This window comes from Shewanella sp. 5_MG-2023 (assembly GCF_030547465.1).
Taxonomy (GTDB): Bacteria; Pseudomonadota; Gammaproteobacteria; order Enterobacterales; family Shewanellaceae; genus Shewanella.
Genome location: NZ_JAUORC010000024.1, coordinates 1 through 57671 on the forward strand (window position 1 = coordinate 1; position 57671 = coordinate 57671).

General features: G+C 41.7%; 46 protein-coding genes (1 of these 46 running past the window's edge). 20 read left to right on the plus strand and 26 right to left on the minus strand.

Annotation, left to right across the window (positions count from 1 at the left end; translation table 11 throughout):
• Nucleotides 1–138: 138 nt before the first annotated feature.
• The 4 genes from Q4557_RS14555 to Q4557_RS14570 form a co-directional block, all read right to left on the minus strand.
• Nucleotides 139–1161: an AAA family ATPase gene (locus Q4557_RS14555; protein ID WP_303413583.1), complete on the minus strand. Its 1023-nt coding sequence runs from the start codon at nucleotides 1159–1161 to the stop codon at nucleotides 139–141.
• On the minus strand, nucleotides 1146–2711 hold the full coding sequence (locus tag Q4557_RS14560) for an ATP-dependent endonuclease (RefSeq protein ID WP_303413585.1): 1566 nt from the start codon (nucleotides 2709–2711) through the stop codon (nucleotides 1146–1148). Before Q4557_RS14560 ends, Q4557_RS14555 begins: the two co-directional genes overlap by 16 nt.
• Nucleotides 2712–3128: 417 nt before the next feature.
• Entirely contained in the window at nucleotides 3129–3686 is a 558-nt protein-coding gene (locus Q4557_RS14565; RefSeq protein ID WP_055024802.1) for a carboxymuconolactone decarboxylase family protein, read from the minus strand.
• 18 nt (nucleotides 3687–3704) lie between these two features.
• Nucleotides 3705–4523 carry a peroxiredoxin family protein gene (locus Q4557_RS14570; RefSeq protein ID WP_055024801.1) on the minus strand — a complete coding sequence of 273 codons (819 nt, stop codon included), beginning with the start codon at nucleotides 4521–4523 and terminating at the stop codon, nucleotides 3705–3707.
• A 109-nt stretch (nucleotides 4524–4632) separates the two neighbouring features.
• Here Q4557_RS14570 and Q4557_RS14575 point away from each other — a divergent pair, with 109 nt between their 5' ends.
• The 6 genes from Q4557_RS14575 to Q4557_RS14600 all read left to right on the plus strand — a co-directional run bounded on the left by Q4557_RS14575 (nucleotide 4633) and on the right by Q4557_RS14600 (nucleotide 8786).
• Nucleotides 4633–5226 (plus strand): TetR/AcrR family transcriptional regulator, encoded by a 594-nt coding sequence (locus Q4557_RS14575; RefSeq protein ID WP_055024800.1) that lies wholly within the window; start codon nucleotides 4633–4635, stop codon nucleotides 5224–5226.
• Nucleotides 5227–5391: 165 nt separating this feature from the next.
• Nucleotides 5392–6213: an AraC family transcriptional regulator gene (locus Q4557_RS14580; protein WP_198589623.1), complete on the plus strand. Its 822-nt coding sequence runs from the start codon at nucleotides 5392–5394 to the stop codon at nucleotides 6211–6213.
• 141 nt (nucleotides 6214–6354) lie between these two features.
• The gene (locus tag Q4557_RS14585; RefSeq protein WP_055024799.1) at nucleotides 6355–7155 is read left to right on the plus strand and encodes an SDR family oxidoreductase; all 801 of its coding nucleotides are present in this window, start codon (nucleotides 6355–6357) and stop codon (nucleotides 7153–7155) included.
• A 45-nt stretch (nucleotides 7156–7200) separates the two neighbouring features.
• Complete coding sequence (locus tag Q4557_RS14590; RefSeq protein WP_055024798.1) at nucleotides 7201–7512, plus strand: EthD family reductase; 312 nt, start codon at nucleotides 7201–7203, stop codon at nucleotides 7510–7512.
• Nucleotides 7513–7632: 120 nt separating this feature from the next.
• Nucleotides 7633–8277 carry a DsbA family oxidoreductase gene (locus tag Q4557_RS14595; RefSeq protein ID WP_055024797.1) on the plus strand — a complete coding sequence of 215 codons (645 nt, stop codon included), beginning with the start codon at nucleotides 7633–7635 and terminating at the stop codon, nucleotides 8275–8277.
• Nucleotides 8278–8342: 65 nt separating this feature from the next.
• Nucleotides 8343–8786 (plus strand): YiiD C-terminal domain-containing protein, encoded by a 444-nt coding sequence (locus Q4557_RS14600; protein ID WP_082419996.1) that lies wholly within the window; start codon nucleotides 8343–8345, stop codon nucleotides 8784–8786.
• Between the two features lie 595 nt (nucleotides 8787–9381).
• Here Q4557_RS14600 and Q4557_RS14605 read toward each other — a convergent pair.
• Nucleotides 9382–10011, minus strand: a complete 630-nt coding sequence (locus tag Q4557_RS14605; protein ID WP_303413619.1) for a tRNA-uridine aminocarboxypropyltransferase — start codon at nucleotides 10009–10011, stop codon at nucleotides 9382–9384.
• A gap of 263 nt (nucleotides 10012–10274) precedes the next feature.
• Between Q4557_RS14605 and Q4557_RS14610 the strand changes: the two genes are divergently transcribed.
• Entirely contained in the window at nucleotides 10275–11744 is a 1470-nt protein-coding gene (locus tag Q4557_RS14610) for a capsule assembly Wzi family protein (protein ID WP_303413621.1), read from the plus strand.
• Nucleotides 11745–11851: 107 nt separating this feature from the next.
• On the opposite strand, the gene Q4557_RS14615 is transcribed toward Q4557_RS14610, so the two are convergent.
• Nucleotides 11852–13330 carry a sigma-54 dependent transcriptional regulator gene (locus Q4557_RS14615; RefSeq protein ID WP_303413623.1) on the minus strand — a complete coding sequence of 493 codons (1479 nt, stop codon included), beginning with the start codon at nucleotides 13328–13330 and terminating at the stop codon, nucleotides 11852–11854.
• A gap of 19 nt (nucleotides 13331–13349) precedes the next feature.
• Nucleotides 13350–16865 carry a PAS domain S-box protein gene (locus Q4557_RS14620; RefSeq protein ID WP_303413625.1) on the minus strand — a complete coding sequence of 1172 codons (3516 nt, stop codon included), beginning with the start codon at nucleotides 16863–16865 and terminating at the stop codon, nucleotides 13350–13352.
• Nucleotides 16866–17118: 253 nt separating this feature from the next.
• Here Q4557_RS14620 and Q4557_RS14625 point away from each other — a divergent pair, with 253 nt between their 5' ends.
• Nucleotides 17119–18303 (plus strand): SpoIIE family protein phosphatase, encoded by a 1185-nt coding sequence (locus Q4557_RS14625; protein WP_102439626.1) that lies wholly within the window; start codon nucleotides 17119–17121, stop codon nucleotides 18301–18303.
• Between the two features lie 149 nt (nucleotides 18304–18452).
• Nucleotides 18453–18845 carry an ATP-binding protein gene (locus Q4557_RS14630; protein WP_102439627.1) on the plus strand — a complete coding sequence of 131 codons (393 nt, stop codon included), beginning with the start codon at nucleotides 18453–18455 and terminating at the stop codon, nucleotides 18843–18845.
• Nucleotides 18846–18971: 126 nt separating this feature from the next.
• Here Q4557_RS14630 and Q4557_RS14635 read toward each other — a convergent pair whose 3' ends face one another.
• Complete coding sequence (locus tag Q4557_RS14635; protein WP_102439628.1) at nucleotides 18972–19310, minus strand: cytosolic protein; 339 nt, start codon at nucleotides 19308–19310, stop codon at nucleotides 18972–18974.
• Between the two features lie 537 nt (nucleotides 19311–19847).
• Between Q4557_RS14635 and Q4557_RS14640 the strand changes: the two genes are divergently transcribed.
• Genes Q4557_RS14640 through Q4557_RS14655 form a run of 4 tightly spaced genes read left to right on the plus strand, consistent with a single transcriptional unit; the run spans nucleotide 19848 to nucleotide 24308 of the window.
• Complete coding sequence (locus tag Q4557_RS14640) at nucleotides 19848–20243, plus strand: STAS domain-containing protein (protein ID WP_076542877.1); 396 nt, start codon at nucleotides 19848–19850, stop codon at nucleotides 20241–20243.
• A 39-nt stretch (nucleotides 20244–20282) separates the two neighbouring features.
• Entirely contained in the window at nucleotides 20283–21491 is a 1209-nt protein-coding gene (locus tag Q4557_RS14645; protein WP_102439629.1) for a polysaccharide biosynthesis/export family protein, read from the plus strand.
• Between the two features lie 10 nt (nucleotides 21492–21501).
• Nucleotides 21502–23073, plus strand: coding sequence for an exopolysaccharide biosynthesis protein (locus tag Q4557_RS14650; RefSeq protein ID WP_241904064.1), 1572 nt, complete (start codon nucleotides 21502–21504; stop codon nucleotides 23071–23073).
• Nucleotides 23028–24308 carry a capsular biosynthesis protein gene (locus Q4557_RS14655; protein ID WP_102519059.1) on the plus strand — a complete coding sequence of 427 codons (1281 nt, stop codon included), beginning with the start codon at nucleotides 23028–23030 and terminating at the stop codon, nucleotides 24306–24308. Before Q4557_RS14650 ends, Q4557_RS14655 begins: the two co-directional genes overlap by 46 nt.
• Before the next feature lie 65 nt (nucleotides 24309–24373).
• Here Q4557_RS14655 and Q4557_RS14660 read toward each other — a convergent pair whose 3' ends face one another.
• Nucleotides 24374–25030, minus strand: a complete 657-nt coding sequence (locus Q4557_RS14660; RefSeq protein ID WP_102439631.1) for an NAD(P)H-dependent oxidoreductase — start codon at nucleotides 25028–25030, stop codon at nucleotides 24374–24376.
• A gap of 464 nt (nucleotides 25031–25494) precedes the next feature.
• Nucleotides 25495–25872 carry a hypothetical protein gene (locus tag Q4557_RS14665; RefSeq protein ID WP_102439632.1) on the minus strand — a complete coding sequence of 126 codons (378 nt, stop codon included), beginning with the start codon at nucleotides 25870–25872 and terminating at the stop codon, nucleotides 25495–25497.
• A gap of 429 nt (nucleotides 25873–26301) precedes the next feature.
• On the opposite strand from Q4557_RS14665, the gene Q4557_RS14670 reads away from it, so the two are divergent.
• The 6 genes from Q4557_RS14670 (at nucleotide 26302) to Q4557_RS14695 (ending at nucleotide 33986) form a co-directional block, all read left to right on the plus strand.
• Nucleotides 26302–27627 (plus strand): oligosaccharide flippase family protein, encoded by a 1326-nt coding sequence (locus tag Q4557_RS14670; RefSeq protein WP_102439633.1) that lies wholly within the window; start codon nucleotides 26302–26304, stop codon nucleotides 27625–27627.
• Between the two features lie 10 nt (nucleotides 27628–27637).
• Nucleotides 27638–28696 (plus strand): glycosyltransferase family A protein, encoded by a 1059-nt coding sequence (locus tag Q4557_RS14675; RefSeq protein WP_102439634.1) that lies wholly within the window; start codon nucleotides 27638–27640, stop codon nucleotides 28694–28696.
• Nucleotides 28697–28914: 218 nt separating this feature from the next.
• A complete protein-coding gene (locus tag Q4557_RS14680; RefSeq protein WP_303413634.1) occupies nucleotides 28915–30843 on the plus strand; it encodes a WecB/TagA/CpsF family glycosyltransferase in 1929 nt (642 codons plus the stop codon).
• Between the two features lie 8 nt (nucleotides 30844–30851).
• Entirely contained in the window at nucleotides 30852–32246 is a 1395-nt protein-coding gene (locus Q4557_RS14685) for a sugar phosphate nucleotidyltransferase (protein ID WP_102439636.1), read from the plus strand.
• A gap of 54 nt (nucleotides 32247–32300) precedes the next feature.
• On the plus strand, nucleotides 32301–32705 hold the full coding sequence (gene tagD, locus Q4557_RS14690) for a glycerol-3-phosphate cytidylyltransferase (protein ID WP_102439637.1): 405 nt from the start codon (nucleotides 32301–32303) through the stop codon (nucleotides 32703–32705).
• 63 nt (nucleotides 32706–32768) lie between these two features.
• The gene (locus Q4557_RS14695) at nucleotides 32769–33986 is read left to right on the plus strand and encodes a CDP-glycerol glycerophosphotransferase family protein (RefSeq protein ID WP_303413638.1); all 1218 of its coding nucleotides are present in this window, start codon (nucleotides 32769–32771) and stop codon (nucleotides 33984–33986) included.
• A gap of 56 nt (nucleotides 33987–34042) precedes the next feature.
• On the opposite strand, the gene Q4557_RS14700 is transcribed toward Q4557_RS14695, so the two are convergent.
• Complete coding sequence (locus Q4557_RS14700; RefSeq protein WP_102439638.1) at nucleotides 34043–37273, minus strand: DEAD/DEAH box helicase; 3231 nt, start codon at nucleotides 37271–37273, stop codon at nucleotides 34043–34045.
• A 165-nt stretch (nucleotides 37274–37438) separates the two neighbouring features.
• Nucleotides 37439–39391 carry a monovalent cation:proton antiporter-2 (CPA2) family protein gene (locus Q4557_RS14705; RefSeq protein WP_102439639.1) on the minus strand — a complete coding sequence of 651 codons (1953 nt, stop codon included), beginning with the start codon at nucleotides 39389–39391 and terminating at the stop codon, nucleotides 37439–37441.
• Between the two features lie 180 nt (nucleotides 39392–39571).
• Here Q4557_RS14705 and Q4557_RS14710 point away from each other — a divergent pair, with 180 nt between their 5' ends.
• Nucleotides 39572–40468, plus strand: a complete 897-nt coding sequence (locus Q4557_RS14710; protein WP_303413644.1) for a GGDEF domain-containing protein — start codon at nucleotides 39572–39574, stop codon at nucleotides 40466–40468.
• On the opposite strand, the gene tilS is transcribed toward Q4557_RS14710, so the two are convergent.
• From tilS to frr, 14 genes are all read right to left on the minus strand, one after another.
• On the minus strand, nucleotides 40445–41818 hold the full coding sequence (gene tilS / locus Q4557_RS14715; protein ID WP_102476169.1) for a tRNA lysidine(34) synthetase TilS: 1374 nt from the start codon (nucleotides 41816–41818) through the stop codon (nucleotides 40445–40447). The two genes, Q4557_RS14710 and tilS, sit on opposite strands and share 24 nt — an antisense overlap.
• A gap of 64 nt (nucleotides 41819–41882) precedes the next feature.
• Nucleotides 41883–45359: a DNA polymerase III subunit alpha gene (gene dnaE / locus Q4557_RS14720; RefSeq protein ID WP_303413647.1), complete on the minus strand. Its 3477-nt coding sequence runs from the start codon at nucleotides 45357–45359 to the stop codon at nucleotides 41883–41885.
• A gap of 186 nt (nucleotides 45360–45545) precedes the next feature.
• On the minus strand, nucleotides 45546–46172 hold the full coding sequence (gene rnhB / locus Q4557_RS14725; protein ID WP_303413686.1) for a ribonuclease HII: 627 nt from the start codon (nucleotides 46170–46172) through the stop codon (nucleotides 45546–45548).
• An 88-nt stretch (nucleotides 46173–46260) separates the two neighbouring features.
• Complete coding sequence (gene lpxB / locus Q4557_RS14730; protein WP_102476172.1) at nucleotides 46261–47403, minus strand: lipid-A-disaccharide synthase; 1143 nt, start codon at nucleotides 47401–47403, stop codon at nucleotides 46261–46263.
• A gap of 8 nt (nucleotides 47404–47411) precedes the next feature.
• Nucleotides 47412–48182, minus strand: a complete 771-nt coding sequence (lpxA, locus tag Q4557_RS14735) for an acyl-ACP--UDP-N-acetylglucosamine O-acyltransferase (RefSeq protein ID WP_102439644.1) — start codon at nucleotides 48180–48182, stop codon at nucleotides 47412–47414.
• The gene (fabZ, locus tag Q4557_RS14740) at nucleotides 48179–48640 is read right to left on the minus strand and encodes a 3-hydroxyacyl-ACP dehydratase FabZ (RefSeq protein ID WP_076542894.1); all 462 of its coding nucleotides are present in this window, start codon (nucleotides 48638–48640) and stop codon (nucleotides 48179–48181) included. Before fabZ ends, lpxA begins: the two co-directional genes overlap by 4 nt.
• Nucleotides 48641–48675: 35 nt before the next feature.
• Nucleotides 48676–49695, minus strand: coding sequence for a UDP-3-O-(3-hydroxymyristoyl)glucosamine N-acyltransferase (lpxD, locus tag Q4557_RS14745; protein ID WP_303413653.1), 1020 nt, complete (start codon nucleotides 49693–49695; stop codon nucleotides 48676–48678).
• Complete coding sequence (locus Q4557_RS14750) at nucleotides 49695–50192, minus strand: OmpH family outer membrane protein (RefSeq protein WP_102439646.1); 498 nt, start codon at nucleotides 50190–50192, stop codon at nucleotides 49695–49697. The genes lpxD and Q4557_RS14750 overlap by 1 nt, the downstream gene beginning before the upstream one ends.
• A 56-nt stretch (nucleotides 50193–50248) precedes the next feature.
• Entirely contained in the window at nucleotides 50249–52732 is a 2484-nt protein-coding gene (gene bamA / locus Q4557_RS14755) for an outer membrane protein assembly factor BamA (protein ID WP_102439647.1), read from the minus strand.
• Nucleotides 52733–52762: 30 nt separating this feature from the next.
• On the minus strand, nucleotides 52763–54133 hold the full coding sequence (rseP, locus tag Q4557_RS14760; RefSeq protein WP_102476173.1) for a sigma E protease regulator RseP: 1371 nt from the start codon (nucleotides 54131–54133) through the stop codon (nucleotides 52763–52765).
• 14 nt (nucleotides 54134–54147) lie between these two features.
• Complete coding sequence (gene ispC, locus Q4557_RS14765; protein WP_102439649.1) at nucleotides 54148–55338, minus strand: 1-deoxy-D-xylulose-5-phosphate reductoisomerase; 1191 nt, start codon at nucleotides 55336–55338, stop codon at nucleotides 54148–54150.
• A gap of 4 nt (nucleotides 55339–55342) precedes the next feature.
• Nucleotides 55343–56200, minus strand: a complete 858-nt coding sequence (locus Q4557_RS14770; protein ID WP_102439650.1) for a phosphatidate cytidylyltransferase — start codon at nucleotides 56198–56200, stop codon at nucleotides 55343–55345.
• 20 nt (nucleotides 56201–56220) lie between these two features.
• Nucleotides 56221–57045, minus strand: a complete 825-nt coding sequence (locus Q4557_RS14775) for an isoprenyl transferase (protein WP_102439651.1) — start codon at nucleotides 57043–57045, stop codon at nucleotides 56221–56223.
• Between the two features lie 83 nt (nucleotides 57046–57128).
• Nucleotides 57129–57671 carry the 3' portion of a ribosome recycling factor gene (frr, locus tag Q4557_RS14780; protein WP_076542902.1) on the minus strand. Its footprint extends 15 nt past the window's final position, so 543 of the gene's 558 nt are visible here — the last part of the coding sequence; the start codon falls outside the window, past its right edge; it ends in the stop codon at nucleotides 57129–57131.

The following is a 57671-nucleotide window of genomic DNA, read 5'->3' on the forward strand; positions in this document are numbered from 1 at the left end:
GGATTGGAATGCCGTGATGCGGTATTTTGCACTTTCGTAGGCTAGATAGGCGCTGGCTGACATGTTTATGCCCCATTATAAGTTAACGTAAATACTCTATAGGTCGGTTTTAGCGAGAAATCGGATATAAAATCTAACTTATTTCTTGTGCCCGTCTAGTAATCGTTGTGAGACAAAATACACATTACCTTTAGCTCTTGTACAAGCTACGTATAACTTATTTAACGTCGATGGTGCCAAAGTAGCCAATCGTCCTTTTGTATAGGCTGTGAATGTGGTCGGGTTTAGAACTATGCAGATGTCAGCGAAATCATCCAAACCTTTTGTATTTCCCCAATTGTCAGTCCTTCCAACGTACTTGTAGTTTTCTTTAAAAAACAATTTAACGATGGAGTCGTCGGAGAATAACCTCTTAATATGTTCAGTATCGTCAATTAGGGCAATATTGACTCCATCTTGTCGATGGGAGCTTATTGTGATGCCAATTTGCTCAGTAACAAATTGGCAAACTGTAGGGCTACATCTATAGCTGTGGGAGAGTGTATCTAAGTCGATTGTGTATCCTGAATCTTTGAGCTTGGTAAGATATGCTTCATAGTTGTTATGTAGGTTTTTTTGAATATTACCATCTCGGCTAGTATCAAAAGTATGTTGAAAAAAGTCACCAACAAATAATACCTCCACATCCATTTTCGACAACTGACAAAGCAAATTGAAGTCATTAGCTGCGAAATCTTGAACTTCATCTACGCAGAAGAAATCAAAATACTTTTCAATACGCTCAGCGATGTCAGACACACCATCACAATCCATCATCATCTTCGCAATACGGTTATAGTAAAGTCGGGCTCCTTGACTGACGTAATGTTCGTGAGTGTTGCGTTTCGCAAATTTAGGCGGTTCACTATAGCTAACCCCCTTTATCTTAATGTCGTTACCAACGATTGGTCGCACGCAGAACGACATTAGGAATGAAAAATAGGTGTAAACACGTACACCTTTAGGCATTACTCCAAATTTGTTTAAAATACGTTTCTTTAGATTAGTAGTATTATTTACAGTGTAAGTAACAATTAGCGCACGACTATGTATGTCTAATTTATCAATTATATGTTGTGTTTTTCCAGATCCTGCAACTGCTAGTACTACTCGCTTATCCATTCAATGGCCTCTTTAATGTATTGAGGTACAGTGATTTCATTCGCCTTCTCGTCAAGTAACCTAAATGCTGTGGTCGTTTTGTTATTCAACATATACTGTAGCGGTGTTAATTGGATTCTTCCGCCTGAAAATAAGTCGTCGCATATATCTTTATTATCCTGATACATGCATATTTCAAAAGTTGTTCTTGTGTTATCTGGGTCAGCGCACACAGTTATACAATCTGCCTGATAATCACGATAATTATTTATACAGTTTTTCTGATAGTCACTGTCATTATCACGGATCACCGCCGTCTTAATATTCAACAACTTAGAAACTTCCATATATCGTTTAAAGCTAGTACCACCAACTGAGATTATATGAACTCCATCCTCGCTTGGTGGATGACCTTTAGTTCGCTCGTATAAGCACTCCATCAGAATATATTCCGCATCACCCTCAACAAGAATTACTTTTTCAGAAAGGACATGCTCTAAGATGTTATGGTTAGGGGCTTTCGCAAAAAACTTAGCGGTATCCCTCGTGAGGTCTGTCAAGGTAGCAGGTCTGGTTGCCGCACTATTCAGCAAGATCGACTTTCTTAAATCTAACCTAGAGCTAATTAGGCTACTATGGGTTGCAATTATCACCTGATTATCATGAACCTTCTCTACCTGACTAATTAGCTTATACATGCTGGTGTGGCTAAGGTGGTTCTCAGGCTCTTCTAGTAACAAGACATCGATTCTCTTGCCTTCAACACGCTCTCTCAATGCAAACGCTGTTTTTATAAAGCACTGCTTTCCTTTACCACGATTTTCAATAGGAATGCCTTCCTCTGTTAGAGTTAGGTCAGTTTCCAAATTGAACTTTGAGCCAGAGCGGATAGCAAAATCGTACCCTTCTAAATCATCATTAATTACATTTAGTTGAGTATCCCTGAAGGCATTTTTTTGCTGTCTATATTCATTCATTAGACTGTAACGGACAGGTTGCTCTACGGTGGCTTCATACATGGCTTTTATATACTGACTGTTTGCGTACTCATTGTTAATTTGAGTGCTATCAATAGACAAAAAGCGCAAAAACTTCCGATAACTGGAGTATGCGTCCCCATTGAACGTAATAAACTTGGCAACGTAAAATTCGAATGGAAAGTTATCACCTTCAGTATCCAAAACTTGCCGTATCTCCGCGCTTAACTCTTCGTTCGGCTCACAGACCAATTGAAGCCCGTCAGCATAATTTCCATCACTGTTGTTTCTACCGTTGAGGTCTGGGTTACCTGTTTCGTTTAGAAATAATTCAATATGAAGACTCGGAAGACGGTCTATATTCTTCTCACCCGCTAGAAATTCTGAAACAACACTGGCATTAAGCAAAGCTTCGATACCCAAGCTCTCTACCTTGCTTTTACTGCCACTCAATACAAGTTCAATAGCGGTCAATATAGTGCTCTTTCCTGCTTCATTATCCCCAATCAGAATATTTCTTCTGGGGTCAAATTGAACCTCATACTCCCTGAATTTCTTAAAATTTTTTATTTTTGTTTTTAAAATATACGTCATTGTAATACTCACCTGCCATGGAGGTTTTTAACTAGAATACTATACAGTACTCAAAGTTATAAGAGTGCTATTGCAATTATGAAAGAGAATGAAGCTATCCAGGAAACTAGAATGACTTATTGCACGAAGAGCTAAAAACGAATTACACCAAAATGTTTTTTTTGGCACGGAGCAGACTGTCGGCTCTGAAACGTTTTTGTCCAGGTACGTGTCAGTGAAATGCTGCTGACACGTTCATGCCCCATAACAAGCTAGAGCAGGAATGAGGCTATACTAAAGATTCGTAATTTGACTTACTTTTCTTTATGCCTAGAGTTCTGACTATGTGGCCAAATTTACTAATCCACAACACATATACTTATGAAAATACACGGCCATTAAAAGAGAGTATCAGTAGATACTCTCTTCAGATTGATCTTACCTCTCTGAAGGGTGAGTCCAGTCAAAAGCCTTTAATGGGGCATCAACTGGTGTATGAGATAATGCATTGGTGAAATTTGAAATGAGTTTGCAAGCTAAGCCTGTCAACACTTCAAGTGCATGCCGCTCAGTGTATCCTACCGTTAGAAAGTTCTGCAACTTTTCATCACCTATATGACCACGATTATCTAGTAGCTCTTTAGTAAAGACATGCAACGCTTGTAGTTTGACATCAGGTAACTCATTTCCTTCCCGTAGTGCTTCAATAATGCTTTCTGGCATATTAGCTGATTTCATGATCCACGTATGACCAGGAACGCAATAGTGACAGTTGTTTTCAAAGTTTGAGGTCATCAGAACCACTTGAGCTTCGAGTGGACTGAATAGTGTACTTTGCGTGAATAACTCATAAGTCTTCAAATAAGCTTGATAAGTTGCGGGAGCATCTGCTAGCACTTTATGTAAATTTGGAATTAAACCAAGTGATTTTTTAGATTGCTCCATCATTTGCTTTGAAGCTTCTGGTGCTGTTTCAATATTGTGGTAGTTAAACATAATAATTCTCTCGGTTTATTATTTATTAATGGTGAAAGCGTTACGTAAGGCTTGAGTTAATCGTTCTTCGCTTGCTCTTAGTCGATAGTCTTCAGACTGATCTATCCATTGGATGACACCATGTTCATCAATTAAGACCGATGTTGGGATAGACATTGATTTGTATTCAAATGAAGTAGGAAATGGCAGCCCTAATACTGTTTTTGTTTTAGACGAGTCAGCCCCTAAAGCCTTGTGGTGTTCAACGCCGTATTGTTTAACTACTTTGAGTTCTGGGTCTGACAAAAGAAGAAAATCTAAACTATCTCGTTCGATGTGCATTTTTGCTTGTTCTGCCGTATCTCCCGACAACGCAACGACCTTAACGCCATATCGATCTAGGGTCGGTTTCATATCGTTAAACATTTTTAATTCAGCACTACAGTATGGACACCAAGCACCTCGGTAAAACTTGAGTAGAACGCGTTGATTTTTTATGTCATCAGCCGAATAAATCTCGTTGTCATATGTTGTTGATTCGAATTGTGGGAACTTATCTCCAATTACAACTTTAATATCACCTAGAGGAGTATCTTTTTGACTGAATACCCAAATGAATTTACCACCAAGAAATATGGAAAAGCTGGACATTAAGACAACGAAAACAAAGCTCCAATGCATATTTATAATCCCACTGATAATTGCACCTAGCCCCAAAAGGACACCTGCCGCAAGTGCTAGCATAAGGATGATAGGATTTTTGGGAGGCTTGTTCTTTTTTACTTTTAGAAAGTAATGCAAACTTCCAATCACCGTTGAGGCAAATCCAAGTAGTGATAGTGCTATAGCTGAAAACATCGTTTGTTCCTCATTGTTTTGTTTAATTGTACCAGTTAGTACATTTGCAATTAATGTACTAACTAGTACAATAGGTGTCAATAAGAATTTTATGTAGTTGTATAGATAAATGGCAAAGAAAAGACAGTTTGACGAGATAGAAGTGCTTGGAGTTATGGCCAAATATTTTTGGCAGCATGGTTATGCGTCGACTAAGGTGGATCAATTATCGACCGTTACAGGATTAACTAAAACCAGTATTTACAACGCGTTTGGCAACAAAGAAACCGTGTTTAAATGTATAGTAGATTTCTATGTTGAGCATCACATGTCTGTGGTACTCAGGAAACTCGACTCAGATAAATTAATATCAGAGAATCTTCAATATTTATTTGATAGTGAGTTCTTAAATCCAGAGAATGATCTACTCACTTACGGCTGCTTAATTACAAACAGTATTGTTGAATTAAAATCAAACGAACCAGCCCTCTATGAGTATGTTATTAAGAAGTTTGAACAAGGTCGTATTGCAACACTGGCATTTTTTACTCAATATGAGAAAACAGAACGACTTATTGATGGTATAGATGCGGAGCATTTGACCGACTATTTCCTTACGTTTCGTCAAGGACTCAAAGTTCAATCAAGAGGGCAAAGACCACATGAATCTCTCGCTCGATCTATACACGTATTCATGCTTGTATTGAGTACATTTGAAAAATAGATTATGCGTAGGCTATTCTCGAGCTTTAGTTTTGTTGTCGAGTTTTAGATGTCTAATGATTATGAATGCAGCACCGTAGCAACACGATTCTAGTTGAGCCAATTAGTTAATCGAGCAGGTAGACTGCTTTATCCTTATCGCAATACTATTGAATGGTGCCTTTAAATGAAAACAATAAAATATAATGGACGTATTGTTTTTCAAAAACAAGATATACCCAGTTTCAAACGTATGCCGCGCGTATTTGTAGACAGTGAAGCGTGTTTTGCGTTTGTCACAAATGGCGATTTTAACGTCAGGGAACAGACAGAATCTGCTTCATTGAACAAAAACTGCGGAATACTGGCAAAATGCACTAACTACTTTTATGAAAACACTAGCTATCATAATGATGAAGGTGCAGGTGAAGCGATTGGTATCCTTCTCTATCCTGAAATATTTCAGTCACTGTTTAACTTTGATATTAGCCAGTCAAAATACAGGGTCGATTATAATATTTTGCAGGTTGAAGTGGACAAATTGCTAGAGCACTATCGTGATAGCATCAGTATATTGCTGGATTCTCCAGAGTTGGCGGATGATTTGCTTATCGAGAGCAAACTACGTGAATTTGTCATTCTTATGGCGAAAAGAACCGGCGCACCTTCTGAACTCGATTTTCTTGCTTCTATGTTTAAACCTAACTTTGCCAAATTTGAAGATATTATCCAAAGTAATCTGTATGCGGATCTGAGTGTGGATGAGTTGGCAGCACTGTGTCATATGAGTGTTTCTACTTTTAAACGTAAGTTTAAAGAGGTGTATTCAGAACCCCCAATAAAATACATTAGCAAATTAAAAATCAACAAAGCTAAAGTGTTACTGAAAGATAATAGCTTACGTATCTCCGACATCGTTTTTGAAACGGGTTTCGAGTCGGTTTCCACGTTTAACCGTGCCTTTAAAGGACAAACAGGCCTATCCCCTTCTCAATTTCGTTTAACTTGACACCACCGCATTTTAACCTTTCTATTCAGGTTGGCTCGTTTGAACTAATGTGAGCAATTTTTGAACTTTTATGGAGAGCTCTGTACCTCCAAATTCCATATAGTTACCCCATCAACTAAACACAGAGAAAGGTAACGAATTATGGGTATCAGCTTTAAAGAAAAATATGGTGATTGGGCACTTATCACAGGGGCAACATCAGGCATTGGCGCAGAAATGGCAAGCCAGATTGCGGCAAAAGGATTGAACGTTGTTTTGGTCGCTCGTCGAGAAAAAGAGCTTGAAGAGCAAGCTACGTTGCTTACGGAACGCTACGGAATTAAAGCAATGACAGTTTCTGCTGACTTAAGTACGTCAGAAGGCGTCGAAAAAGTTAAGCAAATTGACAAAAGTATTGGGCTACTTGTACTAGCCGCTGGTATTGAAGTTAATGGTTCGTTTGCTAAATCATCTCTAGAGCAAGAGTTGAAGATGATACAGCTTAACGTTACCTCTGTATTGCAACTGACTCACCACTTTACACCAGCGATGATCGAAAGAAAAAGAGGCGGTATTTTAATGGTATCAAGTCTTTCTGGTCATATGGTTTCCCCATATTTTTCAAATTATGCAGGTACCAAAGCCTATGTTCTTCAGCTAGGTGCATCTCTTCATGGCGAACTTAAACCCAAAGGTATTGATGTAACGGTTCTTTCTCCTGGGTTAACAACTACACCGATGACTGCTGATAATGGTGTTGACTGGTCAAAACTACCTATGGTTGCAAAAGATCCTGCGGAAGTAGCAGAAATAGCTATCAATGGTTTGGGTAGAAAAGCAGTTGTGGTTCCAGGTAAACGTAATCGAATGACCGCTATTCTTTCTGGGATCATCTCCCACCAAAAGCAGGCAATAATGGGTGAATCAATGATTGGAAAAGCAATGCCCAAGAACAAAATGTAACCCCCAACAGTTTAAAACTTTAGTGAAAGAAAAAGGGAAAAAGCAATGATTAAAGTATACGTAATATACCCAAATAACGATGATGTGATTTTTGATTTTGATTACTACTGCAACAAACATGTTCCTATGATAGGAGAGCTTCTGGGAGACGCACTAAAAGGGGCGACAGTAGATGCAGGGCTAACAAGTGTTGTTCCTGGTGAAGCAGCGGCATATGTGGCGATTAGTACAATTTCATTTGAATCTATAGAGTCATTTCAAACGGCATTTGGCCCAAATGCAGAGAAGATAAAAGCTGATGTACCGAACTTCACTAATACCGTTCCAACAATTCAGCTTTGTGAGCAAAAAATATAGAACCGCAACTCTCTACGGTGAAAATGAGCAGGATACCGAATAATAAACAATTTGGATTCAGCTTAGTGTTATTTAATGAAATAAAATTGAAGCTAAACGCTTGATAAAAAAGAGTTAAATATGAATAAGAAAATCAAATTGGATATAGTGTCAGATGTGATTTGTCCTTGGTGTATTATCGGTTATAAGCGTTTAAATACCGCGATAAAAGAGCTTGGGATAGAAGATCGCATTGAGATTGAGTGGCAACCTTTTCAGTTAAATCCAGATATGCCGCTTGAAGGTGAAGACCTACGTGCCCACCTTAAAAGGAAGTACGGTACTACATTAGAAGATAGCATTCGTTTCAGAAAAGAGATGACAGAGCTTGGAGAAGACGTTGGGTTTAAATTCGACTACTTTGACGGGCTAAAAGCTGTAAATACCCTTGATGCTCATATTCTTCTGGAGCATGCAAAAAGTGTAGGCAAGCAAACCGAGCTTAAAAACCGGTTATTTGCTTCGTTTTATAGCGAGCAAAAAGATATATCCAGCAAGAGTACCCTCGAGCAAGAGTTGCAAAGTCTTGGTATTAATGTTGACGAAGCAATGCAATGCCTAGATGACGATAATATGCGAAGTCATGTCCAGTCGCTGGAACAGAAATGGAAACAAGCGGGTATATCAGGTGTTCCAACAGTTGTATTCAATCGCGAGAGCGCTATTTCTGGAGCCCAATCAGTGGATACGTATAAGCAAGTATTAACTGAATTAGCTAAAATGTAATTCCTGCATCCCTCTAAAACGGACTTTTGCAATATTTTGGCGGTCTAAAAAAGGCAACGGTCTATATGAAACATAGAGAGCTTGAAGTCTACCTTCATCATCATATACCAGTATCAAAGTCTCTCGGTATCGGTGTGAATACTTGTAGCAGCAAAAATATCGAGATTACTGCACCATTGAGAATGAATACAAACCACATGAATACGGTGTTTGGCGGCAGCTTGTCTGTTGTTGGTATTTTGGCAGGTTGGTCTTTAGTTTATGCCCAGCTGGAGGGTAAAAAACATCAAATTGTTATTCAAAAAAATAGCATTCGATACTTGAAACCCGCCAGCAAAGATGTAACAGCAGTATGTAAATATGACAACCTTACGGCGTGGTCTCGGTTTCATCGTGCGTTTCAACGCAAGGGAAAAGGTCGTGTTCAAATAGCCTGCAATCTATTTTGTGCGGATGAGTTGGTTGCTACTTTTGAGGGAGTATACGTCGTTTTTAATAAAGAGTTATAAGGTCAAAATGCAATGAAGGCTACAAAGTACTTGAATAAATTGAGCTTAGACATGGTTGACTTGGTTTGTTATCAAAAAGAAGTATAAGATAAAAAACTTAGCACAAGGTAAAGCTTCGTGATCTTGCCCTGTACTCTTCGGCTACCGTTCACCGCTCGTTTTGTAGATAAAGAGGGTGAAACTAATTATAGATCTTTGATAATTTCGGATACTTTTTCTAATCAATATTAGTCGACGTAGACAGAGTACTCTAAATGATTTCTGTCCAGAAACGTGTTTCAGCGGGTGGTCAAGAAAAATCATAAATGCCTAGCGAGTAGTGAGCTGTGCGAGCGTAAGGAGTGGCTTTATTATTTTACTTTACCATCATGTCCCTTAAATACCCTTTTGGCAGGGTGATGGTTTTCACGCAGTGATGCCATCGCCTTGCTAAGCCTTCAGGGATAAAAAGCGTACACACCAATATACATAGTGTGTACGCTTTAAATGTCACAAGAAGCATTGCCAGTAAAGGCTTGCCACTCACTCACGCGCAAATGAACATGGTTTTTACTGTATACTCACTATGTCTCACCCTTTTATTATATTGTTGAGTTTACGGCTTGAGATTCAACTGCTGCAATAACAGCGACATAATGTCAGCGGCCATCTCGCTTTGACCAATCTGATTGAGTATTTCAATAGCACACTCTGCAGTGCATAACCCCCCTTCTACTTGATTGCGCCTTAATTGATATAAAGATGCATGTTTCGGCGTTAAGCTGACATTTTCAAGCGCCTGTAAATAAGGGCTGCGGTTATACATTTTGCGCGCTTCTTGCCAGGTGGCATCGATGATCACTAGCGCATCAAACTGAGCTAAAGCTGACGGTTTAGAAGTAGTAGATGAAGGGATAACTGCAGCCTTAGACGACTTTTCTGAAAAAGCCTCATCATCAACCTTTAACGGGTTTGTCTCCTCTTCAGATGGGAACACTAAAGCCACTTTTCCTGAGGCGATCATTTGCAATAACTCATCACTTGGGGATTTACGTTGCCAAGTGATCACCGGCGCAGCATCAGCCAAGACTTGCGTAACCCACTGGCCAGTATTGGTTGCTCTGGTTAGCTCTCGCTCATGGGTTAATAACACTATTTTCATATATAAAGTTTCACAGTTTTCAAAATATCGAATATCTGCCAAACAGTTCTGGCAGCTTAATTTTACTAGCTTACAGGATTGCATATTGCAGGCCTACTGCTCTGCAGCCATTCGCTGCTTGCGCTAATCATTGACTAATTATCAATTAATACAAAAAATTAATCCTCAGGCTGCATCAATAATTTTTGTAACTAACTGGCTACCTTTGTGCCGCGAGGATTGAGTGTTTTGTAACATTCAGTAAAAATTGCTTTTCTCAATACGTTAATTACACAATTGGCTGTTATCATAGCGCTAACAACTAATTTTTATCATTTGGTGAGTCATTTCACCCCAAAGAGCATTCAATGAAGTTAAAAATACTAGCAGGGATAGCACTATTTACTAGCTTTTCTACCCAAGCCGCTTGGTGGGTGGAACCTACAGACTTGCCGCTTAGAGCAGATATACAATTACTTTCTGATACTGGCGTTATTATTCAGCCTGTGACTACCTTTCCATTAATGTGGTCTGGGATAAAAAAAGATTTAGATAATGCTGCTGACAGCCCAATGTCGGTGCATCAAAAAGATGCTTATCATCGTGTGATGCGCGCTTACAATAAAGATCATCAAGCTGTGACTTTAGGTGCCAGCTTAAGTGGCGCCAATGAAAAAGCTCGCTTTATTGGTTACGGTAATGACTATCGCGACAAAGCTGAAGTTGAATTTACAGCAGAAGTCACCCAAGACTGGTTTAGTGGCCGCTTAGCAGCGAGTTACCATTACGACTCAGCAGATGGCAATGAAACTCGCCTAGATAATAGCTTTGCAGCAGTCAAACTGGGTAACTGGATTGTCACTGGCGGCGCAGTGCAAAAATATTGGGGGCCAAGTTGGGACTCAGGTTTAATCCAAACCACCAATGCCAGACCTATGCCAGGCATTACCTTTTCTCGTAATGACAGTAATGCCTTTGAAACCCCTTGGTTAAACTGGGTTGGTCCGTGGACCTTTACCACCAGCTTTAGCCAAATGGAAAGTGATCGCTATGTGCCTGACACCCAGCATTGGGGCGCTCGTGGTACCCTAAGACCCATTTCAAAATTAGAAATTGGCTTTTCTTGGACCATGCAATGGGGCGGTGAAGGCTACGGCAACAGCTTGTCTGATTGGTGGGATGGCTTATTTAATGGCGGGATGTCTGAAAGTGAGCTTGAAAACGGTCAAGAAAACATGCTCGCAGGTTACGATTTTAGATGGTCTGATACCGCTTGGGGCGTACCTTATGGTATTTACTACGAGCGCATCCACGAAGACTATCACAATGAGAAACATAAGCTGATTAACGCCTCAAACATGGGTGGGGTAGATGTTTTTATTGCCTCACTTAACACCCGTTTTTTTGCTGAATACTCAGATACTGCAGCTGCCTGTGGCGAAGACTCTAACGTCTACAACTGCATGTATGAACACGGCTTTTATAAAAGTGGTTATCGTTACTATGGCCGCAGCTTAGGCAGCACCTATGATAATGATTCTCGCGTTGTGGTGTTAGGTGGTATTACTCAACTACAACATGGCCAAAGCTTATCGACTAAGTTTCGTTATGCCAAACTTAACTTTGATGGGGTAGACACTGGTAACCCAACTGGTGGAAATCCGGTATCCCCTGGCCGTTATGAGCGTTTGTTGCAGCTTGATGCCAGTTACCACCGACCATTTTATGAAGGTAAGTTAAAACTTGGCGGCACTGTTGGCTACAGTGAGTATCCTGAAGTTGATACCAGCAGCGATTGGGAAACCACCGTTTACGCTGGCTGGGAACGTGATTTTTAATTGCTAACCACAATAGCAAATTAACACACTGAAATATAATAAAGCCCATCATTTGATGGGCTTTTCTGTATTTCCTATGTAACTAAAGCTAAAACAGACTCTTTAAACTACAAACCTTTATCTTCCCATTGCTGCTTTTTACGATAGATAGTCGAAGGGCTTACATCTAATAAACCCGCGGCTTTTGGAATATTACCGTCACATTGCTCAATAGCGGTTTCAATGGTCATTTTTTCGATTAACCACAATGGCTGTATATCATCATCAACGACCTGAGTTTGTTGATTAGGAGCTGTTTCTGTTGTTTTTTGTAGGGCCTGTTGAGCCGCATTTTCAAAGCCTGACTCGCTTGCATAATGCGCCTTTGCCTCTACTGGTGCGGCTGAGGTGTTTAAATCTGTCATCGACAATGACACTGCGGTGCTCATTTGCGCAGGTAACATGGCCAAAGACACTTCTTCGGCTGTGTTAAGCACTACAATTTGCCTGATCACATTCTGCAGTTGACGCACGTTACCTGGCCATGGGTAATTGACAAAGCAACGTTCAACTTCGGTAGAGAAACGTTTAAAAGATTTGCCCTCTTCTTTGCTGTATTGCTTCAACAGCTTTTTAGCAATAGACATCACGTCTTTGCCCCTTTGTCTTAAAGGCGGCAGTTCTATAGGGATAACATGTAAGCGATAATATAAATCTTCCCGAAAGCGTCCTTCTTGCACTTCTTTCCATGGGTCTCGGTTGGTGGCACTAATAAAACGCACATCAACTTTTTCTTCTTTAGTGCCGCCTACACGCTGAAATACCCCAGTTTGAATAAAGCGTAGCAATTTACTTTGCAACTCTAAATCCATTTCACACAGTTCATCAAGAAACAAAGTGCCACCATCAGCACGAGTTGCTGCGCCATCACGATTACTCACAGCGCCAGTAAACGCACCTTTGGTGTGACCAAAAATTTCGCTTTCAATTAAATCTTTCGGAATTGAGGCGCAGTTTAAAGCAATAAAAGCTTCTTGTGCTCGTGTTCCTGCTTGATGGATCGCTTGGGCGCAAACCTCTTTACCTGTGCCACTTTCGCCCATCACAAACACTGACGCTTTACTGTTGGCCACGCAATCAATGGTGTTATATACGGTTTGCATGGCTAAGGAGTCACCAATAAAGCCATGAAAATTGGTTTTTGGGAGGCTATTTTCATAATTGGTCACAAGTGCCAATAAGTCTTTTTGCTTCAGAGCATTACGCACAGTAATCGCCAACCTTTTACTATCAAAAGGCTTAACTAGAAAATCAAACGCACCGGCGCGCATGGCATCTACGGCTAAATCGATGGTGCCATAAGCAGTGATCATAATGACGGTGATCTGCGGGTAGTCTTGCTGCACTTTGGTCAAAATATCCATTCCCGACATATCCGGCAATTTAATATCTAACACTAATAAGTCTGGTTGTTTACGGGCAAGTTCTTTTAATGCATCTTCACCAAAATTAACCAAGGTGACTTCGGCGCCTTCGGCACAAAGGTATTCGCTGTACAATGCGCCTAATGACATACTATCTTCTACAAGAACGGCACTAAATCCCATGGGTAACTTCCTTATTTAATTATTTATGACCGATATCAAATCGTTGCTCAATTAACGTCAAGCTTTGCTCAGCAACCACAAATATCTGCTCAAATAATGCGGCTAAAGGTTCATCTTCGGTTCTGGCTGCGGCCTCAAGTAAAATGGCTACTTCAGATAACTTTTGCGCCCCAAAACTGCCTGCACTACTTTTAATGGTATGAACTTGATCTTCAATCTCTGCTCGGCTTCCATTGGCAGTGATGGTTTTTAAAATATCGATACGCATCTTAGTTTCATTATGAAATACCTTCATCATTTTAACTAAGCTTGCTTCACCTACCGCTTTTAGTAACTCATCAAACACCTGCTGATCCAACAACACATCATCAGCTATTGTTTCATTTATGGTTTCAGTTATAGTTTCATGTGTGGTTTCAGCTATTAAGCCATTTGAGGTGTCAGCTAATAGGATTTCATTTACCTCAGCTGTTGGCTTAATGTGAGTTTCTTTCTCTGCTGCAATATCACTAACCTCGTCACTAACCTCATGAGTTATTTCCATCGCGTCATTAGCATTGCCCTTCACCTGAGTTAACCAGTAATTTATCCCAGAGATCAAATCCTGCTTTTTAACCGGCTTACCAATAAACCCAAGCATGCCGGCGTCTTTACATGCTGCAACCTCTTCACTGAATACGTTGGCTGACATGGCCAAGATAATTTGATCAGGCTTACTGGCTAAAATTTTACGGCACGCTTCAAGGCCATCCATTTCAGGCATACGAATATCCATCAAAATTAAATCAAACTCTTGCTTTAACCCTATCTCTACCGCTTCTACACCGTTATTAGCATAGGTCATGACTGCGCCGCTATTGGTCAATATCGTACCTGCGACCATTTGGTTTACTGGGCTATCTTCTGCGAGTAATAATTTACAGCCATCAGGCAGGGTTAATTTACTTTCAATGATCTGCTTATCACTCTTTTCTACATTACTGGCATTACTGATTAAGCTTAGTAATATCTCTCGGCTTAATGGCTTGCTGACAGACTCGACTATGCCTAAGTCAGTACTGCGCGCCTGCACTTGTGTATTCACCCCAGATAACAAAGCCGTGATATAGCCTGTCTTAGTCAAATAGCGATTTGATAAGCCCTCTACGCTTTGATGTTCACAGTCTAAAATACAGCTTTCATCGAGCATGATGACATCAAATTGGCCGTTGTTGCTTGATTGACTATCAAGCTCGCTGAGCTGATGCGCAAAGCATGTCTCGACGCCATATTGGCGGTATTGCTTTTCAATTAACTCACAAAGGGTCATATCGGGGTGAATCACTAACACCCGAGGCGCTGTTGATAAAGCAATATCAACAGTTGTTATTTCAGCAGGTTCATCAAGTACCACAGTTAATGTAAACTCACTTCCTTGGCCTAGTTGGCTTTGAACGCTGAGGTTGCCCCCCATCATTTTAGCCAGTTCAGAACATATGGCTAAGCCTAAGCCTGTACCTGCATAACTGGTGGTATGCGTGTCATGAACCTGAGAAAACTCTCTAAATAACTTCTGTTGTGATATTTCACTGATCCCAATGCCTTGATCTTTTACCTTACAGCTCAGTTGCACCTTGCCGTTATCGCGGTTGATAATCTCAATCTCAACAGCAATACACCCATCGGTTGAAAACTTAATCGCATTATCCACCAGATTTTGCAGCACTTGCCTAATACGCTGCGCATCTCCGATTAAAATTTGCGGTACATCTCGGTCAATAACACTGCCAAGATGCACTCCTTTATCATGGGCTTTATGGGACAAAATCTGTAACACTTGCGCGACTAACTTATCAGGTTGAAACTCTTTCGCTTCCAGTTGCATTTGCCCAGCTTCAATCTTCGAGAAGTCCAAAATATCATTAATGGTACTTAACAAGACTGAGCCCGCTTCTTTAGCCGCGCGAGCATACATGCGCTGGCCCTTTTCAAGTTGAGAGTCTAAAAGCAAATCAACACTGCCAAGTACGGCATTCAGTGGTGAGCGAATTTCATGGCTCATAGTGGCTAAAAATCGTGACTTAGCTTCACTGCCCGCCTCTGCTTGCTCTTTGGCTAATCTTAATTCTTCTTCTCTGGATTTTTGCTCTGAAATATTGCGTAAAAAAGCGGTGAAGAACATTTCATCACCTAATTGAATGGGGATCACCCGCAATTCAACCGGAAACTCCTCGCCAGCTTTATTATGGGCAGGAACTTCGATGCGATTATTCAGCACAGGCCCTTCACCAGTGCGGCGGTGATGCTCCATGCCATTTTTATGGGCACTATGGAAACCTGCGGGAATAATTAAATCTTCCAGCCTTTCACCTAATGCCTCTTCGCGCTCATAGCCAAACAGTTTGACCGCCGCAGCATTAAACTCAACCACTCTGCCGCTAATATCAATAGAGATTAACGCATCATGGGTGGCTTCAATGGTTGCCACCAAAATAGATTGAGTTCTGGCAGCGGTTTGTTGCTCTTTTTTAAGTTCGGTTAAATCTTTGATAAAGCCTAAAAATAGAATCTCACCATCAATTTGCATTTTTGAAATGGTTAGCTCGATAGGAAATAAGCTGCCATCTTTATGCTGCGCTTTTAACTCACGACTGTTACCAATAATTTTTGCATCACCCGTTGTAAGATAATGCTTGATATAGCCATCATGCATAAAGCGATCTGCCATCGGCATTAAAATAGACACATTTTCATCAATAAGCTGTGCTTTTTCATAGCCAAATAACTTACTGACGGCATTATTCACTTCATTAATCACGCCGTTAACATCAATAATGACAAAGCCATCAGCCGCTGAATCTAATATGGTATTTAAGCGAACATTGGCACCTTGTAAATCACTGCGTTTTTCATCCAAGTTTTTAAGCATGGCATTAAAGGCGTTAGTCGTATCGGTGATATCTTGGGTGCCGGGCTCAACCACTTGCACCCCTGATTCCCCTTCAAGCACCCGCTTTGAGGCATGCTGAATATTAAAAATATGTCTGATGAGCTTAAGGCCCTGATACCAAGATAAAAATGAAATCAAAATGATCACTAAAATCATTAATGCGCTATATTTCAACGCCACTGCTTCAACGCTATTATCAAATTCATCGGTATTAACAAGTACGCTTATTTGAATGCCAGTGCCATTATTAGATACTGCCACCACCTCAACAGTATGCTCTTTTGGGGTCACAGCTTTCATGATCTCAAACATGCCTTGGCCATTACGCTGAGCCGAATACAATAGCTTATCTGCTTTGGATACTTCGATTGAATCAATATGGCTAATGTGGTGGGCTTCTAAAGATTGTTTAAGCAGTAAGATGGACTCGCGGGCCTTATCAGGGTTAATACTATTAGCCACCAGCTGCGCTGCAAGTTGAGCTTGCTGCCTTGCTTCTTGCTGATTGGTCTCTTTGATAACAGCTAAACTATTAACAATTAGCATCAGTAATAGTACGACTTGCATTAATCCAATGGCAATTATCGCTTTTAATCTAAATGACAAATTCCTTCTCCTGATGCATTTTGCAAACAGCGCTGTTTAACCCTGTCAAAAATCTATTCCAAAGCAAATGTTTACTACATTATTACTCACTATGAATTACCTGTTCGCATTTTGCAAAAAATTATTCCCAATCTGAAAATGCAAATAGTAAATCTTACTAGAAAGCTGCTTAACCACCTGATTTTATTATTTAAAAATTATGGAACAGCTTTTGCTTTAATAAGTTATTAAACAAACTTAATAGAGAATCGCCATGCAAAATGCTAATGCGTCAACGTCGACTATCTCCATCCTGTTAGTGGAAGACACATTCAGTGAACGCTATTACATTGCCAGTTTAATTCAAAGTTTTCAGCCGGAAAATGTACAGTTTGAGATGGTGCAATGTGAAGATGGCTTAACGGCACTGGAGAAGTGCCGTACCCAGCAGTTTGACTTAATTGTCAGCGACTGGCGCATGCCTAGGATGAACGGTGTTGAGCTGTGTAAAAGACTAAAGACCAAAACAGATCCCGGTTACTTCTTGCTTTTAACCGGTAACGATCAAACTCAAGACATGATTTATGCTATGGACTCAGGTGCTGATGATTACATTACCAAACCTTTTTTGGCCTCAGTATTAAAAGTCAAAATTCAAGCTGCAGTAAGGCTCATTCAAGCAAAAAAGTCGGTACTTGAAAGTAAGCAACAGCTGCAAAGTTTACTTTCTCAAAAACAGTCTGAACTGACCCAAGCTGCGATTTTGCAGCAATCCTTACTGCCAAAAAATAATTTAGCCTTCAATAATTGGACTATCCGACATTATTTTGAACCCGCAGAGGAACTTGCAGGCGATATTTTGCAATGCTTTGAAATTGATGAACAGTGGATAGGCTTCTATGTTATCGATGTATCGGGTCACGGTGCCAGTGCTGCTATGCTCAGTTTTACCCTCGCCCAAGGCTTATCACCCCAAAGGATGAACTGGCAGCAATCGCCAGAAAAGGTCATGAATGCCTTAAACAATCTCTTTGATGATCCTGGTAATTTGGGCCAGTTTGCCACTGTAATGATAGGTAAAATCAATATAAACACCCATGAATTACAACTGTGTAATGCAGGTCACCCATTACCATTAATCATTTCTAAACTCGATGTGCAAAGCATCGATGTGCCCACAGGTATGCCAATTGGTATTGATAAACACTGCCAATACCAAAGTGGTCAATACCAACTTTACCCGGGTGAGCAACTACTGCTGTTTTCAGATGGCGTGTATGAAGTTAATCATCCAAAGTTTGGCATGTTTGGCTTAGAGCGCTTAAAACAGCGCTGCTTATCAGCTAAAGCCATGCCAGCGGCGAATTTATTGAGTCACTTAAGTTACTTACTCAACCTTTGGCAGCAGTCGCAACCCCAAGATGATATGTCACTGCTACTATTTACCGCACCCGATTAAAAAGTTATAGCAATCATTGTGATGATAACTGTATGCCAATTATTGCTGATTATAGAGTTAGATTTAGATTTAGAACGAAGATAAGCACTTAAATTAACAGCTTATATTTTTGAATTAACCCACAGTGACCCACAGCTTAAGGAGTTAATATGAATAACACTCAATTGAACATAAGCATCAATTCAATGACAGCAGATCAAGTTTATGACGAACTAGAACAGTTTTTGATCAGCAATAAGGTTGAGCCATTACAACGCTTCAAACTCATCAGTTGTGCACTCGAAGCCACCAATAATGTGCAACAGCACAGCGCTGATGACGCTGAAGATATTAAGCTGTTATTACAGAAAAACGATAACAAGTTGATTATTGATATATTAGATAACTCAAACTTTACCCCACTAGCCCCCCCTAGCACTTGTCCTAACAAACACAAAGCCAACGGCCGCGGCTTATGGATAATGCATCAATGGATGGATCAGGTGCAGCAACAGGCAACGGTATTAGGCACTCACTTGAGATTAAGTATAAACTTGGGCTAATGCTTTGGGCGGAATGTAAACCAATAGCGACACAACTTTTATAAGCATTAGCGATAACAACATAGTTAATCCAGCTTTGCATGACTAAGGATGCCAATTCGCCGATTTCAACTTACTGAATAATGTTCAGTCCATTCGGGTAATAAAGGTTTGCTCGTCATCCACAAAAGCCACAAAGCCGCCGTGATAGATAAATACCCGACCACGCCCCTCAACTATGCAGGCAAGTTGTGGGTTCAAATCTTCTTCGTTATCCTGACGTTGAAAAGTGCCAGTATCTGTGATTACGCCGCTGAGTGCAGGCAAATATCCATAAGTGCGCTTGGCTTGATCAATCAGGTTCAATTCGCTGGCGGTTGAGAAGCAAAAGGGGATCGCACCAGCTTCTTCAATAAATAAAGTTTTAAGTTCTTCAAAAGCTGTAATCACCAGCCAGTCGATGCCGTTAACATGATGGATAAACATAGATTTTCTCGGTTATTCTAATGCGGATATTTTATCACTACTAGGAAAGAACCTAGTAGATATTTAGTTGCTAAAGTTATGTCCAGACATTCATAAACCAACTTGAAATACGTCTTTGCCCAAATACAAGTTAGCAAACACTCTATATCAAACAATCTATATCAAACCAAAGCCGTTTTATCGAAAATTCATATTATCTGTACTTAGGCTGACCCTTCCCTGCAATATAAACTAAATCAATACTGCGAATTGCAAATACTAGGTCGTGAAGTTGTAATCAGTGCTTTTGCATTCTGCAACGACATAGTTTTAAACCGCAATTAAAGCTTAGCAATAAGCAACACACAGCCAGACGACAGCAAAACAAAACCTCAAACCACTGATTAATAACAACTAAATAATTGGCACGCATCCTGCTAACTATAGATTAAGCAGAGGATAAATGATTAATCCACCCATTCAATTTTAGACGTCATTTATCTCATCACGATTTAGTTAATCAAAGTTAGCGCATCAATAGATGTTTAGGAGCAGGTTATGAAATTTGAAATCAAAGTAGCCCAACATGCAAGTGTAGTAACATTACCTATCAGAATGTTTATGGCTCATACCCCAACTTACCGAGCGGCACTGGTTGATTATATTGATAGAGGCCATACCCGCTTAGTTATCGACATGCAGCATTTAGAGTACATCGATTCAAGTGGCTTATCTGTGCTTATCTCCGCCCGTAATCAAGCGCTTAATTATCAAGGCAACATCGTATTACTGTCACCTAGTCCTGCGGTACGTTCATTAATTGAATTAACGCGCCTACACCATATTTTTGAGATTTTTGAAACTGAGGCGTTAGCGTTAGATTTTTTGCGTCATAGCAGCATTGTTGAACCCTCTGACTTTGATGAACAAATCATCTCAGAGTTAGCAAGCTAAGCAGGAACCACTAAATCACGGACGTAAAGGGGAACAGAAATGAACATATTCAAATCACTACTTTCTATCGCTATTATCGCAGGCTTAACCGCTTGCGTGACCCCTATGCAACCAGCTGAGCAAGATGTTTGTGATTTAGAGCAGCAACTCACTAGCTGCCATTACTTTGGCCAAAAAACGCCTTATAACAGAAAGGTCAGCGCTGTGACCTCAAACCATACGACTTTCCCTACTGCGCCAATTTTCGGTAATAAGTCGATGGTGGTTGATACCCAGCAAGCATTGTCATTATCTGTAGGGGATAAAATTTCGGTAAAAATACTCAATGGTGATGAATTTAGTAAAGATGTGGAAGTAGATGCCGACGGCAATATCTATCTGCCTTATTTACCGCCAATTTCAGTTACAGGACTGACTCTTAATCAATTAAACAATCAAATCAGAAACATATTAATCGATGAAAATCTGATGTTGGCCCATGCGGTGCGTATCAGTATATTACCTATTAGCTGGGCACCTATTGAAATCACCACCTCTGGCGCAGTATTTGAGCCAGGTCAGCACATGATCAACAAAAAACTCCCCATTGAACTTAAAGATGATGGCAGTAACTTTGCTGGTGACCAAGCCATTCAGCGTAATGTAGCCGCCGCGGTGAAGTCTTCTGGTGGGGTGCGCCCAGATGCTGATATTTCAGCAATTAAGGTCATCCGTAATGGTCAGGTTTTCAATATGGATTTACGTGGTATGCTAACGGGAGAGAAAGTACCAAACATGACTTTAATGGCTGGCGATCATGTACATGTTCCTTCGACGCATTCATTTAATGATCAATTAGCCAGACCTTCTCAGTTGACAACACCAGGGATCAGGGTATTTATGTCAAACTTAACGCAACCTGCAAGTTCAAATAGTCAGTCAGCAGTAGACCGTGAAGCAACACGCTTTCCTTACGGCACCCGCTTGCTAAATGGCGCCATTGCGGCCAACTGTGTCGGTGGTGCCCAAACCACCAATGCCAGTCGTTACGTTATCCTAGTGACTAAAAATCCATTATCTAATCAAATAGATATTGTCGAACGCTCAATTGATGGCTTAATTCAAACGGCCTGGAATAATGAATCAAACCCAGTATTACTCCCCGGTGATGGACTTGCCTGTTATGACTCTCGCGTAACTAATATCCGTGAAATAGCCAGAACAGTAACTGAATTGGTCGTGCCAACAACCCTTATCGGATGGTTGTAAGGAGACAATAATGAGCCAAGGAAACTGCAAAAGCGGCAAAGGCGAACAGAGCCAGAAACAAGCAGACTCTGGGGCAGGGGCGCACACAAGCTCCAGTGCTGATACTGACGTTAAGCTTGAAAATGAAACCCAAAGCGCACAAAACACTGACATCGAAACAGAGCAAGATTACGCCAGCTTTTCAGAACTTGCCTATTTATATTGGATTAAACGCGCCACATTAGAAGGCAGCCACTTAACCCCTAAAGCCCGTAAACGCCTGTACATCAAAACAGCCTTGATATCACTGCTCATTGTCTGGCTGTTGGTGGCTGTTTTTATCGCGCTAACCCCCACCAAATACGAAAGTAAATGGGTGGTCATATTACCTGGGGTCGCAGCGGGGTCTTCCCTAAGCCTTGACAGCCTTGGTCAAGCAAGTAGCTCCAATAGCTCGCCTTATATGAGCTCGGCCATTGATCCAAGAGAGAATTTTAAAGCGATTTCCATGAGCAGCTTGCTGATGCAAACCGCTGCGTTTTATTTAAAAGTGCCTAGCAATGAAATACCAAAACCCAAACTTAAACTCCCCAGTCAAACGGGCTTAATGGAGTTTAGTATTAATGGCGCATCGCCAGAGCAAGCTCAAAAACGTGGCTGGGCTATGTATCGTTCTTTACAAGACATTCTTGATGATCTGCGTTTTGATGAAAATAGCCTGCGCGAGCGAGGTATTCAACGTAGCCTGAAAAGCTATAACGCCCGAGTAAAGCAAACACAAAAGCAATTACTGGATTTTCAATCTGAGCGAGGCCTAATAACCCTTGATCAGTTTAAAGAGTTAGCCATCACCATTGAGCGCTTACGCCATAGTAAAGTGACCCTTTCAGCGTCACTGCAAGGTTTAAATGCCAGCTATGAACTCTATGAAAAACACCTTGGCATTAATGACTCACAAGCTGCGATTTTACTCAAACTCAACAATGATAAGCTGTTTCAGCAGTTACTTGAAAAACACAACACCGCCAATACCACTTACATTGAAAATGCTGGGCGCTTGGGTCGTCGTCACCCGACATTAGTCACCCTAAAAGCAGAGTTAGACAGTATCTTCGATAGTATGAAGCAGCGCTTTAATACCATTATTGGATTTCAAGATGAGAAAATTTTAATGATGCTAACGGTGGATGATGTTGATGGCCGCGCAGTGATGATGCAAGAGTTCATTACCATAGCCTCAAAACGACAAGCGACGCAATCAGAAGTAGATTCACTGATCGCGCAAATTGATCAGTGGGAGCTACGCTTGCAGCACAGTAACGATGATGCCGCCAAGCTTGCAGATTTACAACGTGAACACCAGTTAGCCACTACGGTATTAACCTCTGCGATGGCAAAATTGGATGTGGGTAAATCAGATATCTACTCGGCTTACCCCATGTTGCAATTATTTTCGCCGCCGAGTTTAGCTCATTCTCCCAATAAATTAGCCAGCATACTAATTATCTTTGGTGGGTTAAGCGCTTCTTTCATGTTACTGCTAGGGTTGAGCATTTTATGGATCCGCAAACCATTGTTGCGCAAAATGTTGACGAAAAAATAATATACAACAGCATTGTTTATAGTTATTTATTTTGGCTGTTTGGTGCTTTATATGTCATTGCACCTGTGATTGCATGGGTGCTATTTGCACGCTTACTTTATAAAAAAATTTCAGGTCAGCAAACATATAGAATTAGCATCAGCCATTATGTATGGGTGTTTGGCATGTTGTTCATGCTTATTGCCTTAGTGGTCGGCCACCTCGATTTTGGCTTAGGTATTGGCAAATTAATTAAATCATCTATTGGCTGGGCCAAAGGCTGGGCCTTACTGGCAATATTTCCGCTTATTGGCTGCTTATCTATTCGGCCTGAAATTATTTATCGTGCCTGCTGCAGAGTCTGCAAACATACTATTTTGCTGTTCCCGCTGTTTTTAATTGCTTGGAAAGTTGGCTTGCCCAGCACCTTATATGTGTCGCCACTGAGCATTATTGGTGGCCCAGGGCCTGAGTTTTTCAGCGTCAGTTTATATGAAATCGACCCTGGCAGCGGCGTTCCCCGCTGGCGTCTGTTTACCCCATGGGCACCGGCATTAGGCATGCTAGGTAACTTATATTTTATTTTTGCCGTACAAGAAAAGGATTCACGTTGGAAAAAGTGGGGCATTGCAGGCAGCTTACTGATGGTATTAATGTCGCAATCCCGTCTTGGCTTGGTGTGTTATTTCGCCTTAATCGGCTTTTTCACCCTATTTAAACTTGTGCGCTCACCTTTACTGTACTTTTTACTTAGCCCGTTAATGTTACTTATTGGGGTTGTCGGTGAAGCCACTATCAACAAAATACAAATCAGTATTGCCGCCATAAAAGCTGCCCGCGCCGATTCAACTCGCGTTCGTCAAGCTTTGGCTGATATTGCCGTTGAAAGGTGGATGAATGAAGCGGTGATCTTTGGCCATGGTATCGTTGAGCGAGGGCCGCACATGGTGGAATACATGCCCATAGGCTCGCATCATACTTGGTATGGATTATTGTTTGTTAAAGGCGTTGTCGGCGCTGTAGCGTTAGCAATTCCGATGTTAGTCACCTTCTTGATATTATTGATCCGATTATTTAGTCAGCCTATGGCCAGAGTCGGCATGGCAATTTTACTGATGTTAAGTTTATATACCTTCGGCGAGAATTTAGAAATTCTAGCCTATTTATTTTGGCCGGGATTAATTGTATTAGGTATGACGCTGCGAGCTGAAGAGCCAGAAGCCGTACTCAAAAAAGCCGCTGCCTTGAAGGACTAATCATTGTGTTTTGTTACCTAAGTGGTAACAAAACACTGTCATCACAGCGGCTATGGCTTACGCCATTAAATAATTTTTATCACTTGATCAAATGCAAGACGCGACTTAGGTAAGCTGGCATTGTAATCTTCATCACTATGATGGTAACCGATAGCTAAACCAACATAGCATTCATAACCATCTAATTCTTCGGCAAAAATATCACCGATAAGTTTACTATCAACCCCTTCCATTGTGGTCGAGTCGATACCTAAACGGGCTAAAGTATGCAAGGTGTTACCCAGTGCAAGATAAGCTTGAGAGCGTGTCCACGCCTCGTTATTACCCTGTGCATCGGTATTTAATTCAGCAAAAGAGTAACCACCAAAAGCTTGCTCGCGATTTTCAGGTTTTGTGCGACCATCTTCAATGCCCTTATCAACCACTTTGGCATAATCGTCACGGGTATAGTGAGGGTTATGGGCAAATAAAATAATATGAGAACAGGCTTTAGCATGGGGCTGATTGAACTGATATTTATTGGCGAAAGTGTCGTGCATTCTTTGTTTTGCTGCATCACTTTCAAGCACAATAAACTTCCAAGGCTGTGAATTAATTGAAGATGCTGAAAGTCGCATCGCCTCACAGATCACCGCTAAATCTTCTTTTGAAACACGCTTTGAAGGATCATAACGCTTTGCTGTATAGCGATTGTTTAAGTCTTCAATAATTGGATGTGTCATATTTACTGTCTCCACTTTCATTAATATTCCCGGCTTTCATCCACGGGAAATGCAACTGCCGAATGCCATAAGTTATAAAGTATTCAATAAAATCATTACTTTGCTTAGCTAAGCTAAATAAACTCAAAACAAATGCTTATTTAATAAGTTACTTTTAACTTTTTATGTAAAAAACTATTATTAATTAAGCACTTTATATGGTTATAAGCTTATTTAACCCCGCCATAGCAAACAGAATTAAAATAACTTCCTAACGACGTAAGAACGTTGATAATAGTCGCTAGGTCCCTATGCTTAAAGGGGCTAATAGTTGTTACATTATCAACAATTTTTTGGTAATAGATGATTAAACCCCATAGCATGCACAGCTATCACCCCTCTTTAAGCGCTAAAGTGACGCAGAAGTCAGCCCTTGATAAGAGCTGATAAAAATGGATAACACTCACATAGATAATGGCAGCTGGTTACTGAGATAACTTCTGCTGCACATACGCGCACCAAGCCTTAGAGTGTCGATTTGGCACATCAGTGTCGCCCCTTACACCTAACTTAAATTCAATCACCGACTGCCATTCATCTGAGCCTAAGTCAGGCCCATGACCTTGACCATCGCCTGAAATCAGTTGTTGATCTACTTGCTTAAACCAAGCTTGAGTACACAAGCTACTTTCAACTGCTGCAGTTGATTGCGCACTTGATTGCGCACTTGATTGCATAGTCGATTGCTCAGTTTGCTGCTTTGGCACATCTTGGCTACAGCCTGATAAAGTTAATCCAGCTAACAAGGTTAAGCTCGCTGGCAGCAAACCCATGCTCATCAATAAAGAGGTCGATTTGTTCATTTGTCCATCCTGTTAGTTTTGCCTTTCACTCACTTGCCAATACACGCTGGCACCACTATTAGCTAGAGTGAATAGCTAAAGTAAATAGCTAGAGTGAATAGCTAAAGTAAATAGCTAAAGTGAATAGCTAAAGTGAATAGCTAAAGTGAATAGCTAAATCAATCCTAAACGGGTTAACGCCATACATCAAAGCAAACCAATGAAAAGCGCTTTGATGCTCTCAGTTAAAGTATTGCAAACTGCAACGGCCCTATCTCAATTTGCTAAAACACCTCAGCAGCACTTACCCCGCAAAATAATAAAACCCAATTAAAACATACATATAAAAGTTGGCACGATAAGTGTAACTCCCCTTGTAAGCAGTCAGCTAGTCCTAATTTGAATTTGCAAACAAGATCAAATTAGCTAACAAGATCAAGGGTACAAATAATGCAAACAACCACTAACTCACTAGGTCCTAAAACGACCGTCAATCAAATGCTGAATCAAGGCATTCGTACATTGGGTAAAAACCTAATGTGGTTGGCGAGTGCTCAGTTTAGTGGCCGTATTGTGAGATTAGCAGCTAGCGTGATAACCGCGAGATTACTGACACCAGAAATCTTCGGTCAAGTGGCCATTACCTTAACCCTATTTGAATTAATTTGTACTCCAACTCGCCGCATTACTTCAGCAGCACTTATTCGCATGAATGATACCGAGTTTAAAGACAACTTAGCCAGCGCCAATGTGATTAACTTCGGCGCCTGCCTTATTGCCTTTGCACTAATGAGTTTAATCAGCTTACCACTGGCTTATTACTACCAAGACAGCCAACTTGTTCTGCCTATCTTGTTTGTTGCCAGTAGTTATTTATTACTGCCATTTGGCATGTTGTACGCCACGGTGAACTTACGTAACAACAATATGCGTAAAGTGGCTAGCGCCAACCTTTGGCAAACCGTGGGCGATGGCATCTTAACTGCAATACTTGCACTGAGCGGCTTTGGCTTGTGGGCCATTATTATCCCTAAAGTGGTGATGGTATTGGTCTGGATTTACCTGCATAAAAATGGCAATCCGTTACCGACTTTTACCCAAAAAGCATCCGTTAAAAATGTTAAATCAATCCTTAGCTTTAGCATTCCGGTGAGCTCAAGCGATTTGATTAACACCCTAAGACAAAGCATTGATTATCTGGTCATTGGTTACTTCATGGGGGTTGAGGCTCTGGGGGTTTACTTCTTTGCTTACAACGTCAGCTTGGGGATCAGTTTAGGGCTAGTTCAAAGCTTTGGTACCGCGTTTTACTCGCACCTTTGTAGCGACGATAAAATCGCGAGCAATGTAGCAAATAGCCAACAAGTTGCTAAGCAGAAGTTTCGTCACAGTGTGATGGCCATTAGCGCGATTACCGCCCCTATCATCATCTTACAAACAACACTTGCGCCCCTTTACGTGCCATTTGTATACGGTGAGCAATGGTTAACAACCGATGCCATTTCAGTGTTCATCTTCTTATGTTTAAGCGGCCTTGTTCGCCCAATGGCAGAAGCCGCCAGTCAGTTATTACTTGCCCACGGCCATAGCCGTTTAAATTTCAAACTCAATTTAGCTATCACCGCTTTGTTAACCCTGGTGATCAGTGTTGCAAGTCAGTTTAGCTTAAGCACAGTCGCACTGAGTGTGATGGTGACTTACTTAATTATTATGCCTTGGCTTTGCTGGTACAGCAGCCGTATCTCATTTAATCAACCAACTGTTACAAACAGTTAAGGAAAACATTATGTCTCCTAGAATCTCAGTAGTAATGCCAGTTTATAACGTTGAACAGTTTGTTAAATCGGCTATTGAATCAGTATTAAAGCAAACCTATGACAACTTCGAGCTATTGATTGTTGATGATCGCGGTGATGATAATAGCATGCAAATATGTAAACAATTTATCGGCGATCCAAGAGTACATATCATCCGTCATCAAACCAACAAAGGTTTAGCAGCGGCAAGAAATACCGGCATCCGTCATTCATTAGGTGAGTTTGTGGCCTTTATTGATTCTGATGATTTATGGCACCCTGAAAAACTACAGCGCCATGTGGTGCATTTAGATAAGAACCCCAACGTTGGATTAAGTTTTTCACGCTCAAGCTTTATTGATTATCAAGGTAAGTTTATCGATTTTTATCAAATGCCAAAACTTTTTGACATTGATGCTGCCCATTTATTATGCCGTAACCCTGTAGGAAATGGCTCAGCGCCGGTTATTCGCCGCAGCACCTTAAACGACATACGCTTTCAGCCAGCAAGCAGTAAAAATCGCCACAGCTGCTACTTTGATGAGAACTTCCGCCAATCAGAAGATATTGAATGTTGGTTACGTATTGCTGCAACCACCTCTTGGGAAATTGAAGGGCTACCAGAGCCATTAACTTACTACCGCCTTAATCATGGTGGCTTATCAGCAAACCTTGAGAAGCAATATGCCTCATGGGAGAAAATGATTGAAAAAGCCCGTGGTTTTGCTCCTAAATTATTAAAGCAACATGAAGAGTCTGCTCGCGGGTTCCAATTACGGTACTTATCAAGACAAGCTATTCGCATTGGTGATGGCAGCGCTGCTGTAAAGCTGTTTAACCGCGCGATGAAAGCATCACCTAGCATTATAAGAAGTGAAACCTTTAAAACCGTCACCACCATGATTGCCGCATATGCGCAGTGGATAATACCTGCTTGGGGTTATATCGCTATCGAAGCTGTTGGGCAAAAATTTATCGGCATTTTACAAAAACTACGTATTTCACGTGACGGCGTTTCAAGTGAATTTATGCAACAAAGTAAATTGTAACCCGCAGCTCTTATCTCATCTTCCCTGTTCTGGCTTTGCAGTGCGATTCGCATTCTGCAAAGTCAGCTTTTTATTGCAAGCCCCTTGCTAAAAAACCACCAAAAAAAACAGTTAAAAACACAATAACACACTATTAATTAGATACTTAACAAATATGGAATAGTTCGTGCTTTAACAAGGTATCGAACGATTAATCATTGCATTTTATGAGGTACGGTATGGACGCTCATCAATCAGTAAACACTCAAACCCAGTCGCAGGCATCAGACTCAACCTTATTGTCAGTCCGCGCTTTTGATTGCTTTATGGCGATAATATTACTGGTTTTAATGCTACCAATAATGGTGTTTAAAACCTTAATACTTGCCTGCTCAAAGCAAGCTATTTTTAATGCTATCTACATTCATGTAAACGATCGCCAAGTTGCGCTGTATCAATTTAGCCAAGGGCGCTTTTCAAGACTGCCGTTTTTATTGGGGATCATTAAAGGCGATATTGGTTTTTTAGGCAGTGCCTTTGAGTATTGCGTGTTTGAGCCAGGTTCAACCAATAGCCGCCCTGGTGTTTTTTCCATTGAAAAAATGCAGCGCAATATGGGGATTGAACATATCAATAATGCAGCCCCTGAATTTAGCAGCTTATTTCATTACCTAATTAACCTAAGTAAGTGCCTAATTTGCCGTTTAATTGTTGCCTCTACTGAGCTGAATTACCCTGAGCAATTCAACTTACTTGGGGTCAATATTGATAATAATAAAATGGCTGACAGTGTTGAAAAACTGGTTAAAGCAGCGCAGCACTCTGTGGGCGATGAAACCCAACATTTTGCCTTTGTAAATGCAGACTGCTTGAACATTGCCTCAACAGACAGCTCTTATAAAAATATTCTCAATCAATGCCAGCAAGTTTTTGCTGATGGTAGCGGTATTCGTATTGCTTGCCAGCTACACGGTATCGGCCTTAAAGACAATGTGAATGGTACTGATATGCTGCCGTTACTGTGTCAACGCGCCAGTGAGCAAGGGATAAAACTGTTTTTCCTGGGGGCAACTGCTGGCACCACTGAAGAAGCGGCAACCAACCTTAAACAGCAGTACCCTGATTTACAGATAGTGGGCTGTCATCATGGTTATTTAAATGAAAGCAACCAACAAGAGGTGATTGAGCAAATCAATCAATCAGGGGCGCAGCTACTACTCGTCGGCATGGGGGCGTCAAAGCAAGAACATTGGATTGAGCAACATAAATATCAATTAAAGGTGGGCGCAGCCGTTGGGGTTGGTGGACTGTTTGATTACTTCGCCAATAATGTTTCTCGTGCACCTATTGCTGTCAGACAAGTAGGAATGGAATGGATATGGCGCTTAGCACAAGAGCCACAACGCATGTGGAAACGCTACGTGGTGGGTAACCCGCTATTTTTAGCGCGAGTGTTAAAGCAAAAACAACAGCTAAATTTGGCCTCAGCCACCAGCCAAGCTAAGGCTCAGCCGCTATCAGCTATTTCAAATCACAACCGTCATTGGTACTTCTTTAAAATCAAATGTGGCCAATTTGCAAAACGCACATTCGATATTGTTGCTGCTAGCATTTTGCTAATTTTATTAGCGCCATTATTTGCGTTAACCGCATTAAGTATCCGAATTGAGTCGAAAGGGGCGATCTTTTTTTCACAAACACGCAGTGGCAAAAATAACCAAGCATTCACCATGTGGAAGTTTCGCTCAATGTATATTGATGCCGAGCAAAGGTTAGAAAAAATCAAACAAAACAATGAAATGCAAGGTGGCGTCATTTTCAAAATGAAGCAAGATCCGCGTATTACCACCATAGGAAAACTTATCCGCAAAGCTTCAATCGATGAGTTACCACAACTTTGGAACGTGTTAATTGGTGATATGTCACTAGTTGGCCCAAGACCTGCACTACCTAATGAAGTAAGCCAATATCAGTTAAGCGACCGTCGCAGATTAGGGGTAAAACCTGGCATCACCTGCATTTGGCAAGTTAGCGGACGCTCAGATATTCCTTTTGATAAGCAAGTAGAACTGGACATTGATTACATCTACAAACAATCGCTTAAAGAAGATATCACACTGTTATTAAAAACTATTCCAGCTGTACTTTTGGCGCGTGGCGCCTACTAGGAGACCTTATGCAAGCTATCGTATTTGCCAACCGCAATGGAAATGAATTAGCGCCGCTAAACCAGCAATATTGCCCAGCGCTATTACCGCTAGCAAACAAGCCTCTAGTGGAGTACACCCTAGAAGATTTAGCGGATGCAGGCATAAGCCAAGTCAAAATGGTGATTTGCGCTGATGCAGAACAACTGGAAGCCCAAATTGGTAATGGCCAGCAATGGGGTTTGAATATTGAGTATTTTTTAAGTAAGCCACAAGAAGCAGTTAATAGCGTGCTTGCCAGAATGCATATCGATAACACCACCCAGGCATTAGTGGTTCGAGGCGATATATTAAGAAGCCCTTGCCTAGAGCGTTTTGTGGCATTTTCCAGCATGGTACCCACCAAATTTGTTCACGCAACAATGGAGCAGCGTAACCCTGGAATGATGATGCTACCCGCTGGCTGGAAACACAATCAATTGCTTAACTGGCCACTGCAAACCACAGCGGTAGATCATGATGATAGTATCGCCCAAGTGCTTCATGGTCAGTGCTTTTATTTAGACAGCTTATCAGGCTATGTGGCAGCCACTGAATTTGTGATTTGTAGCAAAATATTTAGCAGTAAAGGTCGCAAACACCAAACAGGCTCAAGCAACCAAAGCCTTATGGTTGAAGCCCAATGCGAGCTGCCGCAATTAGATAGCGCCGAGGTGTATGGCGCAATTGGTGAATACACCAAAGTGTCTCATAAAGCTCAATTAACTGATGCGGTGGTGGTGGGAAAATACTGCTTTATTGAAGATAGCCAGATCCAAAACAGTATTATTTTGCCTAATACCTATGTTGGGCCGCAATTATCGGTTAACAATAAAATCATTTCCCAAGACTTGATGATAGACCCACAAACCAGCAGTTGGAGCAAAATTGAAGATCAAAGTTTAATCGCCACATCGACCCAAAGCGCCAGTAATTACCACACGCTAATGCAGCGTGGACTAATGATGATGTTTTATATCTTACTGTCACCACTATTACTGACCTTATTTGTGGGCGCATTGATCATCAAGCCCAATAAACCACTGCTGACTGAAACCGTGATTAACAACCACAATAAAGCCGTTAAAGCGCACAAGTTTAATTTTAACAACAAGTTTTTTTCACTACTGCCACAACTTTGGTTAGCAGCCAAAGGCGATTTAGCCCTATTTGGCGCATCCAGTAAACATAAGCATTTGCATGACAGCAACACCACTTATGGCGTCTATGGTCCGGTGCAATTGAACTTTGACCAGCACACCCCTGATGAAGAAATACAAATGGTTGAAATGGAATTTGCCCAAGCGCAAAAGCCACTTTACCTAGCAAACATATTGCAGCAAAAGTTTCACAGCAAACAAGCTGACATCATCATTAAAAGCTAAATTGATTTTAAATTAGAGATTGCAGCTAATTACTGATTAAAAAGGATATTCATTATGAAAACCATCATTACATACGGTACATTTGATTTATTCCACTTTGGCCATGTGAGATTATTTCAGCGCCTAAGCAAAATGTGCGATCAACTGATTGTTGGGGTTTCTACCGATGAATTTAATGCCCTAAAAGGCAAGGCAGCTTTCTTTAGCTACCAGCAACGGGTAGAAATTGTGGCGGCTTGTAAATATGTATCAAAGGTCATTCCTGAGCATAACTGGCAGCAAAAATCAGCTGATGTTAGCCGTTTTGATGTTGATATTTTTGCCATCGGCGATGATTGGCAAGGTGAATTTGATTTCTTAAAAAGCCAGTGCGAAGTCATGTACCTCACCCGTACCGACGATATTTCAACCACTGAGATTAAAAATAACCTCGCGGTTAAATCTGTTAATGCGGCCTAAGCTTATTAGCAGTTTAGTGCTAAACTTTGTATTTAAAGGAATTTACAGTCAAGGAGACATTGCATGAGCCAATTTATTGCCAATAGCATCAAATATGTCATGACTCAAAGCGTATATTTTTTATCTGGCTTAACGCCAAGAACGCGCAAAGCAGTGATGGGGGGTTATAAAAATAAATTTGCCGATAATAGCAAATACCTGTTTTTACATTGGCAGCGCACAAAAACGATCCGCGCGATTTGGATAAGTGGCGATGGCGATGTTATCAGCGCATTAAACCAACAAGGCTATGAGGCGTATCACCGCTGGAGCGCCAAAGGGATTTATCATGCGTTAACCGCTGAGTTTTATTTCTATACTAGTTATATTGGTGATATTAATCAGTATTTTGCTAAAGGTGCCACCAAGGTTAATTTATGGCATGGCTCGCCGCTAAAACGTATTGAGTATGATATTAACAACGGCCCGTTATTAACGATTTATCACCCTAAAAGCCTGAGCGAAAAGCTTAACTCTGCAAGTTTATACCACCAGCAAAAAGTAAAGCCTGATCATATGATTGCCCCCAGTGATTTAGTGGCCAACCTTTTTGCCAGCGCCTTTAACATCAACCTTAACCAAATGCTCAATTGCGGTAATCCGCGCACTGATTATTACAGCCACTACCCCGAATCAAATTCCTTAGCTGATGAACTTAAGCAAATTAATCACGCTGACAGTATTATTCTTTATGCCCCGTCATGGCGTGACGCCTCTGCCCTTGCTGAAAAACAATCGAATCCTTATTTGCAAGCATTTGATTTTGAGTTGTTATCGGCTTATTTAGTTGCTAATAAGCAGCTATTTTTATTACGGCTTCACCCTAATGAAGCCCAACTTGGCAATGATATATCCAATTACCCTAACATTATTAATATCAGTGATTGGCAAGATACCTATGAAATTATTAATGAGGTTGATCTATTAATTACCGATTATTCGTCTTTGTATATCGATATGCTGCAAAGCCAAGCGGATATTGTGTTTTATCAATTTGATCAGCAGCAATATAGTACTGACAGCCGCCAATGCTATGACTATGCAGCGTCTATTCCTGCTGCGGGTAGGGTGATAACTGAATTTAGCCAACTTATGGCTTACCTTGCTACGTCGTTGGATAAAAACGATGCTAGTCAGCAAGCTGAGCATAAAAAAAATAGAGCTGAGTTATCTCAGCTCTATTGGCAATATCAACATATCAATGTGTTTGATTGTTTGGATGAATTTGTTAAGGCTAAATAAACCCCATCAATGACTTACTAACAAGCGACTAGCGACTAGCGACTAGCGACTAGCGACTAGCGAAGCAGTGACAGTAAATCATCTGCATTACCTGTCCACTGGCTTTTAGCGCTGCCTGCAAGAATGCTATCAGCTAGGCTTTGTTTGTGCTGCTGCATCTCTTGAATTTTTTCTTCTACCGTCCCTTGGGCAATCAGTTTATACACAAATACAGGGTTGAGCTGACCGATACGGTGCGCCCTATCTGTGGCTTGCTTTTCGGCAGCCGGGTTCCACCATGGGTCAAAATGGATCACGGTATCGGCGGCGGTTAAATTAAGCCCTGTGCCGCCCGCTTTTAGGCTAATCAAAAACACCGGAATTTCACCTTCTTGGAAGGCGTCAATTTCAACCTGACGGTTACGGGTTTGCCCTGTAAGCTTGCTATAGCTTATGCCTAAATCAATCAACTCTTGCTCAATTAGCGCCAACATACCGGTAAACTGGCTGAAAATAAGGATTTTACGGCCCTCTTCAACCATCTCGGGTACATTTTCAGTCAACCAAGTGAGTTTGGCGTTATCTTTGACGTACTGCGCTTGCTCTAGCTTCACTAAGCGTGGATCACAACAGGCTTGGCGTAGCTTAAGCAATGCATCTAAAAACTCAATGTGACTGCTTGATACACCTTGTTTAGCAAACAATTCACGTAATTTTTTCTCCATCACTAAACGGATACTTTCATATAAATTACGCTGATCTTTTTCTAACTCTAAGGTTTGAATGATTATGGTTTTTTCTGGTAGCTCCGACATTACTTCGCTTTTGGTGCGGCGCAGTAAAAACGGCGCAATACGATTGAGCAATATCGCCGATTTTTCAGTATCAGCTTGCTTTTCAATCGGGCCTCTAAATTCTTTATTAAAGTAATTATGCTGACCTAATAATCCCGGTAAACAAAAATCCATTAGTGATTTTAACTCGCCTAAATGGTTTTCAAGTGGCGTACCTGATAAGCATAATCTAAATTGGCCTTTGAAGGTTTTAAGCGCTTGAGTGACTTTTGCTTGGGCATTTTTAATCTGCTGTGCTTCATCTAAAATAATATGCTCAAAGCTGTATTCGCTATAGAACAATTCATCACGCAAGATCAAAGGATAAGTGGTCACAATCACATCGTAATCTGCAATCTGCTCAAGTAATGCCTGACGTTTACTGCCGTGTACCACCAGCACTTTTAAACTTGGGGTAAACTTTTGTGCTTCTTTAAACCAGTTGCCCACTAAACTGGTGGGACAAACAATTAAACTGGGCCTAAATGCCCGTGGATTAACTGCGCTGCTTTGTTGCTTTGATTGTTTCGCTTTAAGTAAAAAAGCGAGCGTTTGCAGGGTTTTACCTAGCCCCATATCATCTGCAAGAATACCGCCTAGTTGGTATTCTTTTAAGAAACACAGCCAGTCATAACCTTGCTTTTGATAGTCACGTAAGGTGGCATTAAGCCCTTCTGGCAGCGGCGCTGACTCTATGCCTTTAAACTCGGTAAGTTTATTGGCTAACTGTCTAACGCGCTCACCATTAAGTAACCGAATATCGCTTTCTGATAACTCATTCAATAAGTCAGCCCGATTGCGAGGGACTTCTAGTTGGTCGCCACCACCACGCTGGAATAACTCTTGGATAACCGAAATAAGCGGTTTAATGGTTTTGGCTTTAATCTTCACAAAGCGGCCATTAGGCCCTGGCAGAATGAGCTCCTGCTCGTCATCTGGCTCGCCATTTTGCTGCAGCCAACGGGCAACTAAACTTAATAAAGGTACACTTTGGCCATCAATATCAGCATTAAGTGACAGTGAGAACCAGCCGCTGTCTTCATCATCGTCAAGGTCAACTTCAATGTCGGCTTCAACAATATTAAGGTCAAACTCTGGGGCAAACTCTACGTTATAGCCTAAGTCTTCTAAGGTCATCACCCCAAAGGTGGTGAGCTGGGCCCACTCATTCACCATATCAGGCATTAAGCCTAAACTGTAAAAGCTACTGGCATGATTATAAGTCAGCAGGCTATTATCAATAAGTTGCAATTGCAAGCTTTGTAGTATCTGCACCACTTGCGCTTCTTGCTCAGGATCACGATGAATTTGATACTGGACTTTACCTTGCTTAATCAAGGTGATTTTTTCGCGAGCTAATTTGCCTGACAACAGCATATCGCCATAGCCAAACTGCAGCTGTAATACCGGCTGCATAACTGCGCTGTCGCTTAATTGCACCATGGTAAAAGTCAGCTTTGCGACTAATGGCTGCTCAATTTCATAAAATTCAATTTCACTGGGTACAGGGACACTTTTAGGGGAAAAGTGACGCAACATTTTATCGCTGATATCGTCGACTTTATCTAATGGTACTGGCGGCATTTGTTGCAATAGCTTTAATTTTTCAACGCTTAAGTCAGTATCCAAATGACCAATCTTTAGATAGTCTAAATCCATAAACATCGGTGGATTGGTGGCAATAAACTCCCAGTTTTCAAGCTCAGGCATGGTCATACTGATTTGCGTATGACGGGTATCAGTTTCTTGCCAAATAAAGTCTGGGGTTAGTGCGCGGGTCATCTGAATTGGGGTGCGGCTTTCTTCCCAAAAGCAACTGCCAAGTTGGATCATCTTATTTAATGCCAGTGCGCAAATTTCACCTTCAAGATAGATTTTTGAGGCACTTTTTGAAGACGATAATAATAAGCTGATGATTTGGCTATCTTCAGCGTTAATCCACCATGGCAGATGATACTTCACATCATTTAACGCAACTTTACTGCCTTTGTTGTACTGCAGTTTTTTGTTTAATTTACTGCGTTTAAACTCAACAAAAATACCATGATGATCGCTTGATAACACAAAGATTATCCGTTCTTTATCTTCATCATCTTCGGTCTGTGTGAGGGTATCTTGCTTATCTAATTGTAAAATCCATTGGCTAAGACGCTGCTCTTCAACTGGCTTTTTATCCACTAACGCCAGTAACGCTGCGGCAACGTGCTTACAATTGCTAGCAACAGGGCAAGTACAATGAGATTTCATCACGATTTTATGATTGACATTGACCAAGCTGATGTCTTGACGATAAGGCTCGGTGGCGGTTCCTACCACATAGGATTCAACATTGTGGTTATCTTGACTGGCGTGAACGTCGAGTACCCGCCCTTCAATCAAATAATTCTGCGCCTTTTGCAGTTGAGTAGATGAAAATAGCTTAGCAACAAGTTCTAAGGTAATTTTTATTGGAAGATTAAACAATTTGGCAGACATGCATTATTCCATACGAGCAGTAGCAAAAGATGGCTACACAACAACGAGCGTAACCATCCATTCTATGGAAGATGCCTGTAAAATTCTACCGTGACATGCGCTTTAATTATTTTTTTTAAGGCTAATATCATAGAGTGCGTAAGCTAATTGATGCTAGCCTTGCAACTAGCCTTGTAATAAGTGCTCTTCAATGGCTTCAATTGCACGGGGTTTTCCTACCACCATCACAATGTCACGGCGCTCAAACACCCAATCATCCGGCGGTGGACTTATCTCCTCACCTTTACGTCTAACAGCTCGTGCTTCAACACTAAACTGCGACCAGTCAATATCGGTGAGTTTCTTGCCGATAGCATCTGCACCTGTATCTAACGCCACAGCATGCAGCAGTTCCAAGGTAAAGTCGGTTTCGGCGCCAGTGAAAAAACCATGTAAATATTGGTAGTGATTACGGCGCTCAGACTCTAAACGTTTAATAATTCTTGGTAGCGGCACGCCACATTTATACAGCACTTGCGACACCAGCATTAAACTGCCTTCGAGCTTTTCTGGAATAACTTGAGTGGCGCCAGCTTCTGTTAAATTTTCTAATTCAGCATCATCTGTAGTGCGAACAATAATTTTAGTTTCAGGGGCTAATTTACGTGATAATGCTAAGCAGTCTTCAACTTGCCTTGACTCACCAAAGGTGATCACCACCATGCTGGCTCGGCGAATACCAATTTGCTTTAACAAGCCCATTTTACAGGCATCACCAAAATAGACCGGCTCGCCTGCAGCGCGGGCTTCAGAAACACGTTTGGGATCTAAGTCCAGCACCACAAATGGCACCGCTTCGGTTTTTAAAAAACGCGCAATGGTTTGCCCTACACGGCCATAACCTAATATTAATACCAAGTCGCCATCATCAGGGCTGGGTAAAATGAATTCTTCATCCATTTGATCTTTACTATTGGTTTTACCCTCAATTTTTGCCGCAATATCAACACAATGCCTGACTAACCAAGGTGCGATGGACATGGATAACACCGCCACCATCACTAAAATGGTACTCATTTGAGTTTCTAATAGCTGATAATTAACCGCCAAGGCTAATACCACAAAACTGAATTCGCCCACTTGAGCCAAACTGATAGCCGTACTTAATGCCACTTTAAATTGCTCGCCCCCAAGCTTTAATAAACCAAACACCACTAAGATTTTGGTCATTAACACTGCAATGAGGATTAATAAAATTTGCCACCAAAACTCAACAACAATAGCAAAATTTAATAGCATACCAATGGAGATAAAAAACAGTCCCATCAGTAAATCTCTAAATGGTCTAATATCCGCTTCTAACTGACGTCGATACTGACTTTCCCCTAACAGCATCCCCGCTATAAAGGCACCTAACGCCATGGATAATCCCAGCCACTGGGTAAACGCCCCAGTAACTAACACCACCACTAAGGTTGATAATACAAACAATTCATTAGAGCGAGAGCGGGCTACTTCATCAAAAATACGCGGTAAAATCCATTTACCAAATGACATCAATGCTAAAAAGGCCAAAATACCAGTGAACAGCCCCCAAGCGATTTCAACAGCGCCCATGGCTTCACTGCTAGGAGATAACAAAGGTAATACAATCAGTAGCGGTACCACGGCAATATCTTGAAATAACAGCACACTGACAGAGAGCTCGCCATGTCGGCGACGCATCCAGCCTTGATCATTAACCAGTTTTAGCACAATCGCCGTTGATGATAGCGCCACAGCAGAGCCAATCACCACAGCAGCAACCATATTTTGACCGAATAAGTAGGCGACTAAACCGGCAATTAATGCGGTGAATGTCACCTGAGCACTGCCTAAACCGAATACTGTGCGGCGCATAGACCAGAGCTTAGGAACCGAAAACTCTAACCCTAGGCTAAACATCAGCAGCACCACACCCAATTCTGCCACTGAATGCATTTGCGCTTGAGTAAACCAATGAAAGCCACTAGGCCCGCTGAAAACCCCGGTTAGCAGATAAGCTAAGATTGGCGGTAACCCAACTCGGCGTAACAAAGAAATTGCCACAATCGCAATGACTAGCATTGAGAGAATATGGATGAAAATACTGTGCTCCATAAAGGCATGTTCTCCGAGTCAATAAAATAACGATTAGATAAACAGTCTATTAACAAAGTGGCAAATTAACAATAACCTTATGAAAATGGTAAACAAAAAATAACAGGCATAGTTATTGCTTAATAAATTTATCAAACGAATAACAATTAGAAACTTGAAATCATCATTGGGATAATAGCTATGGACTACGCAGTAACGTCACAACCATACCCGAAGTTAACTATAAGTAAATCAGAAGCTTATTATAAAACAACCGATGAAGAACCTAGGCTTAATTTACTGGCAGTGTTACAGCAATTACACTCAAATTTAGACCCTGAAAGCGTTTTTGCCCGCTATGGCAAAAGCATCGGACAAGTTTTGCCGATCCGCGGCATCCAGCTTAATCACCAATTAAAACTGAATTGGGGTCGTTGCCAGGGACTCAGTATTCAGCGAGTGATCACCGGTTTTGGTGAGCCCTATAGCATTAAATATTACTTATCTACGCCACTGACACCAAGTCAAACAAGATTGTTAAACACCTTAGAAGAACTGTTCAATCAGCCATTACATAATGCCTACCAATATGCGCAGATGTCGAACCAAGCGATGTTTGATGCCCTGACTGGGCTAGGTAATCGCTATTATTATCGGCAAAGTATTAAGAGTGCACTGGCAAGAGCTAACCGAAAACAAGCTGATATTTCTCTGATTGTGCTGGACTTAGATAACTTTAAAAACCTCAATGATCAACATGGTCATAAACTGGGGGATACGGTATTAAAAGAGTTTGCTGATTTATTAAATGATGCTATCCGCAATACTGACCAAGCATTTCGAATTGGTGGTGATGAATTTATAATTATAGCCCAAGGAAAAGAACATACGATGACACCATTGTGTGAACGTATTATTGCGGCAATAAATAGCCACCCATTAACCAGTGCATTTAAGGTGCAATGCAGTATTGGGGTGGCTGAGTTTTTACCACCACAAACCCAAGACAAACTTTATGAAACTGCAGATATGGCGTTGTATGCAGCAAAAGCCGCGGGTAAAAACGGCTTTAAATTAAGTATGCAAACAAACGCCTAACTCGTTATGGCTGGCAAGATAGCGTTTATCAACCCAAAAACCAATGGCGGCAACTAAGGTGTCATTGTAAAAAATAAGCGGTATTTTATGCCTTTGCCAAGGTGGCACGGCTAGCTCCTGCCAAACTTTTTTAAGCTCACGGCCTTTATCACGAAAATGCGGCTGACAGCGAATACTGCCTTTGGCGCCAAATGAGATAGTCACTTGCTCCGTTGTCGCTAACCTTAGTCTTACTCCCGTTTGCGTTAAACCAATAGCGCAGTCAGCTAGCTGATTCATCTGCACGGTTAAACTCAATTGCTTGCCAGTACACAATGACTGAATATTGCCAATCAACTCAACATCATCTGGCTTTTCATTACTAACAGGCACCACAAATGCCTTGCCAGCAAAACGCTTTATTGAGTAATCACCACAAAAAATATCCACCTTGGCATCATCAGCGGCATAGATCAGCTGCTGTAAAATTTGTTCCAGCTGCGATTGAGACGGCAAATTAAACCCTAAAGATTGAATAAAGCCCCGCAGCAACAGGGCTTGCCATTGAGGTGTTTGGTCTGACAATTGCTGTAATTTAAAAGCGGGCAACTCAAATGGTGTTGCTGTATCAAGCCATGCGGGTAAGCGCGTATCAACTTCATCTTCAATCACTTGCTGCTGCTCAGCGCATAATTTAGCACTGCGTGATGCGGTGGTGGCAATACTTGGCCAGCGAGCTTTTAATCTCGGAATGATGTCATGGCGCAGAAAGTTACGGTCAAATTGCTCATCTTGATTACTTTCATCTTCAATGTGCTTAAGTTGGTTATCACTGGCAAAAGCTTCAATTTGCTGGCGAGTAACATCAAGTAACGGCCTAACAATCCAACTTTGATGATTAAATGGCTGCATGGCGCCCATGGCCGCTAAGCCCTTGGGCCCTTGACCACGTTTGAGGGCTAACAGTAAGGTTTCCAGTTGATCATCTTGATGATGGGCGGTGAGTAATATATCGCCTTGGTTAAGGTATTTTTTGAAGACGTTATAGCGGGCATCTCTGGCGAGCGCCTCTAAACTTTGCCGCGCAGCTTTATTAATCGCTACACGTTCTATCTGAATGGGTAACTGATAGTGCTTAGCCTGAGTGAGACAATGATTGACCCAATGCTCTGCATTGTCACTAAGCCCATGATGAACATGGACTAATAAGCAAGGGATATTAGGGTGCTGCTGGGCAAACTGGCTTAAACCATAGGCAAGGCATTCAGAATCAACCCCGCCGCTGTAAGCTAATACTAACTTAGCCTGAGGCTGTGCGTTTAATAGCACTAGCGCATGCGCTTGTATCGCTTTGCAAATATCTACGCTCAATGGATGCCTCTATTGCCCAAATGGCTCAGCAATGTGAGCCCGAAACCAAAGCCAGTTTGCTAAATTAATTAAACACGATTTTGACGTTTTTAGAGCCCACTAGACTTTCAATTGCCAGCATCAGTTCATCGGTTGGATTCACCCGCCATTCATCACCAAGGCGTAATTGGCCTGCTGCTTGTTGCTGCTGATAATTAATGATAACCGGCACACTGCCGTTTTTCCATGGCGTTAATGCTTGCTCAAATTGCTCAAGCCAAGTTTGATTGATGTCATCAGCAGTAATGTTTATTTCCACTGCATTGGCAAAGTGGCTACGAGCCTCGCCAATTTCAATGATGTTGCGGGCAGTCATGCGATTGCCACCAGCAAAATCATCAAAGCTGACCTCACCTTCACAGATCAAAATTTTATCTTTTTCAAGCAAGTGATTAAACTTTTCAAACGCTTCAGTAAATAGCATCACCTCTAAGCGTGAGCTTTTATCATCTAACGTCACTAGCCCCATTTTTGAGCCACGTTTGGTTACCATCACTCGAGTGGCAATAACTAGCCCCGCGGCCTTCATGGTTTTACCGCGGTCAGTCGGATGGACGTCTTTTAAACGCCCTGAAGTGTACTGCTTCAGCTCTTTTAAGTATTGATTTATCGGATGACCTGTAAGGTATAAACCTAAAGTATCACGCTCACCTTCAAGCCAAACTTTATCAGGCCAAGGAGTACATTCAACAAAGTTTTGTTTATTGTCTTTTGGTTCAGAGTTAAGTAGGCCAAACATATCGTTTTGGCCAATAGCTTCAGCTTTGGCATGCTGGGCCGCGGCCAAAATCGCTTCTGGTAAGGTGGCAATCATCGCCGCGCGGTGCGGACCTAAACTGTCTAATGCACCGGCGCAAATCAGTTTTTCGATGACGCGTTTATTGAGCTTTTTAAGATCAATTCGGGCGCAGAAATCAAATAAATCAATAAATGGTCCGTCTTTTCGGGCATTGAGAATCGATTCCACTGGGCCATCACCAACCCCTTTAATCGCACCGATCCCGTAGACAATGTTAAGCTCGTCATCAACGGTAAATTTGAATAAGCCTTTATTCACATCCGGTGGAATAAGCGGTATGCCCATGCGTTCACATTCATCGACTAAGATAACGATTTTGTCTGTGTTATCCATATCCGCTGACATTACCGCAGCCATAAACTCGGCAGGATAATGGGTTTTTAGCCATAGGGTTTGATAAGAAACCAGTGCATAGGCTGCTGAGTGAGATTTGTTAAAACCATAACCGGCGAATTTTTCAACCAAATCGAAGATTTTCATCGACAGGTCGCCATCAACACCATTGTTGATAGCCCCTTCTTTGAAAGTACCACGCTGTTTGGCCATTTCTTCAGGTTTTTTCTTACCCATTGCACGGCGTAACATATCCGCGCCACCTAGGGTGTAGCCTGCTAGCACCTGCGCAATCTGCATCACTTGTTCTTGATACAAAATAATGCCGTAGGTTGGCTCTAACAGCTCTTTTAATGACTCATGTTGATATTCTGCATCAGGGTAAGAGACCGCTTCACGGCCATGCTTACGCTCAATAAAGTTATCTACCATGCCTGATTGCAATGGGCCTGGGCGAAACAGTGCCACAAGTGCAATCATGTCTTCAAAACAATCGGGTTGCAGACGTTTAATCAAATCTTTCATACCACGGGATTCTAACTGGAATACCGCTGTGGTTTCATAGCGCTGAAGTAATCTAAACGACTTAGGATCGGTTAAGTCAATGGCCTCAATCCTGACGGGCTCTTTGCCCTGCTTTGCTAGGCGCGGGTTAATCATTTGCAGCGCCCAATCAATAATGGTCAGGGTTCTTAAGCCTAAGAAATCAAACTTAACTAGCCCTGCGGTTTCTACATCATTTTTATCGAATTGCGTTACTGGGTTTAAGCCTTCAGCATCACAATAAAGGGGCGAGAAATCAGTGATAACTGTCGGTGAGATAACCACGCCACCAGCATGCTTACCGGCATTACGAGTAACACCTTCAAGTCGTCGACACATGTCAATCAGCTCACGGACATCTTCATCAGCGTTATACGCTTCTGGTAATGATGGCTCCACTTCAAAGGCTTTGGTCAGAGTCATCCCGGGCTCTGCAGGGATCATTTTTGTTAACCGTTCAACAAAACCATAGGGGTGACCGAGTGCACGGCCAACGTCCCGTACCACAGCTTTTGCCGCCATGGTACCAAAGGTAATAATTTGTGATACCGCATCTCGGCCATACAATTCAGCAACGTGATCGATAACTTCATCACGTCTATCCATACAGAAATCGACATCGAAATCAGGCATAGAGACACGTTCTGGGTTTAAGAAACGTTCAAACAGTAAGTCGTACTCTAGTGGGTCAAGATCGGTAATTTTTAGTGCATATGCCACTAATGAGCCCGCACCAGATCCACGACCCGGTCCAACAGGAATATCGTTATCCTTACCCCATTGAATAAACTCCATTACAATAAGGAAGTAACCAGGGAAGCCCATTTGGTTAATCACTTTTAGCTCAATATCTAGGCGTTCATCATACTCGGGACGCTTTTCTAAACGTACCTGTTCATCAGGGAATAAAAATTCCAGCCGCTCTTCTAGGCCTTTTTCCGACACTTCGACGAGAAAGTCTTCAATGGTCAAATCGCCCGTTGGGAAGTTAGGCAAGAAATATTCGTGTAAACGTATAGTCACATTACAGCGTTTGGCGATTTCCACACTGTTTGCCAGTGCTGATGGAATATCAGCAAATAACTCACACATTTCTTCTTCTGTGCGTAAGTATTGTTCTTTACTGTATTTTTTCGGTCTGCGAGGATCAGCTAAAGTAAAACCGTCATGGATCGCCACCCGTATTTCATGGGATTCAAAATCATCGGCCTTTAAAAAGACCACCTGATTGGTCGCCACAACAGGTAGATTGCGATCAGAAGCTAATTTTACCGCCATGTGCAGATAGCGTTCTTCATCAGCTCTGCCAGTTCGCAAAAGCTCTAAAAAGTAACGATCTTCAAAATGGGTTTGATAGAAATTTATCAGCTGATCAACTTGGGTTTGGTTACCTTTTAATAATGCCTTACCAACATCGCCTTCTTTCGCCCCAGAAATAATCAAAATGCCTTTATTAAACTTAATCAGCCACTCTTGATCGATAACCACTCGCCCATCTATTTGGCCACGTAAATAGGCCTCACTGATGAGCTGGGTTAAATTTTGATAACCGTCGTTATCTAAGGCGATGATAGTTAAGGCGCAAAACTCTTTTTCAAAACCTGGGACTTTCATCCAAAAATCAGCGCCAACAATCGGCTTGATCCCTGCCCCATGACAGCCACCATAAAACTTTACCAGACCACAAAAGTTATTTTGATCTGTTATCGCTAGCGCCCCCATTCCAAGCTCTTCGGCTTTGGCAATAATAGGTTTAACTTTTGCCACGCCATCTGACATGGAAAAATCACTGTGAACGCGAAGATGAACAAAACGAGGATCGGACATAGATTATAGTATCTTTGAAATGCGTGATTAAAAGGAAAAAACTGCTAGCCAGATTAACAAACTAACCCCAAATTTAATAGAACAGATTAGGGCTATCATCGCTAAATAAGCCGATTAAACAGCGCCAATGCCGTAGGCAATACTTGGCAATGCTGTCTAATGCTATATTGTTATAACCAAAGCGGTTTAAGATTCAGATTTTGCCAGTACTGCCATGACTGGTTTAAAACTTTTGCGGTGTTCAGCTAATACCCCATGTTGTGCTAATGCTTCAAAATGGGCTTTAGTTGGGTAACCTTTATGATTGGCAAACCCATATTGTGGATATCTGGCATCAAGCTCAGCCATTTCCCTGTCGCGGCTTACCTTGGCAATAATCGATGCGGCGCTTATTGCTGCCACCAAGCCATCACCTTTGATAATGGCATGACTAACGATTCCAAACTCTGGACTACGATTCCCATCCACCAACACTCGCTCTGGGGTAATAGTTAAGCCTTGCACTGCCCGCTGCATAGCCAGCATGGTGGCATGGAGAATGTTAAGTTCATCAATCTCTAATGGGGATGCACGGCCGACACTAATGCATAAGGCTTTTTCACTGATTTCAGTAAATAGCAATTCACGGCGTTTTTCAGTTAATTTTTTTGAGTCATTTAAGCCTGATATCGGATTATCAGGGTCTAAAATAACTGCTGCGGTAACCACATCACCCACTAATGGGCCTCGGCCAACTTCATCAACACCCGCGACCACGCCGCGGCTAATGTATTCAACTTGTTCGGGGGTAATACCCTTTATTACTGCAGGAATACGACTCACAAATCACCTCTAAAATTGCCATAAAAAAACCTGCTTGAGCGAATAACATCACTCAATCAGGCTTTAAAAATTACTGATATTAATCGAGTAAGTTAATTACCGCGTCAGCAGCTCTATCGCTGGCATTGCAGCGTAAACTGCGATGAATTTGCTCAAACTCTTGCTTAAGCGGCGTAAAATCTGCATTTAACTGCTCAATCACTGCAGCTGAAATATTCTCAGGATTACACTCATCTTGAACAATTTCAGGAATAAGCTTTTTGCCCGCGAGCAAGTTTGGCAAAGAATAATGCTCAACTAACATCATGCGTTTAGCAATTTTGTAAGTCAGCGCATTAACCCGATAAGACATCACCATAGGCCTTTTAACCAGCATGGCTTCAAGTGCTGCAGTGCCTGATGCTAGTAAAATAGCGTCAGCTGCGGCCATGACTTCCCTTGATTGCCCTTCAATTAAATCGATAACCAAATCTGGTGCATACAGCTCAAGGGCGGCAATAAACTGCTCCTTACGGGCCTTATTAACCAGTGGCGTGACAAACTTAATATCTGGATAAGCTTGCTTAACAATCAGCGCCGCTTTAATAAAAGGTTCAGCTAACTGTTTTAGCTCACCACCGCGAGATCCAGGCAAAATGGCTAAATATTCTGCATTAGGGTCTAAACCCAGCAGTTTACGGGCAGCTAACTTATCGCTTTCAAGCGGAATATCATCCGCTAAAGTATGACCGACAAAGGTACATGGCACCTGATGTTTGTCATAAAACGCTTTTTCAAAAGGTAATAACGACAACACCATATTGGTGGCTTTTTCGATTTTGAAAATACGTTTTGGACGCCAAGCCCAGACCGACGGACTCACATAATGGACCGTTTTTATGCCTTTATTTTTTAACTTGAGTTCAACCCCAAGGTTAAAATCTGGCGCATCAATACCAATAAAGCAATCAGGTTTTGCTGCACAAATTTGCTCAATCAAACTGGCGCGCACTTTAAGTAAACGCGGCAGCCTTGCTAACACTTCAACAATCCCCATAACGGCAAGCTCTTCAAACGAAAAAAAGCTCTCGAAACCAAGAGCCTCCATTTGAGGACCACCAATGCCAATAAAGCGCGCATCTGGGTAGTGATTTTGTAGCGACTTAATTAAGCCTGCGCCTAAAATATCGCCGGAGATTTCTCCGGCGACCATAGCAAATATACGAGGGGTATTATTTGTCATTATCAATACTATCGAATGATCCCGCGAGATGAACCATTAATGAATTCAACCATGCCTTTAACGTATTCATCGGCTTCAGCGTCTTCAGTAATTTCAGCTAATGCTTCTTCAATCGTTAAATTTTTACGATATAGCGATTTATAGGTACGACGAATAGCATGTTGGGTTTCTTTAGTGAAACCTCGGCGCTTCAAACCTTCAACGTTCAGACCTCTTGGGATAGCTGGGCTACCGGCTGCCATCACAAATGGCGGCACATCTTGAAAGATGGTTGAAGAGCCTGCAGTAAACGCATGGGCACCAATATGTACAAACTGATGTACACCAGTCATGCCACCTAAAATAGCCCAATCACCAACATGTACATGGCCTGCAATAGAAGCATTATTTGCCATGATAATATTGTCACCTAACACACAGTCATGAGCGATATGCACATAAGCCATAAGTAGGTTATTTGAACCTATACGGGTTTCACTATTATCTTGAATGGTACCGCGGTGAATAGTCACGTTTTCACGAATGATATTATTATCACCCATGATTAAAGTTGTTGGCTCACCAGCATATTTCTTATCTTGGCATTCTTCGCCAATTGAAGAAAACTGGAAGAAACGATTGCCTTTACCAATGACACTTGGGCCTTTGATAACGACATGTGAACTAACCCAAGTATCGTCGCCAATTTCAACGTCAGCGCCAATATAACTCCAAGGGCCAATCGTGACATTGTTACCAATTTTTGCGTCTGGGTGAACGAATGCTAACTTATCAATCACTTGTTGATCTCTCTGCGTGCACACATGATTTCGGCTGAACAGGCTAGCTCGCCATCGACGAATGCTTGTCCTTCAAATACACCAATTCCTCGGCGCTCTTTAATCATTTTAACGTGGAAATGAATCTGATCACCTGGAGATACCACCCGCTTAAAACGTGCTTTATCAATACCAGCAAGTAAATATAAGACATCTGGTGATGGATCTGGACTCATGGTTTTAAATGCAAGCAAACCTGTTGCTTGGGCCATCGCTTCAATGATTAATACACCAGGCATTACTGGTTTAACTGGGAAGTGACCTTGGAAAAAAGGCTCATTAAAGGTGACATTTTTAATCGCATGTAAAGACTCACCTACGGTGTAATCTAGAACACGGTCAACTAACAAAAAAGGGTATCTATGAGGAAGATACTGAAGGATCTCTTCAATATCCATGGTATTTAATTGGTTTGACACGCTAATTCCTCGCAATGGCAATCATGCCATGACTTCTAATCTTGTATTTTCTTTTCAATCACTTTGACGCGATTAAATAATTCATCTAAATGACGGAAACGAACAGTATTGCGACGCCATGATTTGTTATCCATTGCAATTGTAGCAGATGAATACAAACCTGGTTTACGAATTTCGCTTGTCACATTGGTGCTGCCAGAGACATGGGTGCCGTCTGCAACCTTCAAATGGCCTGCGATACCGCTACCGCCACCAATAATACAGTACTTACCAAGAGTCGCACTACCGGCTAGGAATGAGGTTCCTGCAATAGCGGTATTTTGGCCGACAACACAATTATGGGCAATTTGAACTTGGTTATCGATGATAACGCCATCATGAATTTCTGTATGAGATAAAGCACCACGATCGACTGTGGTATTGGCGCCAATTTCTACATTATCGCCAATTCTTACACCACCAGTTTGTGGGATTTTGATCCAGTTACCGCGCTCGTTCGCATAGCCAAAGCCATCTGAACCAATCACGCAACCAGAATGAAAAATACATTGCTGACCAACAATCACATCATGATAAAAAGTCACATTGGCTTTTAAAATACTGCCAGAACCTATGATAGATTGCTCGCCAATAACACTACCTGCAGCAATTTGTACGTCATTACCAATAATGACATTGGCATCGATGACAACATTAGCCCCTATAGCGACATTCTCGCCCAGTTGCGCTGAGGCATCGATTTGTGCCGAGGGGTGGATACCTTTGGTAACTTTTGGGGTGGTATCTAAAAGTTGTGCTACCCGTGCAAAGCCCACGTATGGGTCTTTTAACACTAAAGCATTGCCGCTGTAATCTTCGGCATCTTTTTCACTCAATAACACCGCACCCGCTTGAGAGGTCTCAAGCTGGGCACGATATTTACTATTGGCTAAAAAAGAAAGTTGATCTGAGGCGGCATCTTCTAGGGTCGCAACACTGGTGATCACCAAAGTGTCGTCGCCTTTAACAGATGCGCCTAATAGCTGACCAAGCTCTTTTAAAGTCACGGTTTTCATTAGTTGCCTTTACTTAACGCTTGAACAACTTTATCACTGATATCAGCATCTGGCTTAACGTAGATAACTGCACCACGTTGCAATACGATGTCATAAGACTCTTTTGCAGCAATAGTATTAATCGCTTCTTGTACTTTAACTAAAAGCTTGTTTTGCTCTTCACCTTGACGACGACGCATATCTTCATCAAGTGCTTTGCCTTTTAATTGGAAATCAGACTTTAGTGATTCCATTTCACGTCCAAGCTCAGTTTTTTGACTTTCGCTCATTAACGCACCATCACGTTGTTGCTTTTCAACTAATGTACGCATTTGTTCTTGCATTTTTTGTACGTCAGCAACTCGATCACCAAACTCAGTTTTTAGTGACTGTGAAATTTGTTCACGTTGAGGCAGTTGCTCAAATACTTCGCCCATATCAACCACAGCAATTTTTTCAGCATGTGCCATCATAGGTGCACTTAAAAATGCCATTGTTACTAACGCGCGATTTAACATCTTTTTCAAAATAGACTCCTTGTTATTATCAGCAAAACTTGCTGAGTGTATTTGTTTTAGAACGTTTTGCCAATGTTGAACGAAAATATCTCTGTTTCATCATCTTCGTACTCTTTAATCGGCCAAGCCAAGCTAAACACCATAGGTCCCATTGGTGATAACCATTGGACGCTCATACCCCAAGAGGCACGGATCCGACCTGGGTCGCTATAATCTTCCAGTTTGTCAAACTCATCCGCTGGAAGGTATCTATACGAGTCATAATCAAACTCGGTATCCCATACGTTACCAGCATCAACAAAGAAACTAGTACGTACTGAATTAGAATAAGCCTCATCCAAGAAAGGCGTTGGAACAATCATTTCCACACTGGCAGTCGCAATGGCATTACCACCAATAGAACGACCAGAACTCACTTGAATTCGGTTAGGATCACCTGGCAGTGTACAGCCGTCACCTGATGGATCTGGCGCACATGGCTCACTACCACGATATAAATAGAACGAACGAGGGCCGACAGAATTAGACTTAAAGCCACGTAATGAGCTACTACCACCTGAGTAATAGTTTTCCCAGAAAGGCAAAATTTGATCATTATCATTAAACTTACCATAACCATTGGCATAACCTAAGCGCGCTCGCGTTAGTAACACAAAGCTGTGGTTACGGGTTAATGGTAAGTAAAAGTTGGTATCAAAGTCAGTTTTAAAATACTGCAGATCCGACCCTGGAATGGTTGCTTTCGCACTTAGGCGCTGCGATGAACCATCTGTTGGGAAGGTGCCGCGGTTTAATGTACTGCGATACCAACCACCATTTATCTCAAAGTTATCAAAGGCTAAATCAGAATTCGGGTCATCAGACTCACGGTAAACATTATAGAAACGTAATGCTTGTTCGTAAGCAGAGATTTCTGAAATCGCGTTATGACGATAGCCGATACCACCATTTAAACGGTTATTTTCGTTTATCGGGAAGCCTGAGTTTACCGCGATGCCATAAGATTTATTCTTATAACGCTCAAGGTTAGCCTCGTTTGCATCAAACTCGTTCCAGAAGATACTGCCGCCTAAGCTCACACCATCTTTAGTAAAGTACGGGTCAGTGTAAGAGAAGTTAACGTTCTTAGAATACTTATTGGTATTTAAGTTAATACCCGCTTGGTTACCCGTACCTAAGAAGTTACTTTGCTGTACACCAAACTGCAGACTTAAGCCTGATTCAGTACCATAACCCACACCGGCGTTAAATGAACCAGATGGCTGTTCTTTCACATTGAAAGCCACATCCACTAAGTCATCACTGCCAGGTACTTGTACGGTTTCAGTATCAACTGTTTCAAAGTAACCTAAACGGTTTAACAATACTTTTGACTGCTCAACTTGAGCTGAGTTTAACCACGCACCTTCCATTTGACGTAGTTCACGACGCATTACTTCATCTTTAGTAACTGTGTTACCGCTGAAGTTAATTGAGCGCACGTAAACACGTTTACCAGGGTTAACATTAATGTTTAATGCAACCTCTTTGGTTTCGTCATTAATTTCTGGATAGGTTTTTACTTCAGGATAAGCATAACCAAAACGGCCTAAATACTTGCTGTACATTTCTTCGGTGAAGGTAACATCACCACCGTTGTACATATCGCCTTCTTTGATCGGCAAGATAGCCTTCATCAACTCTTCACGGCCCATTAAATCACCGGTTAAGTTAACTTCAGAGACCTCGTACTTATCACCTTCATCAACATTGATGGTGATGTACAAGCCTTTTCTATCAGGGGTCATTGCCACTTGGGTTGATGTTACCGCAAAGCGAATATAACCTTGGTTGTGATAGTAGGTTTTTACCGTTTCTAAATCAGCTTCAAGCTTTTGCTTTTGATAACGGCGCTCACCAAATAAGTCCCACCAAGCAACGTAATCTTTAAGCTCAAGTAAACCAATTAATTCAGAATCTGAAAAAACGGTATTACCCACTACGTTAATTTGGCGAATTTCAGCCGCTAAGCCTTCAGTGAAGTTAAATTTAAGTTCAACACGGTTACGAGGTAAGTTAATGACTTCTGCTTCAACTTTCGCGCCGTATTTACCCACACCGTAATAGAAATCTTGCAGGCCTTTTTCGATGCCTGACAACATGGTTCTATCAAGTGACTCACCGATTTTAATACCTGAGCCGTCTAAGCTTTCTTGTAACTGCTCATCTTTAATATCTTTGTTACCTTCAAAGGTAACAGCACTGATAGTGGCACGCTCTTTAACGGAAACAAGCAATACGCCATCTTCATGGCTAACACTGATGGTTTCGAAGTTGGTTGAGGCATACAAGCTTTTAATGGCTTGCTGTAATTTTACTTGGTCTACCGTATCGCCCACTTTAACGGGCAGGTTTAGCAAGGCAGCACCAAGTGCGACTCGCTGTAAACCATCAATCTGGATGTCGGTCACTTCAAATGGTTGGAAAGTTTCCGCCATACCATTGCCTGAAAATGACGCGCCGACTAAAATCATCGAGGCAAAAAGTTTATTCAATCTCATAGAGCACTTCTAATTATTTGTGTTCCCTGCTCAGAGTCTGGAAAAATCATTAAAGAGTGCAACACTCATCAACAATAACAGCATCGCTGCGCCAAACCTGAATCCTATGTCCTGTACCTTCTCCGGTACAGGCTTACCCGTAATCACTTCGATAAAGTAATACAGCAAGTGTCCCCCATCGAGCACTGGCAAAGGCATTAAATTAATGATGCCTAAGTTCACACTGATGAGTGCGATAAACCCAAGAAAGTACACAAATCCATAGTCTGCACTGGTACCAGCACCTTGAGCTATAGAAATAGGACCACTTAAGTTTTTCACCGACACATCGCCGGTAAACAGTTTTCCAATCATCTTAAAGCTGACAACCACCAGTTGCCATGTTTTATCAGCGGCTGCTGTGAAGGAATCTACTATGCCATACTCAAGCTGGAAGCGCATACTTTCCGGCCAATCAATTTGAGTAGGACTTACCCCGACCATGCCAATCATTTGGCCTGCAGCATTGGTTTGTGCTTGCGGGGTGACATTAAGGGTTAATGCTTGATTATCACGTAATATTTTTAGCTGCACCGTTTTATCGGCAGACTTTTGTATCACATCTACAAACGCATTCCAATCGCGGTATGGTTTACCATTGATGGCAGTAATTTCATCGCCAACCTGCATACCAGCATATTCTGCCGCGCTACCTTTGGTGATCAAGGCTATTATAGGTTCAATGGCTGGGCGATAAATACCTAAACCAATTGCACTAATTGGCGATTCTTTATCGGGGTCAAATGTCCATTGGCTAATATCAAGCGTATGGGATTGACCAAGCTGGGCATCTGTAACGGCCGCATTAAGCGGTGTAAGACTGATCTCTAACGAATCGCCGCCAATATGACTCACTAACGCTAAATTAACTTCTTCCCAGTTTCTGACTTTTTGACCAGATACCGATAAAATTTGCATTGGCTCTTTAATGCTTATCTGCGCCGCAGGAGTATTGGCTTTGGTGGTATCAATAACAGGCTTTAAAGAAGGTACGCCAATGATGTACATAAGGTATAAGGCAACAATGGCGAACAAAAAGTTGGCCATGGGCCCGGCTGCCACAACCGCAATACGCTGCCAAACGGTTTTTCGATTAAAAGCTTGGTCGAGTAATTCCTCTGGGACTTCTTCTACTCGCTCATCAAGCATTTTGACATAACCGCCAAGCGGGATCATCGCCACAACGTACTCAGTGCCGTCTTTACCAACCTTGCGCCAAATGGCTTTACCAAAGCCAATAGAAAAACGTTCGACTTTTATGCCGCAACGGCGTGCAACCCAAAAATGTCCGTATTCATGAACTGTAATCAAAATACCTAATGCGACAATAAATGACCCTAGGTTCCATAAAAAATCTAACATTGTTCTCCTAAGAACTAGTTAATTGATTTAATTGCTTCATGAGCAATAGCACGTGCTTGTGCATCTAACTGTACAATATCTTCAATCGTCGATAACGACGACTGCGGCACTTTTAATAAACACGCTTCATTAACTTTAGCGATGTCAGTGAACTTGATTTGTTCAGCTAAAAAGGCTGCTACGGCAATTTCGTTTGCGGCGTTAAGTACTGTTGTCGCCTCTTGTCCCTGCTCACAAGCCTGCATTGCTAAGCCTAAACATGGGAAACGATTGAAGTCAGGTTCACAGAAGCTCAATTCTCGGACTTTGAAAAAGTCCAAAGGTTCAACTCCAGCGTTAATTCTTTCAGGAAAAGACATACAATGGGCAATAGGTGTACGCATATCTGGGTTACCCATTTGTGCGAGCACTGAACCATCTCGATATTGCACCATAGAGTGAATCACACTTTGCGGGTGAATAACCACTTTCAATTGCTCAGCCTTAGTATTGAATAACCAGCGCGCTTCAATAAACTCAAGACCCTTGTTCATCATGGTGGCTGAATCGACTGAAATTTTAGGTCCCATTGACCAATTAGGGTGATTACACGCTTGTGCTGGCGTCATGGATTGAAGCGCGGCTAAATCGGCGGTTAAAAATGGGCCACCAGAGCCTGTCAGTAAAATATGCGAAATACCAGATGCGGTTAAATCACAGTGCCCAAGGTTGGCTTGAATATCGGCAGGTAAGCACTGAAAAATAGCATTATGCTCACTATCGACCGGCAGTAGGGTCGCGCCACTTTGCACTGTAGCCTGCATAAACAATTCGCCAGACATGACTAAGGCTTCTTTATTTGCCAGCAATACCCGTTTGCCCGCTTTAACTGCGGCAAAGGTTGAAACAAGACCTGCTGCGCCGACAATCGCGGCCATAACCGTATCAACTTCAGAAGCCGTGACAAGACCTAATAACGCATCCTCACCTGTTGTCACCTTAGTGGCAATATTAGCAGGTATACGCTGCTGCAGCGCCTTAGCTGCAGATTCATCGACCATATGTGCATATACTGGTTTATGCTCGATACATAATGACAACATTTTATCGACGCTGGCATTGGCAACGAGACCATAAACCGCATATTGCTGTGGGTTTTGGCTAATAACACTTAACGTACTTGACCCAATGGAGCCAGTAGCGCCTAAAATGACCATATTTTGCATTGTATTAAATCCAGAATGCGATGTAGATAAGAGTGAAGATCGGTAGTGCAGCCGTTAAACTGTCCATTCTATCGAGTACTCCACCATGGCCTGGTAAAATAGTACCTGAATCTTTTATATCAGCAGCACGTTTAAACATGCTTTCAGATAAATCACCAAAGGCTGAAGCTAAAGCGGTTATCAGCGTAACGGTAATCACTAAAGCTAATTCTTGTTCTGGTGAGTAATACATCACCCCACATGCGACGACCAAGGTTGCTAATAAGCCACCAATCAAACCTTCAAGGGTTTTATTAGGGCTAACATTGGGCATCAATTTATGCTTACCAAATGCGCGACCAGCAAAATAAGCACCTGTATCAGCGGCCCAAACAACTAACATGACTAAAAAGACTAAGGTGCCACCAAAATAAGGGTCAACATTACTGCTGATTGATTTGAGCGTAATGAGGGCAACAAAACAGGGAATAAGTGTTAGCTGACCAAACATCGACTTCAGCATTGGGCTGTTTTTCCATATGCTGTCAGTTTTAGGAAATGAAATAACTAAAAGTGCGCTTAAAAACCACCAAAAAGCACCAATAGCAATAATAGAGACAAAAATAGGGTGTAATTGGCCTTTAAGCCACATTGCATCCACAGGTACGATAAAGTTTAACGCTAATAAAATAACGGTGACTGTGACGGTAAATGTCCACTGGGTCACTTTACACTCAGGGTCAATAAAGCTGCCCCACTCTTTTGCGCCGATCATGAATACCGGCACCAAAACCCAAGCAAAATACTCTGCAGGCAGAAAGAAAATGGCCCCTATAACGAGAGGAAGTAACCATAATACTGTTATAATTCTTTGTTTTAACAAAAGTTTAGCCTCTTAATTCTTTATATAGCGCGAATTTCTTCGATTTGACTGCCTGTCAAACCAAAGCGGCGCTGTCTACTGGCAAATACAGCAAGGGCATCTTTAAACGCTTGCTCATTGAAATCTGGCCATAAGGTGTCAGTAAAGACTAACTCCGCATATGCAGCCTGCCATAAAATAAAATTACTGATGCGGTAATCACCGCCTGTCCGGATCATCAAATCAACTTCATTTTGTCCGTGCATGCACAGTTGTTGATTTAATAAATCTTCAGTTAACTCATCGGATGCTAAATCACCTTGGGCGACTTTATCCGCTAACTTTTGTGTCGCTTGTAAAATATCCCAGCGGCCACCATAGTTAGCAGCAACATTAAGCACTAAACCAGTATTGCCTGCCGTTTTTTGTTGTGCTTCATGGATCTGTTTTTGTAAACGTGCAGAAAAGCGGCTGATATCACCGATAATATTTAAACGCACTTGATTATTATGCAGTAGTTTGATTTCGCGCTGTAATACAGTGAAAAACAATTCCATCAGCAAACTGACTTCTTTATCAGGACGACGCCAATTTTCACTGGAAAAAGCAAACAAGGTTAACGACTCGATTTGTAACTGGCTCGCCACACTGACAGCCCGACGCACGGCCTTTACACCGGCCTTGTGGCCGAACACTCTTGGTTTACCTTGTTGCTGAGCCCAGCGGCCATTGCCATCCATAATGATGGCAACATGTTTAGGCAACGACTGTTTAACCACATCAGATAATTGCCCAGGCAATTGCTCTGATGAATCAATATCGGTATCTAATTGTGTTTCTGGCTCAAATCCAACAGTGGATGACATCTATTACAACCCTTTCAAATAGACAAACGCCGTGTAGTATAACCTTACACGGCGCTTCAACTCTAGCTTTGCTATGAGGAGAATTAGACTTCCATCAATTCTTTTTCTTTAACAGCTAAAATTCCATCAATATTCTTGATGCTAGCATCGGTGAACTTCTGAATTTCATCTTCGCTACGGCGAACATCATCTTCAGTACACTCTTTTGCTTTCTCAAGCTTTTTAATTTCGCTGATAGCATCACGGCGAACGTTACGGACTGCAACACGGCCATTTTCAGCTTCACCACGAACCACTTTGATGAAATCTTTACGACGCTCTTCAGTCAATGCTGGTAATGGAATACGCATTGAGTTGCCGGCAGTCATTGGATTTAAGCCTAAATCAGAGCTCATAATCGCTTTTTCTACAGCTTGCACCATAGTAGCATCAAATACAGTTACATTTAGCGTACGTGAGTCTTCGATACCAATATTAGCAACTTGCTTAAGTGGTGTCATAGAACCGTAGTAAGAAACTTGAATTGAATCAAGTAAACTTGGGTGAGCACGGCCGGTACGCACTTTGGCCATTTGGTTTTTAGTTGCTTCAACACATTTGCTCATACGTTCTTGAGCATCTTCTTT

What these genes read in the sequence shown, in the direction of transcription:
- Q4557_RS14555 (WP_303413583.1), bottom strand. Translation starts at nt 1,161, where the DNA reads ATGGATAAGCGAGTAGTACTAGCAGTTGCAGGATCTGGAAAAACACAA.
- Q4557_RS14560 (WP_303413585.1), bottom strand. Translation starts at nt 2,711, where the DNA reads ATGACGTATATTTTAAAAACAAAAATAAAAAATTTTAAGAAATTCAGG.
- Q4557_RS14565 (WP_055024802.1), bottom strand. Translation starts at nt 3,686, where the DNA reads ATGTTTAACTACCACAATATTGAAACAGCACCAGAAGCTTCAAAGCAA.
- Q4557_RS14570 (WP_055024801.1), bottom strand. Translation starts at nt 4,523, where the DNA reads ATGTTTTCAGCTATAGCACTATCACTACTTGGATTTGCCTCAACGGTG.
- Q4557_RS14575 (WP_055024800.1), top strand. Translation starts at nt 4,633, where the DNA reads ATGGCAAAGAAAAGACAGTTTGACGAGATAGAAGTGCTTGGAGTTATG.
- Q4557_RS14580 (WP_198589623.1), top strand. Translation starts at nt 5,392, where the DNA reads ATGAAAACAATAAAATATAATGGACGTATTGTTTTTCAAAAACAAGAT.
- Q4557_RS14585 (WP_055024799.1), top strand. Translation starts at nt 6,355, where the DNA reads ATGGGTATCAGCTTTAAAGAAAAATATGGTGATTGGGCACTTATCACA.
- Q4557_RS14590 (WP_055024798.1), top strand. Translation starts at nt 7,201, where the DNA reads ATGATTAAAGTATACGTAATATACCCAAATAACGATGATGTGATTTTT.
- Q4557_RS14595 (WP_055024797.1), top strand. Translation starts at nt 7,633, where the DNA reads ATGAATAAGAAAATCAAATTGGATATAGTGTCAGATGTGATTTGTCCT.
- Q4557_RS14600 (WP_082419996.1), top strand. Translation starts at nt 8,343, where the DNA reads ATGAAACATAGAGAGCTTGAAGTCTACCTTCATCATCATATACCAGTA.
- Q4557_RS14605 (WP_303413619.1), bottom strand. Translation starts at nt 10,011, where the DNA reads ATGCAATCCTGTAAGCTAGTAAAATTAAGCTGCCAGAACTGTTTGGCA.
- Q4557_RS14610 (WP_303413621.1), top strand. Translation starts at nt 10,275, where the DNA reads ATGAAGTTAAAAATACTAGCAGGGATAGCACTATTTACTAGCTTTTCT.
- Q4557_RS14615 (WP_303413623.1), bottom strand. Translation starts at nt 13,330, where the DNA reads ATGGGATTTAGTGCCGTTCTTGTAGAAGATAGTATGTCATTAGGCGCA.
- Q4557_RS14625 (WP_102439626.1), top strand. Translation starts at nt 17,119, where the DNA reads ATGCAAAATGCTAATGCGTCAACGTCGACTATCTCCATCCTGTTAGTG.
- Q4557_RS14630 (WP_102439627.1), top strand. Translation starts at nt 18,453, where the DNA reads ATGAATAACACTCAATTGAACATAAGCATCAATTCAATGACAGCAGAT.
- Q4557_RS14635 (WP_102439628.1), bottom strand. Translation starts at nt 19,310, where the DNA reads ATGTTTATCCATCATGTTAACGGCATCGACTGGCTGGTGATTACAGCT.
- Q4557_RS14640 (WP_076542877.1), top strand. Translation starts at nt 19,848, where the DNA reads ATGAAATTTGAAATCAAAGTAGCCCAACATGCAAGTGTAGTAACATTA.
- Q4557_RS14645 (WP_102439629.1), top strand. Translation starts at nt 20,283, where the DNA reads ATGAACATATTCAAATCACTACTTTCTATCGCTATTATCGCAGGCTTA.
- Q4557_RS14650 (WP_241904064.1), top strand. Translation starts at nt 21,502, where the DNA reads ATGAGCCAAGGAAACTGCAAAAGCGGCAAAGGCGAACAGAGCCAGAAA.
- Q4557_RS14655 (WP_102519059.1), top strand. Translation starts at nt 23,028, where the DNA reads ATGGATCCGCAAACCATTGTTGCGCAAAATGTTGACGAAAAAATAATA.
- Q4557_RS14660 (WP_102439631.1), bottom strand. Translation starts at nt 25,030, where the DNA reads ATGACACATCCAATTATTGAAGACTTAAACAATCGCTATACAGCAAAG.
- Q4557_RS14665 (WP_102439632.1), bottom strand. Translation starts at nt 25,872, where the DNA reads ATGAACAAATCGACCTCTTTATTGATGAGCATGGGTTTGCTGCCAGCG.
- Q4557_RS14670 (WP_102439633.1), top strand. Translation starts at nt 26,302, where the DNA reads ATGCAAACAACCACTAACTCACTAGGTCCTAAAACGACCGTCAATCAA.
- Q4557_RS14675 (WP_102439634.1), top strand. Translation starts at nt 27,638, where the DNA reads ATGTCTCCTAGAATCTCAGTAGTAATGCCAGTTTATAACGTTGAACAG.
- Q4557_RS14680 (WP_303413634.1), top strand. Translation starts at nt 28,915, where the DNA reads ATGGACGCTCATCAATCAGTAAACACTCAAACCCAGTCGCAGGCATCA.
- Q4557_RS14685 (WP_102439636.1), top strand. Translation starts at nt 30,852, where the DNA reads ATGCAAGCTATCGTATTTGCCAACCGCAATGGAAATGAATTAGCGCCG.
- tagD (WP_102439637.1), top strand. Translation starts at nt 32,301, where the DNA reads ATGAAAACCATCATTACATACGGTACATTTGATTTATTCCACTTTGGC.
- Q4557_RS14695 (WP_303413638.1), top strand. Translation starts at nt 32,769, where the DNA reads ATGAGCCAATTTATTGCCAATAGCATCAAATATGTCATGACTCAAAGC.
- Q4557_RS14700 (WP_102439638.1), bottom strand. Translation starts at nt 37,273, where the DNA reads ATGTCTGCCAAATTGTTTAATCTTCCAATAAAAATTACCTTAGAACTT.
- Q4557_RS14705 (WP_102439639.1), bottom strand. Translation starts at nt 39,391, where the DNA reads ATGGAGCACAGTATTTTCATCCATATTCTCTCAATGCTAGTCATTGCG.
- Q4557_RS14710 (WP_303413644.1), top strand. Translation starts at nt 39,572, where the DNA reads ATGGACTACGCAGTAACGTCACAACCATACCCGAAGTTAACTATAAGT.
- dnaE (WP_303413647.1), bottom strand. Translation starts at nt 45,359, where the DNA reads ATGTCCGATCCTCGTTTTGTTCATCTTCGCGTTCACAGTGATTTTTCC.
- lpxB (WP_102476172.1), bottom strand. Translation starts at nt 47,403, where the DNA reads ATGACAAATAATACCCCTCGTATATTTGCTATGGTCGCCGGAGAAATC.
- lpxD (WP_303413653.1), bottom strand. Translation starts at nt 49,695, where the DNA reads ATGAAAACCGTGACTTTAAAAGAGCTTGGTCAGCTATTAGGCGCATCT.
- Q4557_RS14750 (WP_102439646.1), bottom strand. Translation starts at nt 50,192, where the DNA reads ATGTTAAATCGCGCGTTAGTAACAATGGCATTTTTAAGTGCACCTATG.
- bamA (WP_102439647.1), bottom strand. Translation starts at nt 52,732, where the DNA reads ATGAGATTGAATAAACTTTTTGCCTCGATGATTTTAGTCGGCGCGTCA.
- rseP (WP_102476173.1), bottom strand. Translation starts at nt 54,133, where the DNA reads ATGTTAGATTTTTTATGGAACCTAGGGTCATTTATTGTCGCATTAGGT.
- ispC (WP_102439649.1), bottom strand. Translation starts at nt 55,338, where the DNA reads ATGCAAAATATGGTCATTTTAGGCGCTACTGGCTCCATTGGGTCAAGT.
- Q4557_RS14775 (WP_102439651.1), bottom strand. Translation starts at nt 57,045, where the DNA reads ATGTCATCCACTGTTGGATTTGAGCCAGAAACACAATTAGATACCGAT.